Source organism: uncultured Microbacterium sp., assembly GCF_964244775.1.
Classification (GTDB): Bacteria; Actinomycetota; Actinomycetes; order Actinomycetales; family Microbacteriaceae; genus Microbacterium.
On sequence record NZ_CAXTJR010000003.1, the window covers coordinates 1 to 48754 of the forward strand.

At 69.7% G+C, this 48754-nt stretch carries 50 protein-coding genes; 21 read left to right on the plus strand and 29 right to left on the minus strand.

The genetic code is table 11. From position 1 onward, the window contains the following. Nucleotides 1–127: 127 nt before the first annotated feature. The 5 genes from ACFE6Z_RS07040 to ACFE6Z_RS07060 are packed head-to-tail and all read right to left on the minus strand — an operon-like array spanning nucleotide 128 to nucleotide 4385. Nucleotides 128–1867 (minus strand): cytochrome c biogenesis protein ResB, encoded by a 1740-nt coding sequence (locus tag ACFE6Z_RS07040; RefSeq protein ID WP_375385012.1) that lies wholly within the window; start codon nucleotides 1865–1867, stop codon nucleotides 128–130. After that, a complete protein-coding gene (locus tag ACFE6Z_RS07045) occupies nucleotides 1848–2690 on the minus strand; it encodes a cytochrome c biogenesis CcdA family protein (RefSeq protein ID WP_375385013.1) in 843 nt (280 codons plus the stop codon). Before ACFE6Z_RS07045 ends, ACFE6Z_RS07040 begins: the two co-directional genes overlap by 20 nt. A gap of 25 nt (nucleotides 2691–2715) precedes the next feature. Further along, a complete protein-coding gene (locus tag ACFE6Z_RS07050; protein WP_375385014.1) occupies nucleotides 2716–3333 on the minus strand; it encodes a TlpA family protein disulfide reductase in 618 nt (205 codons plus the stop codon). Beyond that, on the minus strand, nucleotides 3333–3962 hold the full coding sequence (locus ACFE6Z_RS07055; RefSeq protein WP_375385015.1) for a histidine phosphatase family protein: 630 nt from the start codon (nucleotides 3960–3962) through the stop codon (nucleotides 3333–3335). Before ACFE6Z_RS07055 ends, ACFE6Z_RS07050 begins: the two co-directional genes overlap by 1 nt. A gap of 42 nt (nucleotides 3963–4004) precedes the next feature. Then, entirely contained in the window at nucleotides 4005–4385 is a 381-nt protein-coding gene (locus ACFE6Z_RS07060; protein ID WP_375385016.1) for a hypothetical protein, read from the minus strand. A gap of 57 nt (nucleotides 4386–4442) precedes the next feature. Here ACFE6Z_RS07060 and aspS point away from each other — a divergent pair, with 57 nt between their 5' ends. From aspS to ACFE6Z_RS07075, 3 genes are all read left to right on the plus strand, one after another. Further along, on the plus strand, nucleotides 4443–5786 hold the full coding sequence (gene aspS, locus ACFE6Z_RS07065; protein WP_375385017.1) for an aspartate--tRNA(Asn) ligase: 1344 nt from the start codon (nucleotides 4443–4445) through the stop codon (nucleotides 5784–5786). 25 nt (nucleotides 5787–5811) lie between these two features. Then, nucleotides 5812–6627: a tyrosine-protein phosphatase gene (locus ACFE6Z_RS07070; protein ID WP_375385018.1), complete on the plus strand. Its 816-nt coding sequence runs from the start codon at nucleotides 5812–5814 to the stop codon at nucleotides 6625–6627. A 129-nt stretch (nucleotides 6628–6756) separates the two neighbouring features. Then, nucleotides 6757–6939 carry a YegP family protein gene (locus ACFE6Z_RS07075; protein ID WP_375385019.1) on the plus strand — a complete coding sequence of 61 codons (183 nt, stop codon included), beginning with the start codon at nucleotides 6757–6759 and terminating at the stop codon, nucleotides 6937–6939. A 3-nt stretch (nucleotides 6940–6942) separates the two neighbouring features. Here the strand turns inward: ACFE6Z_RS07075 and ACFE6Z_RS07080 are convergent, their stop codons facing one another. The 6 genes from ACFE6Z_RS07080 to ACFE6Z_RS07105 form a co-directional block, all read right to left on the minus strand. Further along, nucleotides 6943–7245 (minus strand): Dabb family protein, encoded by a 303-nt coding sequence (locus ACFE6Z_RS07080; protein ID WP_375385020.1) that lies wholly within the window; start codon nucleotides 7243–7245, stop codon nucleotides 6943–6945. After that, nucleotides 7242–7532, minus strand: coding sequence for a glutaredoxin family protein (locus ACFE6Z_RS07085; RefSeq protein ID WP_375385021.1), 291 nt, complete (start codon nucleotides 7530–7532; stop codon nucleotides 7242–7244). The genes ACFE6Z_RS07080 and ACFE6Z_RS07085 overlap by 4 nt, the downstream gene beginning before the upstream one ends. Before the next feature lie 30 nt (nucleotides 7533–7562). Further along, entirely contained in the window at nucleotides 7563–7856 is a 294-nt protein-coding gene (locus ACFE6Z_RS07090) for a rhodanese-like domain-containing protein (protein WP_375385022.1), read from the minus strand. 89 nt (nucleotides 7857–7945) lie between these two features. After that, nucleotides 7946–8044: a 30S ribosomal protein bS22 gene (locus tag ACFE6Z_RS07095; protein ID WP_003792170.1), complete on the minus strand. Its 99-nt coding sequence runs from the start codon at nucleotides 8042–8044 to the stop codon at nucleotides 7946–7948. Nucleotides 8045–8138: 94 nt separating this feature from the next. After that, nucleotides 8139–8330: a helix-turn-helix domain-containing protein gene (locus tag ACFE6Z_RS07100; RefSeq protein ID WP_375385023.1), complete on the minus strand. Its 192-nt coding sequence runs from the start codon at nucleotides 8328–8330 to the stop codon at nucleotides 8139–8141. 148 nt (nucleotides 8331–8478) lie between these two features. Continuing rightward, a complete protein-coding gene (locus ACFE6Z_RS07105) occupies nucleotides 8479–9405 on the minus strand; it encodes a TetR/AcrR family transcriptional regulator (protein WP_375385024.1) in 927 nt (308 codons plus the stop codon). Nucleotides 9406–9518: 113 nt separating this feature from the next. On the opposite strand from ACFE6Z_RS07105, the gene ACFE6Z_RS07110 reads away from it, so the two are divergent. Both ACFE6Z_RS07110 and ACFE6Z_RS07115 read left to right on the plus strand, forming a co-directional pair. Further along, on the plus strand, nucleotides 9519–10439 hold the full coding sequence (locus tag ACFE6Z_RS07110) for an ATP-binding cassette domain-containing protein (RefSeq protein ID WP_375385025.1): 921 nt from the start codon (nucleotides 9519–9521) through the stop codon (nucleotides 10437–10439). Nucleotide 10440: 1 nt separating this feature from the next. Beyond that, nucleotides 10441–11244 (plus strand): ABC transporter permease, encoded by an 804-nt coding sequence (locus tag ACFE6Z_RS07115; protein ID WP_375385026.1) that lies wholly within the window; start codon nucleotides 10441–10443, stop codon nucleotides 11242–11244. A 16-nt stretch (nucleotides 11245–11260) separates the two neighbouring features. Here ACFE6Z_RS07115 and ACFE6Z_RS07120 read toward each other — a convergent pair whose 3' ends face one another. Further along, nucleotides 11261–11671, minus strand: coding sequence for an ArsR/SmtB family transcription factor (locus tag ACFE6Z_RS07120; protein WP_375385027.1), 411 nt, complete (start codon nucleotides 11669–11671; stop codon nucleotides 11261–11263). 97 nt (nucleotides 11672–11768) lie between these two features. Here ACFE6Z_RS07120 and ACFE6Z_RS07125 point away from each other — a divergent pair, with 97 nt between their 5' ends. After that, on the plus strand, nucleotides 11769–13211 hold the full coding sequence (locus ACFE6Z_RS07125; RefSeq protein ID WP_375385028.1) for a TrkH family potassium uptake protein: 1443 nt from the start codon (nucleotides 11769–11771) through the stop codon (nucleotides 13209–13211). Then, nucleotides 13204–13875, plus strand: coding sequence for a potassium channel family protein (locus ACFE6Z_RS07130; RefSeq protein ID WP_375385029.1), 672 nt, complete (start codon nucleotides 13204–13206; stop codon nucleotides 13873–13875). The genes ACFE6Z_RS07125 and ACFE6Z_RS07130 overlap by 8 nt, the downstream gene beginning before the upstream one ends. A gap of 15 nt (nucleotides 13876–13890) precedes the next feature. On the opposite strand, the gene ACFE6Z_RS07135 is transcribed toward ACFE6Z_RS07130, so the two are convergent. Beyond that, nucleotides 13891–14724, minus strand: coding sequence for a bacteriorhodopsin-like (locus ACFE6Z_RS07135; RefSeq protein ID WP_375385030.1), 834 nt, complete (start codon nucleotides 14722–14724; stop codon nucleotides 13891–13893). Between the two features lie 140 nt (nucleotides 14725–14864). On the opposite strand from ACFE6Z_RS07135, the gene ACFE6Z_RS07140 reads away from it, so the two are divergent. Further along, on the plus strand, nucleotides 14865–15350 hold the full coding sequence (locus tag ACFE6Z_RS07140; protein ID WP_375385031.1) for a MarR family winged helix-turn-helix transcriptional regulator: 486 nt from the start codon (nucleotides 14865–14867) through the stop codon (nucleotides 15348–15350). Nucleotides 15351–15379: 29 nt separating this feature from the next. Here ACFE6Z_RS07140 and proC read toward each other — a convergent pair whose 3' ends face one another. Beyond that, a complete protein-coding gene (gene proC / locus ACFE6Z_RS07145) occupies nucleotides 15380–16225 on the minus strand; it encodes a pyrroline-5-carboxylate reductase (RefSeq protein WP_375385032.1) in 846 nt (281 codons plus the stop codon). A gap of 124 nt (nucleotides 16226–16349) precedes the next feature. On the opposite strand from proC, the gene ACFE6Z_RS07150 reads away from it, so the two are divergent. From ACFE6Z_RS07150 to ACFE6Z_RS07160, 3 genes are read left to right on the plus strand one after another with little or no spacing between them, the layout of a single operon-like run. Beyond that, nucleotides 16350–17462, plus strand: coding sequence for an alpha/beta fold hydrolase (locus tag ACFE6Z_RS07150; protein ID WP_375385033.1), 1113 nt, complete (start codon nucleotides 16350–16352; stop codon nucleotides 17460–17462). A 27-nt stretch (nucleotides 17463–17489) separates the two neighbouring features. Then, nucleotides 17490–18455 carry a cation diffusion facilitator family transporter gene (locus ACFE6Z_RS07155; protein ID WP_375385034.1) on the plus strand — a complete coding sequence of 322 codons (966 nt, stop codon included), beginning with the start codon at nucleotides 17490–17492 and terminating at the stop codon, nucleotides 18453–18455. A gap of 33 nt (nucleotides 18456–18488) precedes the next feature. Further along, the gene (locus ACFE6Z_RS07160; RefSeq protein WP_375385035.1) at nucleotides 18489–19436 is read left to right on the plus strand and encodes an LLM class F420-dependent oxidoreductase; all 948 of its coding nucleotides are present in this window, start codon (nucleotides 18489–18491) and stop codon (nucleotides 19434–19436) included. 181 nt (nucleotides 19437–19617) lie between these two features. Here the strand turns inward: ACFE6Z_RS07160 and ACFE6Z_RS07165 are convergent, their stop codons facing one another. Then, nucleotides 19618–20049, minus strand: a complete 432-nt coding sequence (locus ACFE6Z_RS07165) for a nucleoside deaminase (RefSeq protein ID WP_375385352.1) — start codon at nucleotides 20047–20049, stop codon at nucleotides 19618–19620. 77 nt (nucleotides 20050–20126) lie between these two features. Here ACFE6Z_RS07165 and upp point away from each other — a divergent pair, with 77 nt between their 5' ends. After that, nucleotides 20127–20759 (plus strand): uracil phosphoribosyltransferase, encoded by a 633-nt coding sequence (gene upp / locus ACFE6Z_RS07170; protein WP_375385036.1) that lies wholly within the window; start codon nucleotides 20127–20129, stop codon nucleotides 20757–20759. Nucleotides 20760–20978: 219 nt separating this feature from the next. Here upp and ACFE6Z_RS07175 read toward each other — a convergent pair whose 3' ends face one another. Next, nucleotides 20979–21302 carry a DUF3467 domain-containing protein gene (locus ACFE6Z_RS07175; protein WP_375385037.1) on the minus strand — a complete coding sequence of 108 codons (324 nt, stop codon included), beginning with the start codon at nucleotides 21300–21302 and terminating at the stop codon, nucleotides 20979–20981. A 26-nt stretch (nucleotides 21303–21328) separates the two neighbouring features. Beyond that, nucleotides 21329–24913, minus strand: a complete 3585-nt coding sequence (locus ACFE6Z_RS07180) for a TM0106 family RecB-like putative nuclease (RefSeq protein ID WP_375385038.1) — start codon at nucleotides 24911–24913, stop codon at nucleotides 21329–21331. A gap of 421 nt (nucleotides 24914–25334) precedes the next feature. On the opposite strand from ACFE6Z_RS07180, the gene ACFE6Z_RS07185 reads away from it, so the two are divergent. Continuing rightward, nucleotides 25335–27407 (plus strand): NAD(+) synthase, encoded by a 2073-nt coding sequence (locus ACFE6Z_RS07185; RefSeq protein ID WP_375385039.1) that lies wholly within the window; start codon nucleotides 25335–25337, stop codon nucleotides 27405–27407. Between the two features lie 220 nt (nucleotides 27408–27627). Here ACFE6Z_RS07185 and ACFE6Z_RS07190 read toward each other — a convergent pair whose 3' ends face one another. Beyond that, the gene (locus ACFE6Z_RS07190; RefSeq protein WP_375385040.1) at nucleotides 27628–28191 is read right to left on the minus strand and encodes a hypothetical protein; all 564 of its coding nucleotides are present in this window, start codon (nucleotides 28189–28191) and stop codon (nucleotides 27628–27630) included. Nucleotides 28192–28273: 82 nt separating this feature from the next. Beyond that, the gene (locus ACFE6Z_RS07195) at nucleotides 28274–29350 is read right to left on the minus strand and encodes a DUF4474 domain-containing protein (RefSeq protein ID WP_375385041.1); all 1077 of its coding nucleotides are present in this window, start codon (nucleotides 29348–29350) and stop codon (nucleotides 28274–28276) included. Nucleotides 29351–29475: 125 nt separating this feature from the next. Between ACFE6Z_RS07195 and ACFE6Z_RS07200 the strand changes: the two genes are divergently transcribed. Then, nucleotides 29476–30936, plus strand: a complete 1461-nt coding sequence (locus ACFE6Z_RS07200) for a phytoene desaturase family protein (RefSeq protein WP_375385042.1) — start codon at nucleotides 29476–29478, stop codon at nucleotides 30934–30936. Nucleotides 30937–30949: 13 nt separating this feature from the next. On the opposite strand, the gene ACFE6Z_RS07205 is transcribed toward ACFE6Z_RS07200, so the two are convergent. From ACFE6Z_RS07205 to ACFE6Z_RS07220, 4 genes are all read right to left on the minus strand, one after another. Continuing rightward, nucleotides 30950–32503 (minus strand): MFS transporter, encoded by a 1554-nt coding sequence (locus tag ACFE6Z_RS07205; protein ID WP_375385043.1) that lies wholly within the window; start codon nucleotides 32501–32503, stop codon nucleotides 30950–30952. Nucleotides 32504–32548: 45 nt separating this feature from the next. Next, nucleotides 32549–35551, minus strand: a complete 3003-nt coding sequence (locus tag ACFE6Z_RS07210) for an AAA family ATPase (protein WP_375385044.1) — start codon at nucleotides 35549–35551, stop codon at nucleotides 32549–32551. Between the two features lie 13 nt (nucleotides 35552–35564). Further along, entirely contained in the window at nucleotides 35565–36719 is a 1155-nt protein-coding gene (locus ACFE6Z_RS07215; RefSeq protein ID WP_375385045.1) for an exonuclease SbcCD subunit D, read from the minus strand. Between the two features lie 99 nt (nucleotides 36720–36818). Further along, the gene (locus tag ACFE6Z_RS07220; RefSeq protein WP_375385046.1) at nucleotides 36819–37223 is read right to left on the minus strand and encodes a nitroreductase family deazaflavin-dependent oxidoreductase; all 405 of its coding nucleotides are present in this window, start codon (nucleotides 37221–37223) and stop codon (nucleotides 36819–36821) included. Between the two features lie 50 nt (nucleotides 37224–37273). Between ACFE6Z_RS07220 and ACFE6Z_RS07225 the strand changes: the two genes are divergently transcribed. Continuing rightward, on the plus strand, nucleotides 37274–38044 hold the full coding sequence (locus ACFE6Z_RS07225) for an alpha/beta fold hydrolase (RefSeq protein ID WP_375385047.1): 771 nt from the start codon (nucleotides 37274–37276) through the stop codon (nucleotides 38042–38044). A gap of 4 nt (nucleotides 38045–38048) precedes the next feature. Here the strand turns inward: ACFE6Z_RS07225 and ACFE6Z_RS07230 are convergent, their stop codons facing one another. From ACFE6Z_RS07230 to ACFE6Z_RS07245, 4 genes are all read right to left on the minus strand, one after another. Further along, nucleotides 38049–38399 (minus strand): hypothetical protein, encoded by a 351-nt coding sequence (locus ACFE6Z_RS07230; RefSeq protein ID WP_375385048.1) that lies wholly within the window; start codon nucleotides 38397–38399, stop codon nucleotides 38049–38051. Continuing rightward, complete coding sequence (locus ACFE6Z_RS07235) at nucleotides 38396–38671, minus strand: hypothetical protein (protein ID WP_375385049.1); 276 nt, start codon at nucleotides 38669–38671, stop codon at nucleotides 38396–38398. Before ACFE6Z_RS07235 ends, ACFE6Z_RS07230 begins: the two co-directional genes overlap by 4 nt. A gap of 88 nt (nucleotides 38672–38759) precedes the next feature. After that, nucleotides 38760–39206, minus strand: a complete 447-nt coding sequence (locus tag ACFE6Z_RS07240) for a DUF1622 domain-containing protein (RefSeq protein ID WP_375385050.1) — start codon at nucleotides 39204–39206, stop codon at nucleotides 38760–38762. Between the two features lie 59 nt (nucleotides 39207–39265). Further along, nucleotides 39266–39562, minus strand: a complete 297-nt coding sequence (locus ACFE6Z_RS07245; RefSeq protein ID WP_375385051.1) for a GNAT family N-acetyltransferase — start codon at nucleotides 39560–39562, stop codon at nucleotides 39266–39268. Nucleotides 39563–40093: 531 nt separating this feature from the next. Here ACFE6Z_RS07245 and ACFE6Z_RS07250 point away from each other — a divergent pair. From ACFE6Z_RS07250 to ACFE6Z_RS07270, 5 genes are all read left to right on the plus strand, one after another. After that, nucleotides 40094–40840 carry a winged helix-turn-helix domain-containing protein gene (locus ACFE6Z_RS07250; protein ID WP_375385052.1) on the plus strand — a complete coding sequence of 249 codons (747 nt, stop codon included), beginning with the start codon at nucleotides 40094–40096 and terminating at the stop codon, nucleotides 40838–40840. Between the two features lie 361 nt (nucleotides 40841–41201). Then, nucleotides 41202–42182, plus strand: coding sequence for a DNA-3-methyladenine glycosylase family protein (locus ACFE6Z_RS07255; RefSeq protein WP_375385353.1), 981 nt, complete (start codon nucleotides 41202–41204; stop codon nucleotides 42180–42182). Nucleotides 42183–42238: 56 nt separating this feature from the next. Beyond that, nucleotides 42239–42427: a PspC domain-containing protein gene (locus ACFE6Z_RS07260; RefSeq protein ID WP_375385053.1), complete on the plus strand. Its 189-nt coding sequence runs from the start codon at nucleotides 42239–42241 to the stop codon at nucleotides 42425–42427. A 114-nt stretch (nucleotides 42428–42541) separates the two neighbouring features. Further along, nucleotides 42542–42961 carry a VOC family protein gene (locus tag ACFE6Z_RS07265; protein WP_375385054.1) on the plus strand — a complete coding sequence of 140 codons (420 nt, stop codon included), beginning with the start codon at nucleotides 42542–42544 and terminating at the stop codon, nucleotides 42959–42961. Between the two features lie 60 nt (nucleotides 42962–43021). Further along, nucleotides 43022–43246, plus strand: a complete 225-nt coding sequence (locus ACFE6Z_RS07270) for a hypothetical protein (RefSeq protein WP_375385055.1) — start codon at nucleotides 43022–43024, stop codon at nucleotides 43244–43246. Between the two features lie 76 nt (nucleotides 43247–43322). On the opposite strand, the gene ACFE6Z_RS07275 is transcribed toward ACFE6Z_RS07270, so the two are convergent. After that, nucleotides 43323–44153: an aldo/keto reductase gene (locus ACFE6Z_RS07275; protein WP_375385056.1), complete on the minus strand. Its 831-nt coding sequence runs from the start codon at nucleotides 44151–44153 to the stop codon at nucleotides 43323–43325. A 26-nt stretch (nucleotides 44154–44179) separates the two neighbouring features. Then, nucleotides 44180–47506 carry an SNF2-related protein gene (locus tag ACFE6Z_RS07280; RefSeq protein ID WP_375385057.1) on the minus strand — a complete coding sequence of 1109 codons (3327 nt, stop codon included), beginning with the start codon at nucleotides 47504–47506 and terminating at the stop codon, nucleotides 44180–44182. Nucleotides 47507–47834: 328 nt separating this feature from the next. On the opposite strand from ACFE6Z_RS07280, the gene ACFE6Z_RS07285 reads away from it, so the two are divergent. Further along, nucleotides 47835–48680 (plus strand): esterase/lipase family protein, encoded by an 846-nt coding sequence (locus ACFE6Z_RS07285; protein WP_375385058.1) that lies wholly within the window; start codon nucleotides 47835–47837, stop codon nucleotides 48678–48680. Nucleotides 48681–48754 lie beyond the last annotated feature (74 nt).

Genomic DNA, 48754 nt, shown 5'->3' on the forward strand with positions numbered 1-48754 from the left:
CCGAGGGTGCACTACGGGAACCGAGGGTGCACTACTGGAACCGAGGGTGCACTACGGGAACCGAGGGTGCACTACTGGAACCGAGGGTGCACTACTGGAACCGAGGGTGCATTGCGGGACGAGCGGGTCAGCGCCGGGCGCGCAGCGCCGCCTCGAGCGCGTCGCCGTGCCGCTGGGCCACCTGTTCGACGGCAGCGCCCAGGTTCGGATCCTCACCGCGGGCAAGGCCGGCGTATTCGATCCGGACCGTGCTGCCCTCGCGCGTCGCCTTGACCCACATGCGCCGCCGCGGCACGAAGAGGGCGGCCATCAGGCCGAGCAGCGCCAGTACGGCGAACGCGAGCACCCACGGAGCCGCAATATCCCGGTGCACCGACAGCGACACGAATCGCTTGACCGAGCCGTCGTATCCCTCCGCTCCGGCAGGCGACTCGTTCTCGAACGTGATCGTCCCGTAGCCGTTCGGCAGGTCGGCCGTCTCGCCCGGCGCGAGCTGGATCGAATCGACGCCGGTCGTGCCGCCGGTCAGCTGAGTCATGCCGGTCGGATCCAGCGTGTAGACCGACCGCGGTGTGCCGTCGTTGATGCCGAGGTCGCCCGAGTACACGTTGAGCGTCACCACAGGGTTGATCAGCGCGGGATACCGCGACGTGAAGGCGCCGGTGGCGAGCTCCGCCTCGGTCGGGTAGAAGAAGCCGACCAGGCCGAGCTGCTCGGGGAGCCCGTCGGTGACCTTGATCACGCCGACGGAGGTCATGTTGCGGTCCTGCGGGAGGAAGGGCACCGACTCGGCGTAGATCACGTCGCCCGCGGCGTTGCGGATCGTGATCGTCGGCGCGTAGCCGTTGCCCATCAGATATACGCGGTCGCCGGCGATGTCGAGCGGATGATTGACCCGCACCTCGCCGGTCTGCGCGGGCTGTCCCGACAGCTGCGTGGTGAGATGCGCGACGAAGTCGCCCGCCTGCCCTTCGCCGTTCGTGCCGGCCGGCTGATAGCTGATCGAGAACTGGTCGAGCGTCAGCCCATAGGGCGTGAGCTGCTCCGGATCGACGAACCGCCCAGGGTTGAACGACGTGTAGTCGAGCATCGTGTTGACGAAGGTGCGGCCCTCGATGATCACGCCCTGGCCCGTGTACGTGAAGCCGCCGCCGATCGCGACGGCCAGGAGCACGCCGATGAGGGCGGCGTGGAAGACGAGGTTGCCGGTCTCGCGGATATAGCCGCGCTCGGCCGAGACCGAGAGCACGCCGCGCGAGTCGTAGCGCTCGACGCGGTAGCCGGCTCGCTTCAGCTGTGCCTCGGCCAGGCCGATCGCCTCGTCGGCGGTGGCTGCAGCATCCTGACCCGGCACGATCTCGACGAGCGATTCGGCGTGGTCCTCGAGCCGGCCCAGGCGCGCGGGCGTCCGCGGCGGGCGCGCGCGCAGCGCCTTCCAGTGGTGCTGGGTGCGCGGGATCACGCAGCCGATCAGAGAGATGAACAGCAGGATGTAGATCGCCGAGAACCAGGCGGACGAATAGACATCGAACAGCTGGAGCTTGTCGAGGACCGGCGCGAGATCCGGGTTGCTGGCGAAGTACTGCGTGACGCCGTTGGGGTCTGCGGTGCGCTGCGGCACGATCGACCCGGGCACCGCGGCGATCGCGAGCAGGAGCAGCAGCACCAGGGCGGTGCGCATGCTGGTGAGCTGACGCCACCCCCACCGTACCCACCCGACGAAGCCGAGCTTGGGCGAGACGATGTCGTCGGATGCCGGGGCGTCGATCGCGACGCCGTCGACGTGGTCGGAGGGCCGGAGCGGTTCGCTGCCGTCGTCGGCCTCAGAGGCGCCCCGTGCATCGGCGTCAGAGCGGGAGTGGGACACTGCCGACCACCCCCTGCAGCTGCGCCATCATCGTGCTCCAGACGCCGGTCACCATCAGCACGCCGAGGCCCGCCAGCAGCGCTCCGCCGATGAGGTTCACCACGCGGATGTGGTGGCGCAGGAACGTCACCGACCGCGACGCCCAGCCGAAGCCCAGCGTCAGGAGGATGAACGGGATGCCGAGCCCGAGCGAGTACGCGAGTCCGAGGAGAGCCGCCCTGCCGGGATCGCCGAGGTTCCATGAGACGGAGATGATCGCGCCGAGGGTGGGGCCGATGCACGGCGTCCAGCCGATACCGAGCGCGAGGCCGAGCAGCGGCGCGCCGATGAGCCCGACGTTCGAGCGCACCTGCGGGTGGACGGTGCGCTGGGCGAGGCCGAACACCCCGATGAAGACCAGGCCGAGCAGGATCACGACGACGCCGAGCACACGGGTGATGACGTCGGCGTACTGGAGGAAGAAGCGCCCCAGCGTCCCCCCCAGGATCGTCACGGCCATGAACACGACGGTGAACCCCGCGATGAACAGCAGCACCCCGAGCAGGGGCCGGGCACGGCCGGGCTCCAGCGCCACGTCGACGTGCGGAGAATCGGTCGAGGTGAGGACGGATGCCGCCCGGGGGTCCGCATCCCGGCCCAATGCCCGCATCCCGCGATCGGCGATCGCCCGGGGCCGCGGCGCAACGGCTCCGCCGATGAAGCCGAGGTAACCCGGCACCAGCGGGAGGACGCACGGCGACAGGAACGACAGCAGCCCGGCGGCGAGCGCGAGCGGCACGGCCACCCAGAGGGCTCCGCCTGCGACGATCGCGTCGAGGTTCACGGCGTTGCTCCCGTCGCGCCCGCGCTCACGGCGCGTCCAGGGCGTCTTGCACGAGCGTCTGCAGGATCGAGGCATCGTCCAGCTGACCGATCACCCGCGCGGCGACCCTGCCCTGCTTGTCGATCACGAGCGTGGTGGGGGTCGCATTGAGCGAGGTCGCGTCGGCGAAGGCGAGCTTGATCGCCCCGTCGGTGGCGGCGATGAGGCTCGGGTAGGTGATTCCGTAGTCGCTCGCGAACGCGGCAGCCGTCTCGGGCGCGTCGCTCGTGTTGACGCCGAGGAACGACACGGGTTTACCCGCGAACGAGGCGTACGCCTTCTCGAGCTGCGGCGCCTCGGCGCGGCACGGCCCGCACGCGGCGTACCAGAAGTTCACCACCAGCACATCGCCGACGTAGTCCGAGCTCGCCGCCGTCGCGCCGGTCTCGGTGGCCCCCTGGAAGACGACCGGCTCACCGCGGTCGGCCGCGGCGATCTCTTTGACCTGGAACCCGTTCGCAGCGATGAATCCCTTGTTGTCGCCCGCCCGGTACTGCTCGGCGAGCGGGTCGTTCGAGCAGGCCGACAGGCCGACGGCGAGTCCGATCGCCAGGATCGCGGATGCTGCGCGCCAGGCGCCTTTCGCCGACCGGGGGCCGCGCATCAGACGGCTCCCACGTCGATCGAACCCGAGGTGGCCGCAGGCGCCGCGTATCCGACCTCGACCCATCGGCCATCGCGACGCTCGAAGCTCGTGACGCTGGAGAGTCCGCAGCGACGCTGGCGGGGATCATGACGCGCGGGGAGCCCCGCGACGGCGAGGTGCGTCACCCAGATCGGCAGCTGATGCGAGACGACCACGACATCTCCGGAGTCGACGTGATTCCAGGCATCCGTCATCGCCGCGTCCATCCGGTCGATGACCTGCGCGTACGGCTCACCCCAGCTGGGGACAGAGGGGCGGAGGAGGTGCCGCCAGTTCAGCGGGTTGATCAGGGCGCGCTTCATGCGCCTGCCCTCGAAGACGTTGGTGGGTTCGATGACGCGTTCGTCGATCACCGGCTCGATCCCGAATAGCGCGGTGAACGGCTCGGCCGACTCGCGGGTGCGCTGCAGCGGCGAGACGACCAGCGACGACACCGGGCGGGCGAGATCATGCACGTACTCTGCGGCAGCCTTCGCCATGCGGCGTCCGTCGGTGCTGAGCCGGAACTCCGGAAGTCGCCCGTACAGCACACGGGCGGGGTTGTGAACCTCGCCGTGGCGCACGAGGTGGAGGCGATCAGCGGGCACGGAACCAGTCTACGGCGGCGTGTTCTGAAGACGGGCTGAGCGTCAGCCGGGGCCGCCCCCCGAGGCGATCGCCGCGCCCAGGAGCCACGCCCCGACCACCAGCGGCGTGCCGACCAGCGGCACCCAGAACGCGATGCGGCGCTTGGCCATGAGGATGATCGCTGCTACCACCGTGGCCACGAGCATGATCCACGGGAGCCCCATCGCGACCAGGACACCGAACGCGATGAGGCCGTTGTTGCAGTTCGTCGACCCGCACGGGTCGGAGGCCATGACCAGGAAGGCCCCGAACACCGAGACGGCGAAGGACACGAACGCGAGCGCCGTCAGCAGGATCGCGGTGAGCACGACGTCCCACACGATGAGCGGCTTGCGCCCCGGACGCCGCAACGACGGGCGCGGGTGGTCGGGCGTCGTCGTCACCCGCTCATCGTAGGCCGCCGGTCGTCGCCCTCGGCAGCCCCCGTAGACTGATCCCTCGTGAGTGAACGCGTACTGGTCGACCAGCTGCAGTCCCTTCCCGACGGACCCGTCTCGGTGTCCGGGTGGGTCGAGACGGTGCGCGATCAGAAGAAGGTGCAATTCGTCATCCTGCGTGATGAGACCGGCGCCGTGCAGCTCGTGAACCCGGCGACACGCCCGAACCCCGAGGCGACAGAGCCGCAGGACGCCGACGCGCTCGCGCTGACCGACACCATCTCGGCCCTCGCGACCGGCACGTTCCTCACCGTCACCGGTGAGCTCAAGCACGACGAGCGCGTCAAGCTCGGCGGCGTCGAGGTCAAGATCGGCGCGCTCGAGATCGCCGGTGCGGCTCTCGCCGAGACCCCCATTGCATCCGACAGCGGCCTCGACAAGCGCATGGACTGGCGCTTCCTCGACCTGCGCCAGCGCCGCAACAACCTCATCTTCCGCGTATCGACGACGCTCGAGCACGCTATGCGCACGTGGTGGATCGAGCGCGACTTCATCGAGATCCACTCCCCCAAGCTGATGGCCTCAGCGTCCGAGTCCAGCGCCGAGCTGTTCGAGGTGCCCTACTTCGAAGACAAGACCGCCTACCTCGCGCAGAGTCCGCAGTTCTTCAAGCAGATGGCGCAGTCGGCCGGCTTCGGCAAGATCTTCGAGATCGGCGACGTCTACCGCGCCGACCCGTCGTTCACGAGCCGGCACGCGACCGAGTTCACGAGCGTCGACGCCGAGATCAGCTGGATCGACTCGCACGAAGACGTCGCCGAGATGCAGGAGCAGCTGCTCGCGTTCGCGATCGGCGCGGTCGCCGACAAGCACGGCGCAGAGATCGCGGAGCTTTTCGGCGTCACGGTCGCGGCTCCCGCCACCCCGTTCCCCCGCATCCCGCTCGCCGAGGCCCGCGAGATCGTCGCCGCCCGCGGTTACGTGATCCCTCGCACCGATGGCGACCTCGACCCCGAGGGCGAACGTCAGATCTCGGCGCACGTGAAAGAGACGTTCGGTCACGACTTCGTCTTCATCACCGACTACCCGCATGAGATCCGCGCTTTCTACCACATGCGGGATGCCGAGACCGGCCTCACCAAGAGCTACGACCTGCTCTTCAACGGCGTCGAGATCACGACCGGCGCACAGCGCGAGCATCGTGTCGACATCCTCATCGAGCAGGCGAAGCAGAAGGGTCTGGACCCCGAATCCCTCCAGTTCTACTTCGACTTCTTCCGCTACGGCGTTCCGCCGCACGGCGGGTTCGGCATGGGCCTGGCCCGCGTGCTCATGCTCCTGCTGGGCGAGACCTCGATCCGCGAGGTCACCTTCCTCTTCCGCGGCCCCACCCGGCTCGCCCCTTAACGCGCCCCGCGAATAGGCTCGACGGGTGACGACTTCCACTCTCGACGGCACGTACAACTTCCGGGATGTGGGCGGGATGCCGCTCATCGCGGGGGGAACGACGACTCCCGGCATCCTGTATCGATCGGACGCCCTCAGCGAGCTGACACCGACGGGGCTGGAAGAACTCGCGGCGAGCGACATCGGCGTCATCGTCGACTTCCGTACCGCGATGGAACGGCAGATGGCGCCCGATCGGCTGCCGTCCGCGCGACCCTTCGAGATCATCGAGCTGCCGCTCCTGGAGGGCGCGTTCGCGGGCGCAGCCCAGCAGGCCGCGCAGGCCGCGGCCGCCGCAGGCCCCGAGGCCGCCGAGGCGGCGAACGAGGCGATCGCCGACGCCGTCGCGCATATGCCGACGCTGGGCGAGATCTACATCGGGATGCTGGAGCACGCCGCCGACGCTTTCGCACAGGTCGCGCGACGGGTGAGCGTGGCGACTGCCGAGCCCCCCACCGCCGTGCTCGTGCACTGCTCGGCAGGCAAAGATCGCACCGGCGTCGCATGCGCGCTCATGCTGGATGCCGTCGGCGTGCAGCGCGACGCGATCATCGCCGACTACATCTCGAGCGAGGCGAACCTCGCGGGCGAGTGGGCCGCGAAGGTGTTCGCGAGGGTCACGCAGTCGGGCGTGCCTCTCACTCCTGCGATCACGACGATCATCGCCGGCACCCCGCGTGCCGCTCTCGAGCAGGCGTTCGCGTGGATCGACGAGCGCCGAGGCGACTCGGCGTCGTACCTGCGCTCCGGCGGGCTGACGGACGCCGAGCTCGCGGTGCTCCGCGCCCGGCTCACGACGTAGACGTTTCCCCGCCGGCGCGGCGGCGGAACTGTTTCATTGCCTCGCCACCGGCGCCGCCGCTAGCGTGATCCGGGGGCGCTTCAGCGCTGACCGGCGATCGGCCGGTCGACCGGTGCGAGAGGAACGAAAATGCCTGGCAAGTTTGAGCTGTGGGCCGACAAGGGCGGCGACTGGCGCTTCAACCTGAAGGCGACCAACGGACAGGTCATCGCGACGAGCCAGGGCTACGCGTCCAAGGCCAGCGCACTGGGCGGGATCGAGTCCGTCAAGAGCAACGCGCCCGGCGCCGAGGTCGTGGAGATCGGGAAGTAGCGGCTACCGCGGCAGGTCGATCGCCGCGCGCTCGGAGGTGACCTCGCGCACGAAGCCGACCACCTTCTGGTGCGCGGGGTGCTCGATGTACCGCTCGAGCGCGGCGGTGTCGGCGAAGTCTGCCACAAGCGCGACATCCCAGTTCGTGCCGGGGAACGCGATGTTCGGACGCACCTCGATGCTCTCGATCTCGTCGATGACGCCTGCGAGGCCCTCGAGCTGCTGCGTCATCGCCTCTGCGTGCATGGCACGTGTATCGGCGTCGTCGGCGGCCAGGCGCCAGAGCACGATGTGACGGATGCTCACGATCGCACCTCCGCCCGATCAATGGCCTCCAGAACAGCACCGCGCAATGCCTCCGACGAGACTCGCCAGTGGGCATGCACCTCGTCGTCGATGAGGACGACCGGGATCTTCTCCCACCACAGCTCGTAGAGCGCGGGGTCATCGAGGATCGACACCTCTGTGACGTCGACGCGGTCGGCGACGTGCTCGGGGAGGTCTGCCACGACGCGCTCCACGATGTCGTGCGCGACATCGCACAGGTGGCAGTCGGGCTTGCCGATGACGGTCAGGGAGATTCGCGAGGTCACGTGTCTCATCCTACGGATGGCCCGCGACGCTCAGCCCTCTATGGGGTAGCCCGCTTCGATCCAGTCACCCGTTCCACCCGCGACGTTCGTCGCGTCGTAACCTCGCGCCTCGAGGGCCTCGACGACGCGCGCCGATCGACCTCCGCCCTGGCAGATCACATCGAACGCGCCGTCGGGCAGCTCGTCGACATGCTCGCCGATGCTCGACATCGGAAGATTGACGGCACCGGGTACGTGCCCGGCCTCGTACTCGTGCGGTTCACGCACGTCGATGAGGGGAACGCCGTCGCGTTCGCGCAGCTGCTGGACCGTGATCGTCTTCATCGGAGCCCTCCTGGGCGTGTGCCGGATGTCCTGCGTCACCGGATGCACGAAGCGCCCGTCCGGTGGACAGGCGCTCGGTGTCGCAGCCGCTACTTCTTATTGCGGCGCTGGTGGCGAGTCTTGCGAAGCAGCTTACGGTGCTTCTTCTTCGCCATGCGCTTGCGGCGCTTCTTGATGACTGAACCCACGGAAAACCTCACTACGTCGGGGGTTGGGCCGGAGAATCGCTCAGCGATCCGGGGCCCAGGAAACAGGCAGATGCGGAATATGCCTCGGGACAGTCTAGCCGACGTCGGCGATCGGACGTTGCAGCGCCTCGGAGACCGCCGACTCGGGCACCCGGTAGCTGCGTCCGAAGCGAACGGCGGGCAGTTCTCCGGAGTGCACGAGGCGATACACGGTCATCTTCGAGACGCGCATCAGCTCGGCGACTTCGGCGACCGTGAGAAACCGCACATCGGACAGCTCGGTCATGGTCTTCCTCTTTTATCGGGCGCGCAGGGGTCCGGGCGCGGAACGCGGCGCACGATTCCCCAGGTCTCGGCAGACACACTCTAGGGGCGTGCGGAACGCGTGTAAACCCGTGGGGCTCGTGTGACGGTCGTTATCCGTCACGCGATGATCACGGCGTGCGGTGCGCAGCGCGCTCCCGCGCCTCGCGCAGGACCTGTCGCTCGGCACGGTGGGCGGCGCGCAGCGCGCGCTCCGCCGCGTGCACCACTTTCTGCGCCTCGCGGTACTTCTTGTCGCCCGCGACATCGGCCGTCTCGTCCGCCGCCCACGTCGTGTCAGCCGCCGCGCGGTCAGCGGGAGCGGTGTCGATGTACGCGGCCACTCCGTCGAGGATGCGCTCGAAGCCGAACCGGAACGGATCGGCTCTCGAGCGGAACACTCCGGCGCGGGAAGCCCGGTACAGCGCGGGGTAGTCGTCCGCCTGGATGAGGGCGTCGTACAGACCGGCCTCCCGTTCGGCGATCTCGCTCGGGCTGAGGCCGGTGTCGCGCGTGATCCGCGCGTACGAGGCGAGGATCGTCCCGTACCAGCGCGTGTGACCCGTCACCAGGAGCACGACCGCCATTCGCTCCTGCTCGTCCAGGGGCGTCTCATCCAGCGCCTCGAGCGCAGCATCCATCCATGCCGCACTGTTCGGAGTAGTCGGCGAGCCGCTGATGGGGATGTCGAGGATCCACGGATGCCGGAGATACAGGCTCACCTGCGCGTCGAAGTAGCCGACCAGGCGCGCGCGCCAGCCGTCGATCTCGCGGAGCGACTCGGGCGGCAGACCGGATGCCGCCTCGGACATCAGCAGGACGAGGTCTTCCTTCGCGCTGACGTAGCGGTACAACGACATCGGGGTGTAGCCGAGCCGGCCGGCGACGGCCGACATCGAGACGGCCGCGATCCCGTCGGCATCGGCGATCTCGACGGCCGCGTCCACGATCTTCTCGACGCTCATCTCACGCTTCGGGCCTCGCTGCGGGTCGGCAGCCACACCCCACGCGAGCGCGACGCCGCGGGGCAGGTCGATCTCGTCGACGGTGTCGTCCATGTCGCCCATCCGTTCGGGAAGTGCTTGCATTCTAGCTCGGTGTATGACATAAACAGTGTGTTAGACATATAAACAGTTTGCGCCGTACACAGATCTGCCCGGAGAGGAACCCCATGTCAGCCGTGATCGAGACACATGCCGTACACAAAAGCTTCGGCCGCTCAGGACATCGCATCCGAGTCCTGGAAGGCCTCGACCTCTCGGTCGAGCGCGGCGAGGTGTTCGCCCTGCTCGGGCCGAACGGATCGGGCAAGACGACGACGATCAGCATCCTCACCACTCTCGTGAAGCCCGACGGCGGCTCCGCCGTCGTGGCCGGCTGCGACGTGGTGGCAGACCCCCAGGGCGTGACGCGGCGCATCAGCCTCACCGGCCAATCCGCCGCGGTCGACGACATGCTGACCGGCATCGAGAACCTGGTCATGCTCGGGCGTCTGTCCGGGCTCGCCGCCCGCGATGCCCGACTTCGTGCCGACCAACTGGTCGAGACGTTCGATCTCGCGGATGCCTCGGCCCGCCGGGTATCGACATACTCGGGCGGCATGCGGCGCCGGCTCGACCTGGCGCTGAGCCTGGTGACGACCCCCGAGGTGCTCTTCCTCGACGAGCCGACCACGGGCCTGGACACCCGCAGCCGCCGCGAGCTGTGGGAGGTCATCCGCACCATCTCGGCCGCCGGAACGACCGTGTTCCTCACCACGCAGTACCTCGAAGAGGCCGACCGGCTCGCCGATCGCGTCGCGGTGCTCGACGGCGGCAAGATCGTCGCCCAGGGCACACCGGGGCAGCTGAAGGAGCGGGTCGGCGGCGCACGGGTCGAGGTGCGGTCGCCCGCCGGCGATCTGATCGCCGAGATCCCGACCGACGGGACGGTGCCCGGGCTGCGTGCGGCACTGGCCGCCTTCGATGACGCCGACGGATCGAGCACGCCCGGCGCAGCATCCGTCACCGTGCATCGTCCGACGCTCGACGATGTCTTCCTCGCACTCACCGGTCAGCCGACCGCCGAACCAGCACTCTCGAAAGGACGCTGACATGACCACTCTCGCGCTCGCGGATCGCCCGTCGATCCGACCCCGTCTCTCGGGCCTCGCCGCCGAACGCGTGTTCGTGCGCCGCAGCCTCACCCAGTCGCTTCGCGACGGCGAATCGCTGTCGATGGCGATTATGCTTCCCGTGCTGCTGATGCTGATGTTCACCTACGTCTTCGGCGGCGCGATCGACCCGTCCGGCGGCTACGTCGACTACGTCGTCCCGGGCATCATCCTGCTCTGCGCAGGATTCGGTGCCGCATCGACCGCGGTGTATGTCGCCAACGACATGACCAACGGCATCATCGAGCGATTCCGCACGATGCCGCTGCGACCGGGAGCGGTGCTGACTGGGCACGTCGTGGCCAGCGTGGTGCGCAACCTCGCGGCAACGGGCATCGTCATCGCGGTCGCCCTGCTCGTCGGTTTCCGCCCCAGCGCGAACGTGTTCGAATGGATCGGGGCGATCGCCCTCGTTGCGCTCTACATCCTGACCATCACGTACCTGTTCGCCGCCATCGGGCTCGCCGCAGGGAGCCCTCAGGCCGCGAGCGGGTACGGGTTCATCCTGCTGTTCCTCCCCTACCTCTCCAGCGCCTTCGTGCCGGTGGAGAGCATGCCGGTCTGGCTGCGCGGGATCGCCGAGTACCAGCCGATCACGCCGATCATCGAGAGGATCCGGGGGCTTCTGATGGGCACGTCAACGGGATCCGAGCCCTGGTGGGCGGTCGGGTGGTGCGCCGCGATCCTCGCGTTCGCGGTGGTGTGGGGCGCGTGGCTGTTCCGCCGGAGGGCCGGACGCCGCTAGGCGCATCTCGCCTGGCTCAGCGACCAGGGAGCTTCTTCAGTGCGCTCGCGACCACGTGCCTCGCGGATGCCGCGGCCCGGCCGACGACCTCGGCGGTGTGCGCCGCCGAATCCGAGAGGATCGAGCCGACACCCTCGTCCGCGTCTTCGGTCTCATCGCTCAGGAACGGCACGATCCAGTCGTCGACTTCGTCCAGCGGCGCTGCCGAGAGGCTGTAGTAGCGATGCTGGCCCTCTTCGCGCACCGACACCAGTTCGGCGTCGCGCAGCACCTTGAGGTGCTTCGACACGGTCGGCTGGCTCACTCCTAGCTCCTGCACGATGTGCGAGACGCTCGTACCCCGCTGTCCCGTGGTCGCGCGATCGAGAAGCAGCTGCAGGATCTCGCGACGGGTGCCGTCCGCGATCACGTCGAAGATGTCCGCCATGTGCTTAGGTTAGTCGCGCGCCCGCCGCAGTACCATGACAGGGCTCGACGAGCGGCGGCGCGCTCGTCGGGCGAAGCGAGCCGGAAGGGGTCGGCGGATGGCGGTGAGCCCCGGTGCGCCCCGGCGTTCCCGCTCGGTCCGCTCCTGGTTCTCCGACGCATTCGATGCGTTCCGAGACCTGACGACAGCATCCCCCGCCCGCTTCGCGGTCGGGGTGTTCCTCATCCTGATCCTGCTGTTCACGGCCCTGTTCTCACTGCCTGGCGCCACGGCCAGCGGCCAGCAGGCCCCGTTCGCGGATGCGCTGTTCACGGCCGTATCCACGATCTGCGTCACGGGCCTGTCCACCGTCGACATGGGCACGTTCTGGTCGCCCCTCGGGCAGGTGTTCGTGTTCGTCGGCGTGCAGGTCGGCGCGCTGGGGGTGCTTACCCTCGCCTCGATCCTCGGGCTCATCATCTCCAAGCGGCTGGGGCTGCGCGCGAAGCTGATCGCCGCGGGCGACACGAACCCGCTCCGCGCCCACGGCGGTCCGGTCAACGAAGGTCAGACCGTGCGGCTCGGCGAGGTCGGCCAGCTGCTGACCACCGTCGCCCTCTCGACCCTCGTGATCGAGGCGGTCCTCGCGGTGCTCCTGTACCCCTCGCTCATCATCGCCGGCGTAAGCCCGCTCGTGGCCCTGTGGGAGGCGCCCTTCTACGCCGCGATGGCGTTCACCAACACCGGCTTCAGCCCCAACGCGGGGGGACTCGCCCCGTTCGCGACCGACTACTTCATGCTCACCGTGCTCATGGCGGGTGTCTTCCTCGGGTCGATCGGCTTCCCCGTCATCTACACGCTGTCGCGCCACTACTGGCACGTGCGCCGGTGGTCGCTGCACGCCAAGCTCACCCTGATCACCACGATCGTGCTCTTCATCGCGGGGGCAGGGGCATTCCTGCTCCTGGAGTTCAACAATCCGAAGACCTTCGGGGGCATGAACGCGTGGGACACGGTCTTCCAATCGTTCTTCCTGTCGGCGATGACACGGTCGGGCGGATTCTCCGTCATCGACATCGGCGATCTGAACGGGTCGTCGCTGGTCGTCGGGTCGATGCTGATGTTCGTCGGCGGCGGTTCGGCCTCGACTGCGGGAGGCATCAAGGTCACGACCCTCGCCGTCCTCGCGCTCGCGGTCTTCTCCGAGGCCAAGGGGCGGCCGTCGGTCGAGGCCTTCGGGCGGCGGATCCCGAGCGACGTGCAGCGCGTGGCATTGTCGGTCGTGGCGTGGGGCGCGACGATCGTCGCCCTCTCGACCATCACGATCGCCCAGATCTCGCAGCGTCCGATCGAGATGGTGCTGTTCGACGTCATCTCCGGATTCGCGACCGTGGGACTTTCGACCGGACTCACCTCCGAGCTCACCGACCCGGCGATCTACGTCATGGCGCTGACGATGTTCATGGGTCGCGTTGGTACTGTGACTCTGGCCGCGGCCGTCGCCGCGTCCTCTCGTTCCCAGCTGTACTCATTGCCCGTGGAAAGGCCGATCGTTGGTTGAGCAGATCCGCGGCGATGCGCCGGTACTGGTCATCGGTCTCGGCCGGTTCGGCGCCGCGTGCGCGGGCGAGCTCGATCGGCTCGACCGCGACGTCCTGGCCATCGACGAGAACCTCGACCTCGTGCAGAAGTGGTCGGAGCGAGTCACCCACGCCGTCCAGGCCGACGCGAAGAACATCGACGCCCTCTCGCAGATCGGTGCGTCCGACTTCCAGGTCGCCGTTGTCGCCGTCGGCTCGTCGATCGAGGCGTCGGTGCTCATCACCGCGAACCTCGTCGACCTGAAAGTGCCGCAGATCTGGGCGAAGGCGGTCTCGCAGTCGCACGGCAAGATCCTCGCCCGCGTCGGCGCGAACCATGTCATCTACCCCGAGCGCGAAGCCGGTGAGCGTGTCGCGCACCTGGTCAGCGGCCGGATGCTGGACTTCATCCGCTTCGACGACGACTTCGTGCTCGCCAAGATGTACCCGCCCAAGTTCATCCGCGGACGCGGTCTCATGGAATCCGGTGTGCGCACCAAGTTCAACGTGACCGTGGTGGGAGTCAAGAGCCCTGGCAAGCCGTTCCGCTACGCCGAAGCCGACACGGTCGTGACCAACCACGACCTCATCATCGTGTCGGGCACGAACGTCGACATCGAGCGGTTCGCCGCACTCGACCGCTGATCCCGACCGGCCGCTTCACGCCGCCTTGTCCAGATCGGCAACGGTGCGCAGAGGGTGGGAGAGCGGTCGCTCATGTTCGGCGAACTCCGGATCTTCGATCCAGGACTTGGTCTTGGCCACCTGGTAGATGATGAGGCCGTACGCCGCCTTCGCGACGATGTCCGCGATCGAGTATCCGACCTGCTTCCACACCCATCCGTCGGCACCGAGGTCGAGGGCGGGCAGGAGGTACGCGATCGGGTAGACCCCCCAGCTCAGCACCAGCAGGAAGCGCAGGCGGCTGAGGGTGCCCCGTACTTCTACGGGCTGCAGCGCGAGTGATTTGCTCAACTGGATGAACAGGACGTAGAGGATGAAGAAGAACGGGATGGACGAGAGGACGCCGAAGACCGTCCGCACGCCGAGGTCACCGCTCACCTCACCCGGGTAGCCCAGCGCGATCATCAGAATGGCGGCCGGGACGAGCTGGAGCAGCAGCCGGTTCTGCATCTTGCGGGCCAGTGCCAGCACGGCGATCAGTTCCACCAGCAGAAGCGGAACGGTGAGCAGCCAGTCGACGTAGCGGTAGCCCTCGTTGAACCCGATTCCCGCGACTTGGGCGTATCCGTCGGAGCCGCCCACTGAGTCAGTGGCGAACGCGGCGTTGAACGAGTCGAAGATGCGGAAGTAGTGGTACACCGCGATTCCGCACACGATCAGGGCGATCGTGACGGCTGGTCGATAGCGCGGCAGTACGCGCGGAAGAGAGACGAGAAGGAAGATCGCCGTGAACAGCTGCGCGGCGATCACGAGCGAGAGAGCGTTGTAAACCGTCGAGAACTGGGCGGCAGTGAGGAGGTCGGGAATCACGTCGTACTCCTTGTCACAGGTGTCGTGCCGAATCGGATGATCCGCATTAGTGAAGTCACTATAACAGTTACTAACTAAGTTAGAAGCTGTCACAGTAAATTCCTCATGGCCCGCGTACACTGGCACCGGGCGAGGTGGAAATGACGGGTCACGAAGAGCGCTCGTATCGGCTCGATGCCTTCCCGGCAGCGGCGATACGCTTCTCGCGAGCGCTCGATCGCAACCGTGAACGAATCGCCGAAGAAGAGGGCCTCTCGGCGAGCGAGCTGCGCGCCCTGTTCTACATCGGCGAACACGTCAGCGTGACCCCTAAGCAGCTCGCCGAGCACATGCACGTGACGACCGCGGCCGTCACCTTCATCTCACGCCGCCTCGTAGAAAGAGATCTGCTCCATCGCGTCGATCATCCCGGCGATCGGCGGAGCATCTTCCTCGAGCTGACCCCGCGTGCTCACGCCGCGATGGAACGCATTCATTCCGACTTCGCAACGATGGTCTCTCGCGCGACGGCTCATCTCGACCACCGCCAGGTCGAAGAGTTCACCGACTATCTGGGCTCCGTCGCCACGGCGATCGCAGAGCACACCGCGCTCATCGCGGGAGCCAGAAGTGCGGCGACGCTCTGAGACGGAGCCCTGACGCCGCGATCCGCGGGTCAGCCGGCGCCGAGCTCGCGGGCCCGGGCGAGCGCCGCATCCGTCGCCGACTCGAACACGACGTCGAGCCGGGCGTTCTGCAGCACCGCGACCGCCCGCTCGGTCGTGCCCTTGGGGCTCGTCACCCTGCGTCGCAGTTCCGCGGGATCTTCTCCGGATGCCTCGAGCAGCGACGCTGCGCCGATGAAGGTCTGCTCGACCATGAGTCGCGCCTGAGCGCCGTCGAAGCCCTTGCCCTTCGCGGCCTTGGTGAGCTCCTCCATCAGGAGGAACACGTAGGCGGGGCCTGAACCCGAGATCGTCGACAATGCATCGATGTGCGACTCGGGCACCTCGATGACCACTCCGACCGTCTCGAACAGGCGTCGAACGACCGCGACCTCGGCAGGGACGACCCCGCCTGCGGCGGCGATACCGGTGACCGCCTTGCCGACGAGCGCCGGGGTGTTGGGCATGGAGCGCACGACCGCGATCCGCTCGCCCAGGATGGCCTGGAAGGTCGCGATCGTCACGCCTGCGGCGAGGCTCACCACGATCGTGCCGGGCCGCAGCGCGGGAGCGATCTCGCGGAGCAGATCGGGCACCATCGCCGGCTTCACGCCGATGAGCACGATGTCGGCCGAGGCCACAGCATCCCTGTTCCCGTCCGGATGCGTCTCGAGCGCGATGCTCGTGACGCCGTCGAGGCCGGCGAGGCCGACGGCCTTCTCTGCGGAACGGTTGGTGACGGTGAGACCGTCGCGCGCAAGCCCCGACGCGACGAGGCCGTGCACGATCGCCCCGCCCATCGAGCCGGCGCCGAGGATCGCGATCGGCGGGAGGAGGGCGGCGTCTGCGGTGTTCATGGGCGCCATCCTACGGCGGGCGTCGCCCACGCCGAGGGCGCACCCTCGGCGCCTCGGGCTCGCGGTCTATAGTCGGAATCGGGGAGCGCGGCGGCTCCCGGTCACCCGACGGAGGAACGCTTCCATGACTCTTTTCGACGGCATCACGGCACGCGTTCTCGACACCCCGCGTCTGACCGTCGGCATCCTCGAGCGGGCGGGCGATGACCCGGCCACTCCGAGTGAGCGCACACTCGTACTGATCCACGGCAACGTGTCGTCATCGCTGTTCTGGCAGGAGCTGATGGAGGACCTGCCCGCCGACCTCCGGGTGATCGCGATCGACCTGCGGGGTTTCGGGGCGACCGAGCACGCTCCGATCGACGCCACGCGGGGCCTGCGGGACTTCAGCGACGACATCCACGCGAGTCTCAAGGCGCTCGAGATCCCGTCGGCGCACCTCGTGGGATGGTCGATGGGCGGCGGTGTCGTGCTGCAGTACGCGCTCGAGCATCCCGCCCTCAGCCTCACGCTGCAGGCACCCGTCTCGCCCTACGGCTTCGGCGGCACGCGGCGCGACGGCACACGACTGACCGACGACGATGCGGGTGTCGGCGGCGGCGGCGCGAACCCCGACTTCGTGCAGCGTCTGACCGACGGTGACGCCTCCGACGAGGCGCAGACCTCGCCGCGCAGCGTCTTCCGCTCGGGGTACGTCTCATCGCAGTACACGACCGACCACGAGGACGTCTGGGTGGAGGCGATGCTGACGACCTCGACGGCCGAGGGCAACTACCCCGGTGACGGGGTCGCGAGCGAGAACTGGCCGGGGTTCGCAGCGGGCGCGTCCGGCGTGCTGAACACGATGGCGCCGAAGTACTTCAACGTGTCGGGCATCGTCGATCTCGCCGACAAGCCGCCGATCCTCTGGGTGCACGGCACGGCGGACGCGATCGTGTCGGACGCCTCGTTCTATGACCTGAACTACCTCGGGCAGCTGGGCATCATCCCTGGGTGGCCCGGCGAAGAGATCGCTCCTGCCCAGCTCATGGTCACCCAGACTCGAGATGTGCTGGACGCCTACGCCGCCGCGGGCGGGCAGGTCACCGAGCTGAACCTCGAGGGCGTCGGACATGCGCCGCATCTGGAGCGCCCCGCCGAAGTGCGCCAGGCGCTGCTGCAGGTGATCGGGTATGTCGGTATGGCCGCCGATCCGGCGCCGCCGACCGAGGCGATCATCATCCCCTCGTCCGACTGAATCGCGCAGGGTCGGTACTCTCTTCCCATGAGTGCATCCGGCGGCAACAGGGCGATCATCGCGGCTTTCCTGGCGAACATGGGCATCGCGCTGGCGAAGTTCATCGCGTGGTTCCTGTCGGGGTCGGCATCGATGCTCGCGGAGGCCATCCACTCCGTCGCCGATTCGGGCAATCAGCTGCTGCTCCTGTTCGGGGGACGCCAATCCAGGAAGGCCGCCGACAAAGAGCATCCGTTCGGCCACGGTCGCGAACGGTACGTGTACGCGTTCGTCGTGTCGATCATCCTGTTCTCGGTCGGCGGGGTGTTCTCGATCTACGAGGGCGTCGACAAGCTCATCCACCCGCACGCGCTCGAGAACATCTGGATCCCGATCGCCGTGCTCGTGATCGCGATCGGGCTCGAGAGCTTCTCGCTGCGGACTGCCATCACGGAGAGCAACCACATCCGCGGGAAGGGCCAGTCGTGGGTGTCGTTCGTGCGCCACGCAAAGGCGCCCGAACTCCCGGTCGTGCTGCTCGAAGACGTCGCGGCCCTGATCGGCCTCACGTTCGCCCTCTTCGGCGTCGGCCTCACCGCGATCACCGGCGACTCTGTCTGGGACGCCGTGGGGACGCTCGCGATCGGCACGCTGCTGATCCTGGTGGCGATCACGCTCGGCATCGAGACCAAGAGCCTGCTCGTGGGCGAGGGGGCGACGGATGCTGATCACGGCCTGATCGTCACCGCCATCGAGAACGGGCCCGAGGTGCAGAAGCTCATCCACCTCAAGACGCTATATTTGGGCCCGGACGAACTGCTCGTGGCCGCCAAAGTCGGCTTCGCCGCAGAGAAGAGCTTCGCCGACGTCGCGGCCGAGATCGACACTGTCGAAACGCGCATCCGCGCCGCTGTCCCGGCCGCCACCGTCATCTATCTGGAACCCGATATCTATCGCCGCCCGCCTGAGGCCGGCCCGCCGACGGAATCGGTCGTCATCTCGTCCTCCGACTGACGAGGCAACGGCCCGGCCTGGCAGGCTGGAGGCATGGAGTACTGCACCTTCACCGAGCCCCAGCAGGGTTTCAGCTACGACGAGATCCTCGCCTTCGCGCTCGCGACCGAGCGCGCCGGGTTCGACGGATACTTCCGCTCGGACCACTACATGCGGATGGGCGACGGCGATCCGCTTCCCGGTCCGACCGACGCCTGGACGACGCTGGCCGGTCTCGCGCGCGAGACGAGCCGGATCCGCCTGGGCACACTCGTATCCTCCGCGACGCACCGATTCCCCGCGGTGCTCGCGATCCAGGTCGCTCAGGTCGACGCGATGTCGGGCGGACGGATCGAACTGGGCCTCGGAACGGGGTGGTTCGAAGCGGAGCACCGGGCCTACGGCATCCCGTTCCCGTCTCGCCGGTTCGACATCTTCGAGGAGCAGCTCGCGATCATCACGGGCCTGTGGGCGACCCCCATCGGCGAGACGTTCGACTTCACCGGCGCGCACTACGAACTCGCGGGCGCTCCCGCGCTGCCCAAGCCGCTGCAGGAGCGGGTGCCGATCATCATCGGCGGCGCTGGCGCGAAGCGCACCCCCGAGCTGGCCGCCCGGTTCGCGACGGAGTACAACATCGGCTTCGTCCCCGAGCACGAGATCGCCGCGGCGTTCGCGCGCGTGCGCGCCGCGTGCGAACGGGTGGGCCGCGACCCTGGCACGCTCCACCTGTCGGTGGCTCTGCCGACGATCGCCGCGCCCGACGAGGCGACACTGAGCCGTCGTGCCGAGGCCACCGGTAAGAGCCTCGACGAGTTCCGCGACGGCACGAACATCTGCGGCGACGCCGACGAGGTCATCGCCAAGGTCGAGCGCCTGATCGCGCTGGGCGCGCAGCGCGTGTACTTCCAGACCGTCGATGCGCGCGATCTCGAGCAGACCGCGTACCTCGGTAGTGAGGTGCTGCCCAGGCTTCCGCGCCGCCCCGCGGTGATCGAGTAGGCGCGCCAGCGCCGTACCGCGATCGAAGCCGACGCGGTACGTCGGTTCGAGGGGTCTCGATACGCTCGCTGGCGCTCGCTACTCGACCACCGCGGCTCGCAAGCTCGCTACTCGACCACCGCCGCTCGCAAGCTCGCTACTCGACCACCGCGGGTCGCTGGCGCTACTCGACCACCGCGGGTCAGCGACGGGCAGCGAAGAACGTGCGGAGCAGGGCGGATGCCTCGTCCTCGCGCACCCCACCGACCACCTCCGCGCGGGTCGGGAGGCGACGGTCGCGGACCACGTCGTAGACCGAGCCGACGGCGCCGGCCTTCTCGTCCCACGCGCCGAAGACGATCCGCGAGACGTGCGCCTGCAGCGCCGCCCCCGCGCACATCAGGCACGGCTCGAGCGTGACCACGAGCGTGCACCCCTCGAGGTTCCATGAGCCGAGGGATGCTGCGGCCGCCCGCAGCGCGACGACCTCCGCGTGCGCCGTGGGGTCGTGGGTGAGTTCGCGGGCATTTCGTCCTTCGCCGAGCACCGTGCCCACAGCATCCGTCACCACTGCTCCGACGGGGATCTCATCGCTGCGCGCGGCCTCTGCCGCCAGCGACAGGGCGCGCGCCATCGCGCGATCATCCTCCGCGGTCACCGGCAATCCCACGCTGCCAGCGTAGGGCGCGGCGCGTGCCCTAACCTGAGCGTATGCGTGTGCACGTGGCCGATCACCCCCTCATCACCCACAAGTTGACCGTGCTGCGCGACGAGCGCACCTCATCGCCGGTTTTCCGTCAGCTCGCAGAGGAGCTCGTGACACTGCTGGCCTATGAGGCCACCCGGAACGTCGCGGTCGAGCCGATCGAGATCCGAACTCCGGTCACGACGACGATGGGGGTGCGCATCAGCGAGCCCCGCCCGTTGGTCGTCCCGATCCTGCGTGCCGGGCTCGGGATGCTCGAGGGCATGGTCAAGCTGCTTCCGAGCGCCGAGGTCGGATTCCTCGGCATGGCGCGCAACGAAGAGACCCTCGAGCCGACCACCTACGCGGAGCGGCTTCCCGAAGACCTCAGCGACCGACAGTGCTTCGTGCTCGACCCGATGCTCGCGACCGGCGGATCACTCGGCGCCGCGATGGAGTTCCTCTTCCGGCGCGGTGCGCGGGATGTCACGGCGATCTGCCTCCTCGCCGCGCCCGAAGGCGTCGCGGCGATCGAGAAGCAGGTTCAAGGACACGACGTCACGCTCGTGCTCGGCGCGCTCGATGAGCGCCTGAACGAGAAGGGCTACATCGTGCCCGGGCTCGGCGACGCCGGCGACCGGCTCTACGGCACGGTCTAGCCGAATCGAGGGCCGACGGGCGAAATCGAAGGCTGACGGGCGAAATCGCAGGCCGACGGGCGAAGGAGTGCCGCGGCATCCATCCCTCGCCGAACGGATGCCGCGGCGTGCGCCTGAGCGCGTGGTCAGCGTACGTGGGCAATCTGGATCGACCTAAGGGGTTGACATCCGCGGACGGATTGTCAACAAAATCCGGGCGATCGAGGGCGCTGCGTGCGGTCAGACTTCCGGGTCGATGAGCGGAGTCGTCGGCGAACGCCGCCCGGTCTCCTGCTCCCAGAACTCGAGCTGCTGAGTGAGGGCCTTGGCGAGCTCGAACACCTGCTCGGGAGGAATGCGGATGCGGCTGACCACCCGGGCGGGAACGACCGTGCGGTGCTCGCCGGTCTCGGGGTCGACCTCTTCGCGGGGCGGCTGGGCGAGGGTGACGAAGTCCATCACGAACACGGTGGGAGTGTGCCATACGTTCGCGAAGTCGGCGTAGGCGCCTCCGATCAGCTCCGGCGGAAGGTCGATTTCGAACTGCCTGGCATCGTCGGCCATGGAGGCCTCCCCTCGTCGGCGCAAGTCTATGCGGCGCCCGCCAACAGCGGGCTCTCGCGCGGCGTCTGGGCAGCCGGCGCCAAGACGAGCCGGGCGAACCCGCTCAATCGCGCAACGCCCTCCGGAGTGCGCGGCAGATCGTCGAGCAGCCCGGGCGAGTAGACCAGGTACGCCGCGTGCTTGGCCCGCGAGATCGCGACGTTGAGCCGGTTGCGCAGCAGCAGGAACTCCAGACCGCGGGGTGCGTCCCGACCGGCCGAGGCGGCCAGGGTGACGATCGCGACGACCGCCTCCTGGCCCTGGAAACGATCGACCGTGCCGACCGGGACCTGGTCGAACCCGGCGCGCGCGAGCGCCTCTTCGACCACGACCTGCTGCGCGTTGTACGGCGTGACGACGATCAAGTCGCTTTGCACGAGCGAGCGCGGAGGCAGGACGGTGACGCTCTCATCGGTGGTCACCGCATCCGACCACGCCCTTCCGAGCAGCTCACGCACGACCCCCACCACCGCCTCGGCCTCTTCCGGCGACTGGGTCGCGTTGCCGTGGTGACGGACCGGAAGGGTGCGGAGCCCGGGCGCAACCCCCTCGAGCGTGCGCAGCTCGGTCGACGGATGCGACGCCAGCTCGCCCGCGTACGACAGGCGCGAAACCGGTGCGGCGACGCGCGGATGCATGCGCCAGGTGCGGGCCAGGAAATACCCCATGTCGCGCGGGATGACGTCGGCGCCGTCCATGACCCACCCGAGGGCAGAGGTGTCGACCGGCTCGGGGTGCGTGCCCTGGCTGACCTGCGGCAGCTGCTGCGGGTCGCCGAGCAGCAGCAGGCGCGGCGAGGCCAGCGATACGGCGATCGTGGAGGCGAGCGAGAACTGCCCGGCCTCGTCGATCACGAGTAGGTCGAGCGAGTCGCGCGGCACGCGCCCCTCGTGGCTGAAGTCCCACGCCGTACCGCCCACGACGAAGCCGGTGCCGGCATGCTCCTGCGTGAACGCCGCCAGCCCGTTCTTCGGCAGCGGTGTGAACGGCATCCCGGTCGCCGTCGCATCTTTGGGCGCCTTGCCCACCTGCGCCGCAGGCACGCCCGCCTCGACCACGCGGGCGAGCATGTTCTCGACGACCGCGTGCGACTGGGCGACGACGCCGACCTTGAACCCGCGTTCCGCGACCAGCCTGGCGATCACGTGCGAGCCGACGTACGTCTTGCCCGTGCCGGGAGGGCCCTGCACCGCGAGATAGCTGCGGTCGAGATCGACGAGGCTGCGCACGATCGCGTCGACCTCGCCTCCGGGCGCCGCGGGCGCGAGGGTGCCGGAGAACGTGCGGGGAGGATGCCGGAGCAGGATGTCGGTCGCCGGATCGGCCGGAAGCTCAGGCGACGCGGCGGCCACAGCATCCGCCCACGCGTCGATCGCCTTCTGCTGGTTACCCGCCGCTGGCGGTGACGGCGGCGTGATCGCGATCGGGAGCTCGGGCCAGGTGACCTCCTGGATCGCCAACTCTTCGATGATGGCCCCGTCATCGAGCACGTCGACGACCTTGGCGCGATGATCGGCGTGGATCCATCGCGGCGAGGGTGTGAAAGGGAACGGGGCGGGAAGGTCGTAGATGAGCGAAGGCTCGGAGCCCACGGTCAGTCGTGTGCCCGGCGCGAGCTCACCGCGCAATTCGATGAGCCGCCGATCGGTGCGCTGACCCTCTTCGCGGTGCCAGTCTTCGAGCACCCGGCACAGCCCGGCGTTCAGGACGACGACATCGCGCGAGTCTTCCCACACCGACACCGGCTCGCGCAGCCGCAGGAAGTGCGTCGCCCAGAACGTCTTCGCCTCGCGCGGGTAATAGTCGATCGCCGCAGCGCCCAGGCGCAGCGCGCGATCTTCCGCCGAGTCGGCGGGGTGCTCGGCGGCCAGGCGATTCAACTGCACCGACCGCGGCGAGGGTTCGTACGAGTTCTCCCCCGGCTCGGAATCCGGCGAGGGGCGAAGCCCCGCCTCGCGCGCGCGGGCGACGAGCCAGTTGCGCAGCCGCCGCGTCGACACGCAGTCGTAGCGGTTGTAGTCGGCCAGATCGTCGAGGATCTCCTGCGCCTCGGCCGTGCGTCCATCGTCACCGAGCGCGCGCGCCTGGACGTACCGCACGATCGAGTCGTCGCCCTTCTGCACGTCGCTCGTGCGCACCTCGGTGCCCATATAGAGCGGTTCGAGCTTCTTGATCGAGTACGAGCGCGATCCGACCCGCAGCGCCCGCCGGACGATCGGGTACAGGTCGACGAAGACACCGTCGCGCAGCAGCCGGTCGACGTCGCCCTCGCGTACGCCGTGCCGCGCCGCCATGGCGAGCAGGTGCGCGGTCTCGTACGGGGCGTAGTGGTAGATGTGCATGCCGGGATGCTGCTGCCGCAGCAGATTCACGGTGTCGAGAAAGGTCTCGAGTGCGCCGCGCTCCTCGGCGAACGAGTGAGCCCACAGGGCGCTGTACTGCTCGCGGACGTCGACCCAGCCGAAGAGATAGTCGATGCCCCACGATGTGGTGTCGCCCGCTGCGGCGCCCTCCGTGTAGAGCGGGTCGCCCTCGAAGTCGAAGAAGATGTCGCCGGCGTCTGGCAGCGGAAGGGCACCCAGCGCTGTCGGGGCGACGACCTCATAGGTCGGGATCGCGGGGGGCCCCGCCGAGGCCGCGGGGGTCGCGGGCGCCACGAGCGGGGGGATTCCGGCCGGGCTCTCGCGCTGCAGCCTTGCCTGTGTGCGCAGCATCGCGAACACGTCGGGATTCATGCCGCGCGCGGGCTCGACAGCGTCGGCGAGCTGGTCGAGGGTCGTGATGCCCGCGGCGCGCAGGCGCTCGCGCTGCACGGGGCGCATGCCGGCGACCAGCAGCAGATCACGGGATGCCACGACCTCGGCGTCGCACGTCGCGCACCGGCCGCACGCGATGACGCCGAGCTCGCCGCGTTCGTCGCTCCACGCGATCGGCGCTTCTGCCGCGCCGAGTTCGAGCCGGCGGTCGGCGACCAGGGCGCGAAGCCGCTCGCGGCGCAGGCCGAAGACGGGGAGCAGGTCGTCGGCGGCGTGCGTGCTCACAGTTCCGTCGCCCAGCAGCAGCTCGACGCGATCCGAGCGCGGCACCTCCAAGCGATCCAGCTGATCGGCATATGCCGCGAGCTGCATGAGCGCGGTGACGCGAGCGTGACGGGCGAGTTTGCTGTCTTGGACGATCCAGCGACCGTCTTCGTCGCGGGTCAGGAAGTCGGCGAAGCCGACGAAGTCGGGTGTCGCGAACGTGGCTTGGTAGATCACGTCGGCGTCGGACGCCAGCGCGGCGATCGTCAGGGCGACGGAGTCGGCGAGAGCCGCAGCATCCGAGGACCTCGTCTCAGGGATCTCGATGACACCCGCGCCGAACCGCTCGCGGTACGCGGCGAGCACGCGAAGCTCGTGGGCGATACCGAGGGTGCCTGCGCGGGCCAGAGTGAGATCTTCCGCCTCCTCCACAGCAGCCACTCGCCCGAGCTTCGCGTCGATCGCGCGCAGCCAGGCGAATTCGCACTCGGCAGCGGCCTTGAGGTCGCTCGCACTCCAGACGATCCGCCCCTCGTCCTCGATGTATCGCATGGATCCCTTCCGTCTCGACGACGATAGCCGTCGTGCCCGACATCGGCGTCGGGCGGGGCGCCTCGACCCGCGCCTCCGCTGCAGGACTTCGGAGATCTGCAGTTCTTCGGGAGCCCGCCCGGCACAACGCCCCGAAGAACTGCAGATCGCCGAAATCGCGAGAGGCACCTTGCGTGATCGAGTAGGCGCGCCAGCGCTTTGCCCCCGCGGAGATCGAGTAGGCGCGCTAGCGCTTTGCCCCCGCGGAGATCGAGTAGGCGCGCCAGCGCCGTATCGAGATCACGGCTCGCGTACTACGTCGGTTCGGCGGATCTCGATACGCTCGCAAGCTCGCTCCTCGATCACCGCGGGGGCTCGCTGGCGCTCGCTGGCGCTCGCTACTCGATCACCGCGGCGCACCGTGGCCTGCCACACTGGGGACATGAGCACCAGCTTCGAGAGCGCGTACCGTCACGGGTTCGCGCGGGTCGCGGCATGCACGATCCCCGTCGCGATCGCCGATCCGGCGGCGAACGCCGAGGCGATCCTCGCCACGGCCCGCGAGTGCGACGCTGACGCCGTGGCCGTCGCGGTCTTCCCCGAGCTGTGCCTCACGGGGTACGCGATCGACGACCTCGTGCTGCAGGATGCTGTGCTGGGCGCCGTCGAGGCCTCCATCGCGCGGCTGGTCGAGGCATCCGAAGAGCTCTTCACGATGCTCGTGGTGGGCGCGCCGCTGCGACACCGCAACCGCCTCTACAACTGCGCGGTCGTGATCCACCGCGGAGAGCTGCTCGGGGTCGTGCCGAAGTCGTACCTCCCCACCTACCGCGAGTTCTACGAACGGCGCTGGTACGCGCCCGGCGACGATCAGCGCGGCGCAGACATCCGGATCGGCGACATCCGCATCGGCGCACTCGAGGCGCCGTTCGGTTCTGATCTGCTGTTCGAAGCGCTCGACGTGCCGGGCCTGGTCGTCCACGCGGAGGTCTGCGAAGACGTCTGGGTGCCGATCCCGCCGTCGTCTGCCGCTGCCCTCGCGGGCGCCACTGTGCTGCTGAATCTCTCCGGCAGCCCGATCACGATCGCGCGCGCCGAAGACCGCAAAGACCTCTGCCAGTCGCAGTCGCTGCGGTGCCTCGCCGCCTACGCCTACGCGGCGGCCGGGCTCGGCGAGTCGACGAATGACCTGTCGTGGGACGGTCAGACGATGATCTACGAGGGCGGACTGCTGCTGGATGAGACCGAGCGGTTCCCCGACGGCCCCCGCCGGAGCGTCGCCGACATCGACCTCGATCGCCTCCGACAGGATCGCCTTCGCCAGGGCACGTTCGACGACAACCGCCGCACGTACGACCCGCAGTTCCGCACCGTGCACTTCCAGCTCGACCCGCCCGGCGGCGACATCGGCCTGCGCCGGTCGCTCGACCGCTTCCCCTACGTGCCCGACGACCCTGCACGCCTCGCGCAGGACTGCTACGAGGCGTTCAGCATCCAGGTCGCAGGCCTCGTCCAGCGCCTGCGCGCGATCGGCGACCCCAAGCCCGTGATCGGCGTGAGCGGCGGGCTCGACTCCACCCATGCGCTGCTCGTGATCGCGCGGGCCATGGACCGCATGGGCCGGCCGCGCAGCGACATCCTCGCCTACACGATGCCCGGGTTTGCGACTTCGGAGCACACGAAGTCCAACGCGATTGCCCTCGCCGAGGCGATGGGTGCGTCGATACAGGCGATCGACATCCGGCCCGCGGCATCCGAGATGCTCGCGAAGATCGGGCACCCGTTCGCCGACGGAGAGCCGGTGCACGACGTCACGTTCGAGAACGTGCAGGCCGGCCTGCGCACCGACTACCTCTTCCGCCTCGCGAACCAGAACGGCGGCATCGTCGTCGGCACGTCCGACCTGTCGGAACTCGCTCTGGGCTGGGCGACCTACGGCGTCGGCGATCAGATGAGCCATTACGCCGTGAACGCGGGCGTGCCGAAGACCCTGATCCAGCATCTGATCCGCTGGGTGATCGCGGAGGGGCAGGGAGTGGATGCTGCGGCCGCCGCTGTCCTCCAGTCCGTGCTCGACACCGAGATCAGCCCCGAGCTCGTGCCGGCCGGGCAGGACGGGAAGATGCAGTCCACCGAAGATCGGATCGGGCCGTACGCCCTGCACGACTTCGCCCTGTTCCACCTCGTCCGCTACGGGCTGCGTCCGTCGAAGATCGCCTTCCTCGCGTCGCACGCATGGCGAGATGCGGATGCCGGAGCCTGGCCCCCCGGATTCCCCGACGAAGACCGCTACGCGTACGACCTGCCGACCGTCGCGAAATGGCTCGAGGTGTTCCTCCGTCGTTTCTTCGCGTTCGCGCAGTTCAAGCGCTCCGCGATCCCGAACGGGCCCAAGGTCTCGCCCGCCGGGTCGCTCTCGCCGCGCGGCGACTGGCGTGCGCCGTCGGACGGCAACGCCGAGGTGTGGATCGCCGAGCTCAAGGCCGCGCTGCCCGCTGAATTCTTCGCGCGGTAGCGCGATTCGTTGATCGAGTAGCGAGCGCCAGCGAGCGTATCGAGATCCGCCGCACCGACGTACTACGCAGGCCCAAGGGATCTCGATACGCTCGCAAGCTCGCTACTCGATCACCGCAGAGGGCCGGCGCTGGCGCGCCTACTCGATCACCGCCGTGGGCCGGCGCTGGCGCGCCTACTCGATCACCGCCGCCGGAGGCTCGCGGGCCGAGCGCGTCCGCTCAGGCGAACGGGCGATCCTGATGCAGACCGACCCGGTCGGGGATGTCGAAGGGCAGCCCGGGCAGCCACGACGACGGCTCGGGCCACGGCCGCGACGAGGGCAGAACTGTCAGCAGCGTCCGCAGCGCAGCATCCCGTGATGTCGTCGGAGCATGCGCGGGAAGCACCCGGCGCGGTGCGCGATGCCCGAGAGCGCCGCACCACCAGTGCCGCCAGGTGGACTGGACCTGGTCGGGGTCGAGCACGATGTAGTAGTCGGGCATGATCGCGTCGCCCGACTCGAATTGCGCGAGCGCGGTCTCGACCTCCAGTTCGAGCGTGCCGAGCGTCGCGCGCTCCTCGTACAGCTCGACCCACGCTGCGGCGACATGCTCGAGCGGGTCTGCGTCGTGGATGATCCACGTCGTGCCCGCCGCAGCGATCCGACGCGCGGCGACGGCGGGATCGGTGCCGCGCAGAGAGAGGGTCTCGATGCCCGGGATGCCGTCGAGCGTCGCCATCGCGTCGCCCGACGCCGCTCCGACCACGGCTACGACGGTGCCTGTGCTCGATGTGTGCGCCATGCTCCAGCGTAGAACGGCTGCTGTTGCATGCGGATGACACGCGCCGATCGATCGGGTTTCGCAAGAGCGCAGCGGGGCGAGGCTACTGCCAGTCGTAGTCGATCGCGCCCGTGCGGACGTCGACGCGCACATCGAGGCCCTCACGCCTCATCTCGTCGACCATGGCGTTGCGCAGGCCAGGGTCGTCGACGTACAGGGTGCCGCGCTGGCCGAGGTCGTCCTTGTCGATGCCGGGAGTCGTGCGGATAGCAGCGTTCCAGTACTGGTCGCCGCCGATCGTGTCGTGCCCGTCGCTGGTGAAGTAGGTCTCGCCCGTGTCGACGTTGTAGATCTGCTGGACCATGTGGATCCGGTCATCCTGATCGGCGGCCGGGTAGAAGCCGGCGATCGCCTGACCGGGTGACTCCCAGACCTCCTTGTCGGGGTCGCGCACGTACAGCCCGATCTCGCCGCCGAACGCCGATCCCGCCCCGTAGTTGCCCTTCCACAGTTCGAGCCGGTACTCCTGGCCGTCGTACTCGAATTGGGTGACGCTGTCATCGAGGTCCATGCCGCCCGCGAAGCCGAGCTTGTCGAACGCATCCATGAAGCCGAGGTGGCTCTGGATCGAGGTCTGATTGGTCGTGTAGAAGTCCTGCCCTTTGACGTACTCGAAGCCGAGTCCGGTCGAGATCGCCGCCTCCACGAGCGGCACGCGCATCACGAGATCGGCGAGGTTGCCGACGGCATTCTGCAGGCCGGGCACGAGGCCGGTGAGCGTGCGCGGCAACGGCGCAAGCTGGCTGAAGATGTCGCCACCACCGGCGGTCCCGGTCCCGTGCGCGGAGGTGCCCCCGAACCCGCCATTGGCGCCGACCTGTCCGACCGCGAACCCGGACGGGAGTCCGCCGCCGTCGCGCTGCGACGCGGTCTGCTGCTGATCGGCCTGGCGCACCAGGAGCGAGCCGATCGACCGCAGGCTCTCGGCCGTGCGGCGCAGCGCCGCGCGGTGCGATCCGTTCCAATCGGATCGGAACGACGCGGCGTCCGGCCCGTGCCACGGCGAGCGCGAGAGCTCGCCGTTCAGCTGGGTCTCGGCCGCAGCGAGCGCGTCGGCAGCCTTCCCGAACGTCGACGCGAGCGCCCGCGTCCCCTCGATGTCCATTCCTGCGAACGACATACCACCCCCGGTCGAATCCTCTCCACCCTAGAGGCGCCCCTCGACGCGGACCAATGGGGCGAAATCCCCATCGCAGCACCCGGCGCACTCTATCCGGAGAACCGGCGGGTGACAGACTGGACGACATGGGCAGGACGGCGACGGTCGTCGGCAGCGGACCCAACGGTCTGGCTGCCGCCGTCACGCTCGCCCGCGCGGGCTACGGCGTCCGGGTGCTGGAAGCCGCCGACGGGGTCGGAGGCGCGATCCGCACGGAGGAGCTCACCCTTCCGGGCTTCCGTCACGACATCGGATCGGCCGTGCATCCCGCCGCCCTCACGTCACGGTTCTTCAACGCGTTCGGTCTCCGCGACCGGCTCGAGTGGATCGTTCCCGACGCGTCGTTCGCGCATCCCCTCGACGATGGTCAAGCGGCGATCGCGTGGCGGGATCTCGACCGCACTGCCGACGCCCTCGGGCGCGACGCCGGCTCATGGCGTGCCGTGCTTCGCCCGCTCAGCAGGCGCATGGCGGGGGTGGTCGATTTCACCGGCTCGCAACTGCTGCGGATGCCGCGGCATCCGGTCACCGCGACCCGCTTCGGGCTGCGCGTGCTCCAACTGGGCAGCACCCTCGGCCGCGACACGTTCACCACCCCCGAAGCGGATGCCCTGCTCACGGGCGCCTTCGCGCACGCCAATACCCGGCTGCCGTCGCTCGCGGCAGCCGCGTCGGGGCTGTTCCTGGCCGCGCACGCGCATACCCCGACCGGATGGGCCTACCCCCGCGGAGGAGCCCAGGCGATCGCGGACGCGCTCACCGCCGACCTTCGCGCGCACGGCGGCGTGATCGAGACCAGCATGGACGTCGCCTCGCTCGCAGACCTCGACTACGGCGATCCTGAGGCGGGCGACCTCCTCCTGCTCGACACGTCGCCTCGCCTTCTGCTGACGCACCCCGGCATACCCGCGGGGTATGGGCGCAGCATCCGCTCGTACCGCTACGGCTCGGCGGCCGCCAAAGTCGATTTCGCGCTGGACGGTCCGATTCCGTGGGCGAACGCAGATGTCGCGCGCGCCCCGACCGTGCACCTCGGCGGCACGCGCGCCGAGATCGAGGCGGGCGAGAACGCCGTCGCCGATGGCCGAGTGCCGGATCGCCCGTACGTGCTCGCCGTCCAGCCGTCGGTGCTCGACGACACCCGGGCGCCCGCCGGCAAGGCCGTGCTGTGGGCGTACATCCACGTCCCCCCGGGGTCGACGCTCGACCCGACCGAACTCGTGACACGTCAGGTCGAGCGCTTCGCGCCCGGCTTCCGCGACATCATCCTCGCCAGTTCCGCGATGACGGCGGCCGAGCGGGCCCGGTTCAATCCGGCGTCGATCGGCGGCGACATCCTCGGCGGGGCGTTCTCGGTGGCGCAGTCGATCCGCAGACCCGTGGTCTCGCCGACCCCGTGGCGCACGCCGATGCGGGGCGTCTACCTCGCCTCGGCATCGACCCCTCCCGGCCCGGGAGTGACGGGGATGCCGGGATGGTACGCCGCCCGGCAGGCGCTCGTAGACAATGCCGGCGTGGGAATCGAACTGGCCGATCTGTTCGGGTGATCGGTGAGCCGAGTCACCCCGCGGATCTGCGGGCGTGACCGCCTAAATGCGCGCGCGCCTGTGTGCGCGGCGCGCTGCGGCTGCGATTGCGGGCCGACAGGTCGATGACCGCCACCACGAACGCGATCGCCACGAACAGCCCGACGGCGATCATGCCGAAGCCGTAGGCGTCGTGGAAGACGACCGACTCCGAGCTGGTCCCGCCGTCTTCGCGATAGATCGTCGAGTAGAACAGCGCGAGGGCGACCGCGGTGCCGACGGCGGTGCCGATCCGCTGACCGAGCTGGCCGACCGAGCCGGCGAGCCCGCCCTGCTTTACGGGGATGTCGGCGAGGGTCAGCGTCTGGTTCGGCGCGATCACGAGACCGCCGCCGATGCCACCGATCACCATCACCCCCGCCATGACGTAGGCGGTGAACGCGTCCGGCACATAGAGCGCCGCGAGCATGAGCCCCGCGACGCACACGAGTACGAGCGCGAGTCCCCACACGACGATCGGGCGCCCGAACCGGCTCACGAGGTTTCCGCCGTACCACGACGAGATGGCGCTCGAGAGGGCGAACCCGATCGTGACCATTCCGGCGAACACCGGGGGCAGGCCCAGCCCGCTCTGCAGGTAGAGGGTCGTAAGCAGGAACATCGACGGCAGCGCGGTGAAGTACGCCGACTGGATGATCGTGCCGTTGCGGTATGACGAGATCCCGAAGAGCGCGAACGGGATGAGCGGATTGCGACCGGATGCTGTGTACCGCCGCTCCCACGCGACGAAAGCGCCCGCGAACAGCACGAACACGACCAGCAGCCACCACCGCTGCGGGTTATCGTCGGGCGACCCCGTGGTGAACAGGAACGGCCACATCAGCGCGAGCACCGTGACGGCGAACAGACCTACCCCGACCGGGTCGAGCTCGAGGGGCTTTCGGGATCGGGCACGCGTGGTCGGCAGCACCCAGATCGCCAGGGCGATCGCGATGAGTCCGAGTGGGATGTTCATCCAGAAGATCAAGCGCCACCCGTCGTCGGGGCCGCCGAGGGCGATCAGGAGGCCGCCGAGCGTCGGGCCGAACGCCGTGGCGACGCCGATCGTGGCGCCGAACAAACCGAATGCCCGTCCGCGCTCCTTGCCCTGGAACAGCTGCTGGATGGTGCCCAGCACCTGGGGCATCTGGATGCCGGCGGCGACGCCCTGCACGAGACGGGCGACCAGCAGCACGGTCGTGCTCGGCGCGATCGCGCAGACGAGGCTCGCGAGCGTGAACAGCGAGAGCCCCACCACGAACAGGGTGCGGCGAGAGCGCTGATCGCCGAGGCGCCCCATCGGCACGAGGAACAGCCCGAAGGTCAGGACGTAGCCCGAGACGATCAGCTGGAGCTCGGTCGACTGGGCGCCGAGAGCGGCCTCGATCGAGGGCAATGCGACGTTCACCTTCGACAGGTCGAGGATCGTGATCGCGGCGACCGTGGCACAGACCCAGAACGCCCGCCACCTGCGTGCCGGGCTCAGCTCGAGCGTCAGAGTCGGGGGCTGTGGCGCCGAACCGGCGGTGGACTCGTTCGCATCGGACATTTCTCCAAGGCTACTCGCGGCATCCCGATCCGGCCGATGGTGCGCTCAGGCCTTGACACCGAGGTCGTACCCGATGACGCTGCGCTCCTGATCGATGATGCTGTCGCCGTGGGTGCTGGTGCGCACGGTCAGCTGCGCGGGCAGCTGGTCTTTCATCGCCTCGACGTGGCTGATGACTCCGACTACGCGGCCGCCCTGACGCAGTTCGTCGAGCGTTCGCATCGCGACGTCCAGCGTGTCGGCGTCGAGCGAGCCGAACCCCTCGTCGATGAACAGGGTGTCGAGGCGGATGCCGCCGGCTCGCGCGGTGACGACCTCGGCGAGTCCGAGCGCGAGGGCGAGCGAGGCGAGGAAGGTCTCGCCGCCCGACAGCGACTGCACGGGTCTGGCCTGGCCGGTGAACGCGTCGACGACGTCGATGCCGAGACCGGATGCTGCTCCCCGCGCCGCCTTCGCATCGGTGTGCCGCAGCCGGTAGCGGCCCTGCGTCATCTCGTCCAGGCGCACGTTGGCAGCCGCCACGATCTCCTCCAGCTCGGCGGCGAGCACGAACGTCTCGAGGTTCATCTTCCGCGTGTTGGGGGCGCGCCCGGCGACGGAGTTGGCGAGCCGCTCGATCACCGCCGCCTCGCCGGTGATCTCCGCGATCACGGCGTGGGCGATCTCGGTCGCCTCGACGGCTTCGTCGAGCTGCTGCGCGAGGGTCGCGGCGGCGGCAGCTGACGTGACGGACGCGCGCCAGGTCTCGGATGCTGCGCGCAGCGCCACCTCGGACGCGTCGACGTCGACGGGCTCTTCGGGCAGCATCCGCAGCTCCAGGGCGAGCAGGTTCTGCGTGACGCCCGCACGTTCGGCGTCGTACCCGCGCACCGTCGCGTCGAGCACCGCGCGGTCGCCCGCCGAGCGGAGTGCGCCGGCGATGTCTTCGCGCGCATCGAACCGGGACGCGTCGATCGCCTTCTCGAGTGCGGCCGCCGCCGCCTCCGCGGCTTCGCGACGCGTCTGCACGACACCGAGAGCTGCGACCAGCTCGCGCGCGAGGCGGATGATGCGCTGGGCTGCATCGATCCGTGCGGCGACGCTCTCGTGATCGCCACGGGCGTCGCGGACCGTCTCCTCCGCCTCGGCGATCGACCGATCGATACCGGCGAGCGCGGCGGCCGCCTGCGCCCGCGCGGTCGTGAGGTCTGCGTAGGAGCTCTCGAGCCCCGTCGATTCGGCCTCGAGTGCAGCGCGATCCTCGGCGAGCCGCGCGTGCTCATCGAGGGCTGAAACCGCGGCGGCCAGCTCCGCTTCGGCGGCGGCGACCGCTGCGGCAGCGGCTGCGGGCGCGAGACCACCGGCCTGCGCTGTCGCGGTGGCCACAGCATCCCGTGCGCGCTGCAGTTCATCTGCGGCTGCAGCGTCGGCGGCGACGGCGGCCCGCTTGTGCGCCTCGGCGGTGGCGATGTCGTCGTCGGTGACGGGCTCGCCCGTGCGCGAGGTGGGAGCGGGGTGCTCGCAGGCGCCGCAGACCGGGCACGGATCACCGTCCACGAGGGTCTCGGCCAGTTCGCCCGCGTGGTCGCGGAAGCGCAGGTCTCTGAGGTCGTCGAGCTCGCCCGAGGCGCGGGTGAGCGCGCGACCGGCCGCTGTCGCGGCTGCCTCGGCGAGAGTGAGTGCCGCGCGCCCCTCTTCGGCGATCTCCGCCGCCGCGTGCACGAGCCGTGCAGCGTCGAGGCGGTCCGAGGCGGTCGGCAGCGCGTCGGCGTGCACCCGCGCGGCGGCCAGCGCCGCAGCCGCGGCTTCGAGCAGCGTCGGGAGCTCCGCACGGCGCGACTGGATCGCAGCGAGTTCGTCGTCGGCGACCGCCATGAGCGCGGCCGTGGTCGCGCGATCGCGCGCGAGCCCGCGGAGGCGATCTTCGGCCTCGTGCCCGACCGTCCACGCGCCGACGGCGGCCATCAGTTCGTCGGCGCGGCTCGCGATCGCGGTCTGGTCTTGGACCGTCTCGCCGGCCGCGAGCCACCGGGCCACCGCGTCGGCGTGCGCGGCTTCCGCCTCGCGTACGGCCGCGTCGGTGCGATCAACCGCTGCGATCAACGGCCGGAACGTCTCGGCCTCGTCGGCGGCGGCGAGCGTTGCTCGCGTGGCCGCCAGCTCGGCGGCGCGCCCGTCGAGCCGGGCGAGGGCGCCCCGAGCGTCGTCGCGCGCGATCTGTTCTGTTCGCTGCGCGACGAGGACTGTGTGCGCGGCATCGGCGGCCAGATGCGTCGTGCGCGCGGTGCCCTCCTGCGCGCTGGTGAGCTCGCGTTGATGTGCGGCGCGCAAGCGAGCCTGACGGACGCGGGCGACGCGTTCTTCGAGGTCGAGATCGCCCAGAACCGGCTCATCGGAGTCGGAGCGTGCGAGCCGCTCAGCGTTCTCGAGCTGTGCCAGCAGCGTGCGGTTCTCCAGCGCCAGCCTCTCGAGCGTCGCCTTGCGGCGGCGTTCGAAGCTCTCCTCGTATCCCCCGAATCGCTTCGAGTCGAACAGGGTGCGCAGCAAGGTCTGCCGCTCATCGTTGCGGGCGAGCAGGAACTGCGCGAACCTGCCCTGCGCGAGCAGGATCACCTGGAGGAACTGGTGGTGGTTGAGCCCCAGAATCGGCTGGAGTTCGTTGCCCACGTCGACGGGGCGCGCGGCGCGCCCCACCCACTGCTCGTCGACCCATTCCTCGAGTCGCGCCTCTGCGGCGGTCAGGGTCGTGCCTCGCCCGTTGCGCTTGAGACGCTCATAGGTCGGAACCCGCTCGACTCGCCAGCGCCTGCCGCCACTGGAGAACTCGAGCCTCACCTTGGTGGGCTCGTCGAGCGCCGAGTGGTCGCTGCGGATGCGCTTTTCGCCCTCTCCGTAGCGCGGCACCCCGCCGTACAGCGCGAAGCAGACAGCATCCAGGATGCTGGACTTGCCCGCACCCGTCTTGCCGCCGATGAGGAAGATGCCGTCGCGCGCGAGCGCATCGAAGTCGACCGTCTGCGGGCGCCGGAAAGGCCCGAATCCCTCGATGTCGAGCCGGTGCAGCCTCACGGCTCTGTCTTCTTCACAGGTGAAGCTCCGAGACGCGTTCCTCGGCCACCGCGTCCTGGATCAGGGCGCGCTCCTGGTCGTCGGGCCCCTGCCCGGCGCGGACATGGGAGAGGAACCGGCCGATCAGGTCGGGGTCGCTCGCGACGTCGCGGACACGGTCGGCGTAGCTCGCGCGGTCGCCCTCGGGGGCGCCCTGCGGGTCGAGCTTGATGTTCGCGCACCACGCGAACCGCGACTGGAGCTTGCGCATCGGGTCGATCTGCGGGGTCGGGTCGGTGAGCACCGCGCACACCCAGTCGTCGCGGTGTGCCTCGTGAGCGGGGTCGGTGAGGAGTTCGTCGAGGGTGCCGCGCAGCGACACCAGCCGACGGGGCACGGGCAGCTCGAGCCAGCGCGCCGAGGCGAATCCCCCGGCATCCAGCTCGACCAGCCACGAGCCGCGCGGCTTGCCGGCCTCGCCGAAGCTGTAGTGCAGGGGCGCGCCTGCGTAGCGCACGGTCTCGGCCAGTTGCTGACGCCCGTGGATGTGGCCGAGTGCCATGTAGTCGACACCGTCGAAGACCGACAGCGGGATGACGTCGAGCCCGCCCTGCTGGATGTCGCGCTCGAGCTGCGGCGTCGGCGCGACTCCCGCCGCGAAGCAGTGCGCGATCGCCACGGAGCGCCCGCCGCGGGCCGCGAGGTCGGCGCGGATCAGCCCCATCGCGTGGGTCAGGGTCTGCGCGTGCGCACGCAACTCGACGCCCGGCCACACCGAACGGACCATCGTCGGCTCGAGGTACGGGATCCCGTAGAAGTGCACGGGGCCGTCGGCGTCGCCGATCGTGATCGGCGTGCCGACCGTGGCGGGGTCGGTGACGACGTGGATGCCCTCGCGCAGCAGCGCGGACTGGAAGCCCAGGCGGGCGCTCGAGTCGTGGTTGCCCGAGGTGACGACGACCTGCGCGCCGGCGTCGCGGAGCGCGAGGAGCGCCTCGGTCAGCACCGGGAAGCAGGCCGCCGCGGGGGTGGCGGAATCGAATACATCACCGGCGACCACGACCACGTCGACGTCGTGCGCGCGCACCTGCACGGCGAGCGCCGCGAGCACCCCGCGCAGCGCATCGAGCGTGGCGTGGCCGTGGAACGACCGCCCGATGTGCCAGTCCGAGGTGTGCAGGATGCGCATGCTCACACCGTACGATCCACGCCCGACATCGCCCCTGAGGCGCCCGGGCGGTTCGCCGAGAGCGGATGCTCGGCTGCACGCGACGAGCGCGCAACCCGATCACACCGCGACCGGAGACCCCACCTCGGTGCGCAGCATCCGGAACTCATGTCGACGCAGCAGCCGCAGGACGACGGCGCGGAATCCGCCGAACGCGACGAGCCCCTGCGCGCGGTCCAGCGGCTCGACCGCCGTGATCGGGTACTCGTGCCGGCGGTGCACGATCACCCCGCCGCCCTTGACGATGTTGCGGTACCAGTTCACCTGGTCGCCGTAAGTGAGCTCGGCGACGAACCCGCCGGGCACCTGGGCGAGGATCAGCGGCGTCTCGAACGTTCGGCCGCTCTTGCGGCCGACGTGGCGCACGAGCGAGAACGGCCCACGGCCGGCCCGCGCCGCCCTCAGCGTGAGCGGGTTGAGCGTGTGGTTCAGCGTGTCGAGGAACGCCTTCTTGACGCGGCCCATGTGTCCGAGGGTACGCTCGGCGGGCCCCGGCCGACAGATACGCTCGCACGATGGAAGAGCCGACCCCCGTCACCGCGCCCGAGGGGGTGTCAGCCTCCGTCGCTCCGTTCACGTACGCGGGCGCGACCCTGGTCGCGGAAGAGTTCGGCCACGCGGCGCCGACGTTCCTCCTCATCCACGGCATCGGGATGGGGCGGAGCGTATTCGGCGACCTGGCGGCTCATCTGCGCGGTCACGGGCGCATCATCGCGATCGACCTGCCGGGGTACGGCGCCGCGCCCGAGCCGGCGCGAACGCTCACGGTCGAGCGCACCGCCGACCTGGTGGCCGCGTTCCTGCGGGGGCGCGCGATCGGCCCCGTCGTCGCGGTCGGTCACTCGATGGGGACGCAGGTGGCCGCAGAGCTCGCCGCCCGTCACCCTGAGCTCGTAACCCGGGTCGTGCTGATCGCGCCGACGGTGAACGTCCGCGAACGCCGGGCGTCGCGCCAGCTCCTCCGGCTCGCGCAGGATCTGACGGTCGAGAGCCCTCGCGTGATCGCCATCGGCGCGAAGGAGTACCTGCGCGCCGGTCCGCACCTGGGGCGCAAGCTCCGCGCGATGCTCGTCCACCGGCCGGAGGACGCCTACCCCCGCATCCACGCTCCCGCCCTCGTCCTGCGCGGCGAGCACGACTACGTGTCACCCCGCGACTGGTGCCGTTTCGTCGTCGACCGGATCCCGGACGCCCGACTGGCCGAGATCGAAGGCCACGGTCACGAGACGATGATCCGGGATGCCGGGCCCGCCGCCGCCCGCATCCTCTCGTTCGCGGGGGCGTGAGCGGTCAGCGCTTCCGACCGGCGACCAGGCCCTCGGCGAACGACGCCAGCTGATCAGCGGAGGCCGGGATGCCGGCATCCTCGAACCGCTGCCGCAAGACCTCCGCGATACGCTCGGCGTCTTCACCGCCTACGTCCACCCGCGTCTGAGCGAGGATGCCGTCGATGCGCTCCTGGTCGGTCACGGTATCGAGGTCCATCGCCGGCTCGGTCTGCGCATCGACCGCACCGGCACCCGGCTCGTCGGCGTCCGTGCCCTGCACGACTGCCCCGCCGACACCCGCATCGGGATGCACGGGCTCGGTCGCATCATCCGGGGTCGTCTCATCCGGGGCCGTCTCATCCGGCGGCGTCACGACGCCTCGTCGACGTCGGCGTCGGTGCGGAGGTCGGGATCGGTGCCGCTGGAGAGCGCCGCGCCCTCGACGGACCCGTCTGCCGGCGCATCGGCCGTCGCGTCCGTGCCGTCGGGAGTCAGCGGCGGCAGCCCCGACTCGGTCAGTGACGGCGAATCGATCGCATCCGCGTTCGCGGCGGCCGTCTCACGATCGGCGACCTCTTCGCTCTCCCAGCCCCCGGGCGGATCCGCGTCGATGACTCCCTCGGGAAGATCACGCTCATTGCTCATGGTGCACCTCTCTCATTGCCCCCAGACTGTCTCGCACGCGCCGCCGGCCCAAGGGGTTGACAGAGCCGATGACGGAGGGATGCCTCGGCTATGCGCCGGTCGACGTACCCGGCTGCGTCGTCGAGGGGGCACGGGTCGCCGCATCCCGATCGCGCGCGACCGCACCTCCGAGCAGCTGCCCACCGCTCGTGAGCAGCGCCTTGCGCCACGGCAGCACACCCTCGATCTCGATCTGGATCGCGATGGAGAGGATCGTCCGGATCAGCACGATGAGGCCGAGGATCGCAGCGTCTTCGAGCGAGGGCTTCGAGGTGATCGTGCGGATCAGGTCGGCCGCGACCAGCACCTCGAGGCCGAGCAGGATGCCGGCACCCAGCGTGTTGCGCAGGACCGTGTATGCGGCGCGACCACCCTCACCGCGCCGGAGCGACCGGAAGCCGAGGACGAGCGCGATCACGAAGCCGACGATCATGGCGATCGCGCCGACCATCTCGAAGCCGACCGCGACGCCGACGAAGATCACCTCGATGTCCACGCCGTCAGTGTATGCGGGTGGGCGGGTTCAGTCCGGTGGCGAGTGGGGGCCCGACGGGATCAGTGCGTCTGGCGCTGGTGGAGGATGCCGGCCCGCTCGGGATGCGCGGCGAACCAGTCGGCGACGTACCAGCACACCGGGATGACCTCGCGGTCTCCGCGGGCCTCCAGCTGCGCGACGGCGCGCTCCACGACTTCTCCGGCATAGCCGTGGCCCCGGAAGGTGGGCACCGTGTAGGCACGGGTCATGGCGACCGTGCGGCCGTCGTCGCGATAGTCGAGCACGCTCACGAGATCGTCACCGCGGCGCAGCGCGTAGCGCGAGGCGTCCGGCTCGTTGGTGAAGGTCAGTTCCACACCCTCCAGCGTACGTCCGCTCGCCCGCCCCGGCTCCGTGCGTGGCCCGGTGTCGGAAAAGCGTGGCATTGCCGCCATCCGCCGCCCGACGGCGCCCCCGGGGCGCCCGACTGAGCAAAGTGCAACATTTCGTCATACGGATGCCCCGGCATCCGTGCGATTTGACGCGTGGGGACGCATTCGGTCATAATCAGCTTCATGACTGACAACGCACGCTCTCTGTCCGCCGTGGAGGCGAACGGGACCACCGGCATGATGGCCGGCCGCGTTGTCATGTGTTGTCGAATGTGTCGCTGACACGAGCTCTCACCTACTCGGTGAAACCCTGCCGGATCCGCACGCCGCTTCTGAAGGCGCCAGCCCCTGAAGAGCGACAGCGATCCCCCCAGCTCCGGTCTCCGCGTCGATCACGCGCATCCGGATGACTCGCACCCCGGCCCGACCGCTGACCACCAGCACCGCCGAAACAGCTGCACAGCCGAACCTCTGAGGCCGCACCGCCCGGGTTCCCATCCGCAAGGACCGCACATCATGTCGAACACACTCCTCCTCGATCGTCCCGCCAGTACCACACCGACCCGTCACCTGCAGGCGGTGCCGCCGCTCTCCGAGTCGCGCCGCCCGGCTCCTGAGGTCGCTCCCACGGCGCCCGCCGCGCCGGCGCACAACCTCCCCGCCGGCACGTCGCCTCGCGGATTCGCGCTCTATGTGGGTATCGACGAGCTCAAGGCCGCAGCATCCGGAGTCTCGCTCGGCGTGCTCGTCGATGCCCTGCGCCGCACGATCGCCGAACTCGCTCCGGCTGCCGAGACGTACGCCACCGTCGCCCTCGCCCCGGTCGGCGCGGGTGGACGCGACGTCGACGTGGTGCGCCTGGCGCTGCACGAGCCCTCCGCGGTGGCCCGCACCAAAGAAGAGCCCGAAGACGAGGACCGCGCCGCCGACGGCGTCGTCGTCGACATCTCGCGCAAGCGGGTGCTGATCGACGGCGAATCCGCCGCCTTCACGTTCAAGGAGTTCGAGCTGCTGCAGTACCTCGTGCTGCGCGAGGGCCGCACGATCGAGCGGACCGAGCTCGTGTCGTCGCTGTGGCAGGCGACCGACGACGACGCCCCGGGCGAGCGCACGATCGACGTGCACGTCCGGCGCCTCCGCGCCAAGCTCGGCCGCTACGAAGACATCGTGCGCACCGTGCGCGGCGTCGGCTACCGGTTCGACCGCCACGCGGATGTCGCCATCCGTTACGGCCACGGTGCTCCGTCGCCCGACCGCTTCTGAGTCGTTCCGCACGTTTCTGCGCAACCTCGGAGAACTGCCAAGGTACGGATGCTCTCCCGCGCGGCGCGGCCGCAGAACAGCAGATCTCCGAAGAAGCGCCGTGCCGCGGTGATCGAGTAGCGAGCGCCAGCGAGCTCCCCGTGCGGTGATCGAGTAGCGAGCGCCAGCGAGCGTATCGAGATCCGCCGGACCTGCGTAGTACGTCGGCTCCGATCTCGATACGGCGCTGGCGCGCCTGCTCGATCCCCGCCGGAGCGCGCATCCGCGGGCGCGCTCCTACTCGATCTCCGCCGCGGAGCGCGGCATCGCGGGACGGATGTCGGACGGTTCGGCGTAAGGTGAGCGCGTGGTGGAGCAGGTGATGAGGGTCGCGTACGCGCGCACCCGTCCCGCGCCCGCGACCCGTGACCTGCGGCCCGACCACGGCCGGCCGCTCGAGACGGTGTATCGCCCCCGGCATCTGCTCGATCTCCGCGGAACCGTGCTGTCGCAGCGCCGCGGAGCGGCCGACCCCACGATGACGGTCGACGGGGCCGTGATCTGGCGCGCGAGCCGCACTCCGGAAGGCGTCGCGACGCTCGCGCTCCGCGAGACCGCGCCGGGCGAGATCCGGGGCGCGGCATGGGGCCCGGGGGCGCGGTGGGCGATCACGCAGATGCCCGCGCTGTGCGGGGCGGAGGATGATCCGTCCGAGTTCGACGGGTCGCAGCATCCGCTCATCGCCGACGCGCACCGCCGCAACCCGGGGCTCAGGCTCGGCCGCACCGACCTCGTCTTCGACGCGCTCGTCGGCGCGATCATCGAGCAGAAGGTCACCGGCATGCAGGCCTTCGCGGCCTGGCGACGGATCGTGACGTGGCACGGCGAGCGCGCTCCGGGGCCCACGCCCCGACCGATGTTCGCTCCGCCGAGCATCGACGGCTGGCGGCACGTGCCGTCGTGGGCGTGGCATCGCGCCGGGCTCGAGCCGCCGCAGGCGCGCACGATCGTCGAGTCGGCCCGCCGCGGCGACACGGTCGCGCGCGCCGTCGCCGACGCATCGGACGGAGAGGCACGCGACCGCGTGCTGATCACTCTGCGCGGGGTCGGCCCGTGGACTTCGGCCGAAACGCGCATCCGCGCCCTCGGCGATCCCGATGCGGTGAGCGTCGGCGACTTCCACCTCGCGCACGAGGTCGGGTACGCCCTCACCGGAACCCGCGTCGACGATGACGGGATGCTGCGGCTCCTGGCTCCATGGGCGGGCCAGCGTCAACGAGTGATCCGCCTCATCTATGCGAGCGGCGTGCACGAGCCGCGGCGCGCACCCCGGCTGCACCCCGAAGACCACCGCGACCGCTGAGCGGTCCGGGGGGTACCCCTGCTGCGCAGCGGCGAGCCGCCTGCGAGGATGAGCACATGAACGCACTCATCCGCCCTCGTCAGGATCGCGTCCTCGCCGGCGTCTGCGCTGCCATCGCGAACAGATTCGGCTGGAACACTGCCGTCGTCCGCGTGGCCACGGCGATCGGGGTCGTGTTCTTCGGCGTCTCGGTCCTCGTCTACGTGCTCCTCTGGATTCTCATTCCGCAGGAGCCGCTGGGCTGAGCCGGGCAGGCGTATCGCGGGGGCATGGGGATGCCTTGCGGATGTCGGAGGCCGCGACGACACTGAGTCGTGCCGCGGATGGACGCGGTCCTCACCGACATCCGGGAGCCTCGCATGCCCAGCCTGAACCCCTACATCTCGTTCCAGAACACCGCCCGCGCGGCGATGGAGTTCTATCAGACCGTCTTCGGCGGCGAGCTCGACATCTCCACCTTCGATTCCTTCCCCGAGATGGGTGTCGAGCCCTCTGAGCAGCAGCTCGTGATGCACGCGCAACTCGAGACGCCCGACGGCTTCACTCTCATGGCCGCCGACACGCCCAGCCACATGCCGTATGTCAAACCGGCGGGCATCTCGGTGTCGATCAGCGGCGACGACGAAGCCGCCCTCGAGGGCTGGTGGGACGCCCTGGCCGAGGGCGGCACGGTCGCGATGCCGTTCGAGACCCCGCCGTGGGGCGGCCGCTTCGGCATGCTGACAGACAGATTCGGAATCGATTGGATGCTGGCACTCAACGCCGCACCGCAGTCCTGAGTCCGCTCGGGCGAGGCGGCCGGGCCGACCGCCTCGCCGGCTGCGCCGTAGGATGAGCGCATGAGCGACGATCGCACCGGATTTCCTCGCGGCCGGATCGGGTGGATTCTCGGCACGGTGCTGCTGCTGGCTCTGGGCGCGCTGTTCGGCCTGATCTGGGGCAGCCTCTGGCTGGGGCTCGTGCTCGGCGGGGTGATCGGCATCGGCTGGCTCATCGCCTACGAATCGTGGCGCGGCCGCACTGTCGGCCTCGATGACCCCGACGACAACGGGGCACAGCTGTAGCCCGAGCCGACGTCGACCCGCGGGGCCGCCGAAGAAGCAGGGGATGAACGGATGCCTCGGCCGAGGCATCCGTCACTCACATCTCTTCGTGGGTGTCGGGGTCGCCATCCCAAAGCCGGCCGCGCTCGAGCACCGAGATGTCGCCGAGATCGGAGTGGTCGAGCGCGAAGCCGAACACGTCGGCGTTCTCGCGCTGTCGCTCGGGGTCGGCTGACTTGGGGATCGGCGTCGAATCGAGTTGCACGTGCCAGCGGAGGACGACCTGCGTGGGAGTGACGCCGTGCTTCTCCGCGAGGCTGTCGATGACCGGCTCACCCAGCAGCTCGCTGCGGCGAGCGAGGGGACTCCAGCTCTCGGTGCGGATGCCGTGCGTCCGGTGGAACGCGCGCAGCGCCGTCTGGGGGAAATACGGGTGCAGCTCGACCTGGTTCACGGCGGGCACCACCCCGGTCTCGTCGATCAGACGGGTGAGCATCTCGGGCGTGAAGTTCGAGACGCCGACCGACCTCACGGCGCCGCGATCGCGCAGCTCGATCATCGCCCGGTAGGTGTCGACGTACTTGTCGATACTCGGGTTGGGCCAGTGGATCAGGTACAGGTCGATGCGGTCCAGGCCCAGACGCTGAAGGGATGCCTCGGCACTGGCGAGCGCCTGGTCGTACCCGTGATCGCGACCGGGGACCTTGGTCGTCACGATCAGCTCATCGCGGTCGAGGCCCGAGCGGCGGACGGCCTCGCCGACCTCCGCCTCGTTCTCGTAGTTGACGGCGGAATCGAGCAGCCGGTAGCCCGACTCGATCGCCGAGACGATCGCGCCGATGCCCTCCTCTCCGCGGAGCTTGTACGTGCCGAGGCCGAGCTCGGGAAACGCGGTGCCGTCGTTGAGTGTCACGGTGGGGATGGCCATGCCGCCATCCTTCCACTGCAACGTTGCTACGTCTCGAGGAGGCCGCGGATGTCGTCGGCCGACAGCGCCTCGCTGAAGAACGCGCCGTCGTCGAGCACGGCAGACACGAGCGCCGCCTTCTTGTCCTTGAGCGCCATCACCTTCTGCTCGATCGTGCCCTCGGCCACGAGCCGGTAGACCATCACCTGCTTGTCCTGACCGATGCGGTGCGTGCGGTCGACGGCCTGGGCTTCGCTGGCCGGGTTCCACCAGGGGTCGAGCAGGAACACGTAATCGGCCTCGGTGAGGTTCAGCCCGAATCCGCCGGCCTTCAGGCTGATGAGGAACACCGGCGCATCGCCGCGCCGGAAGCCGTCGATCACCTCACCGCGTCGGCGGGTCGCGCCGTCGAGATACGAATACGGGATGCCGGCAGCATCCAGTCGCGCCGCTGCGCGTTCCAGGAACGACGTGAACTGGCTGAACACGAGCGCCTGGTGGTCCTCGCCGACCACGTCTTCGAGCTGCTCGAGCAGGGCGTCGAGCTTGGCCGACGGCACGTTCGCGTAGCCGACCGGATCGATGAGCGCGGCATCCAGACTCAGCATCCGCAGCAGCGTGAGCGAGCGGAACACGATGAACCTGTTGCGGTCGAGGTCATCGACCAGCCCCAGGATCTTCTGCCGCTCGCGCTGGAGGTGGGTGTCGTAGATGCGGCGGTGCCGAGGGTCGAGCGGGATCTCGAGCACCTGCTCCTGCTTGGGCGGCAGCTCGGGCGCGACCGCCTCCTTCGTGCGGCGCAGCAGGAACGGCCGCACCCGGCGACGCAACCGCGCGAGCCGCTCGGGATCGTGACCTACCTCGATCGGGCGGCGGTACTTCTCCGCGAACTCGCGCGCCGACGGGAAGAGGCCCGGCGCGACGATCTGGAACAGCGCCCACAGCTCCGTGAGGTTGTTCTCGATCGGGGTGCCGGTGACCGCGAGGCGGAACGGTGCACGGATGCCGCGCGCGGCCTCGTGCACTTTGGATGCCGGATTCTTGGCGAACTGCGCTTCGTCGAGCACGAGCCCGGCCCAGTCGTTGCCGGCGAACTCGTCGGCGTCCAGACGCAGGATCGCATAGGTCGTGAGAACGATGTCGGCGGTGGCCGCAGCATCCGACAGCGCTTTTCCGCTCTTGGCGCGCGTCTCGGTGATCTCGGCGACCCGGAGCCCCGGAGTGAATCGGGATGCTTCGCGCGTCCAGTTCGAGACGACCGAGGTGGGAGCGACCACCAGGAAAGGTGCGCGCGCCTTCGTCTCCCGCGTCTTCGTCGCGTGCGCGATGAGGGCCAGGGTCTGCGCGGTCTTACCCAGGCCCATGTCGTCGGCGAGGATGCCGCCGAGCCCGTGGGCGTGGAGGAATGCGAGCCAGTGGAAGCCGTCGAGCTGATACGGCCGCAGTTCGCCGGTGAAACCCGCCGGCACGGGCACCGGCGGGGTCGCGGCGAGGTCGCGGAGTCCATCGACGGTCGCCCGCCAGGCAACGGCGGCCTCGCTCTGATCGGCGAGATCCTCGAATTCGGCGTAGAGGGCGGTCTGGTAGCGGCTGATGCGCAGCCCGGTCTCCCACTCTTCGAGGGTTCCGGCCTCGTCGATGAGCTCGCGCAGCGGGGCGAAGACGGGCTGATTCAGCGACAGGTAGGTCTGATCGACGAGCAGGAGCTTGGTGGCTCCGCGCGAGAGCGCGCGGAACAACGGGCCGAAGGGCACGGTCTTGCCCTCGACCTTGACGATCACGCCGAGGTCGAACCAGTCGGTGGACTCGGTCTCGACCGCCGAGACGGTGAGCTCGGGCGCCTCGACGATCTCGCGGTAGTCGGGCTTCGCGCCGACCACGTCGACCCGCACCCGCTCGACTCCCTCGATCCCGGGCAGCACGCGCGCGGTGAACTCGGCCGACTCGAGGCCGCGCAGCACCGTCGCGGCCCGGAGTTCTCCTGCTCCGAGCGCGGGGGCTCCGGCGGGGTCGCCCCGCAGGATCTCCGTGACGGCGGCCACGGGTGCACGCTCGGCGACCGGATCGAGGAAGGCGCTGTCGGGAACGGTCAGCGGCATCCGCCGCCGGTCCGACAGCTCCCACTCCCAGCCCAGTCGCAGCACGTTTCCCGGCTCGAAGCGCGCGGTGAGCACGAGGGTCGCGGGCGGGAGCGGCGGGGGCGTGAAGCTGTCGTCGGCGCTGGTCACGCGCACCGATCGGGCGAGCGTCGCGAAGTGCTCGTCGAGGAACTCCGGCAGTTCGTCGGCTGCGACGCGCACCGGGTCGGGGCGCGCGATGATGCCCCGCTGGGCGCGTGTCGCGGGTCGCTCCAGCCGCGCAAGGCGGATAGACGGGCTCCCTTCGGAGACACCGAACTCGTACCCGTAGACGCCGTGCGAGCCGATCAGCCCCGCCTGCGCGGCGTCGTACGACACGTCGCCGATCACGACGCGCGGCGCGAGTTCGAGGCCGCCCTCCGACGCCCGGGCGTCGAACCCGATCGTCGCGGTCGCCGCGACCTCGACGGATGACGAGGCCCCGGACGACCCCGACGCAACTAATGGGATGCCGAGGGCCTGCGCCTCGTCGAGGAGGGCCCACAGCAGCGTCGACTCGAAGCCGTCGAGGGTCATCCACTCCGAGCCGTAGTCGACGATGCCGCCGAGCGAGGTGCTGCGCAGCGTGCCGAACTGTGCGAACCATCGCGCGTGCGCCGGGTCGAACCCGCCGCCGGCGCCCTGATAGCCGACGTTCTGCCACGTCAGCTCGCCCTTGATCCATCCGCCTCGGGCGCCCCGCGTCACCGGGCGCACGCCGAGGCCGTGGACGGATGCTGCATCCTTCGCCAGTTCGTCACGCACCGCTCGACCTGTACGGGCGCCCGCCGGCCGGCCGCCGCGTGGCCGGCCCCCGGAGCGGAGCGCGAACTGCAGCGCCAGTGTGCGGCGCGGGGTCGCAGCATCCGACACGATCGGCTCGAACGTCGAGACCAGGCCACGCCACCCGGTCGGCGTCGCGGCGAGCGACGACGACGCCTCGTAGGCGCGGTGGCGCGAGTTCGACTCGAGCAGCATCGCGACGACGTGCTTGCAATTGATCGCGAGGGGGCATGTGCAGGTCGCGCTGCGCACCATGACCCGCGCGGTGGCGGCCCCCGAGAGCAGCGCGACCACGCGATACGGACGCGGATCGGTGCCTTGGACCTCGGCCGACAGCCGCTGCGCGGCCGGCTGCCACTCCAGCTTGGCGACGCGCCCGTTCGCCGCGTACGTGCGACCGCGGCTGTACGACAGCGGCCCGACCAGTCGCGCGATCATCAGCTCCTCGACGAACGGGAGCGGGGCGACGGACATCCTTCCATCGTCCCACGCCCCGCGGGGGCAATTCGCGGCGCGGCCGCGGCCGCGCCGTCCCTCTGCGGAGGTCGAGTAGGCGCGCCAGCGCCATCCCGCTGCGGAGGTCGAGTAGGCGCGCCAGCGCCTCGCCCTGCGGAGGTCGAGTAGGCGCGCCAGCGCCGTATCGAGACCCGCGACGCACTACGCGGGTCCGAGGGATCTCGATACGCTCGCTGGCGCTCGCTACTCGATCACCGGGGGGGGGCGCTCACTACTCGATCACCGCGGCGGGGCGGCTCGACACCGCGCGGCGGCGGCAGTTCTCACCCGTCGTAGACTGCGCCGTATGACGCCCGGCGCCCCCGCCCTCACTCGCGGGTCGCGCGTGCAGCAGGCGACCTGGTGGGCGGCCGACTACGCCTACGCCGCGTGGCGTCAGCTCGCCATCCTCGCCCCGCCGTGGGGAACGGGCGGTCGCCGCCGCACGCCGAGCTCGTGGGCGGAGGGCTCGGCGGAGTTGCCCGAGGTGGTGCTCCTGCCGGGCGTATACGAGCACTGGACGTTCCTGCGCCCCCTGGCGGACGACCTCAACGCGGCCGGCCATCGCATCTGCGTGGTGCACGGCATGGGGGCGAACACCCGCGGCATCGTCGAGACCGCCGACCGGCTCGCTCGCGCCCTCGCCCGCACTCCCCCGCCTGCGGCGGGGCGGGTGCTCGTCGCCCACAGCAAGGGCGGCCTGATCGGCAAGCACCTGCTCATCGCCTCGGGCGCCGCGCAGGCGGCCGTGCGCGAGGCCGCCGCCGGAGGCGATCCCGCCGAGGCTGCCGCGAGTGCGCCGGCTCCAGCATCCCCCGATCAGCCGGAGGGACCGCCGCTCGGAGTGATCGGGATGGTCGCGGTCTGCACGCCGTTCGGAGGCTCGCCGCTGGCGGGACTCATGTGGGTTCCCAGCATCCGTGCGTTTCTCCCGTCCGACGAGACGATCGTCAGCCTCGGCCGCGACACGTCGGTGAACGGGCGGATCGTGTCTGTGTTCGGCCGGTTCGACCCGCATATCCCCGGCGGCAGCGTGCTGGACGGCGCCACGAACATCCTGGTGTCGGGCGCGGGGCACTTCCGCGTGCTCGGGCTGCCCGAGACCTACCGCGCCGTGCGCGACGGGATCGCGCTGCTCGCCGCCCCCAGCTGATCGACAGTCCGGCCGATCCCCACCATCGCCGGGTGCCGGCGACCCGTGTCCGCCAGATCGTCGTCGCGGCGGCG

Coding starts and splice junctions, on each gene's coding strand:
- ACFE6Z_RS07050 (WP_375385014.1), bottom strand. CDS start 3,333: ATGCGCGGCCCCCGGTCGGCGAAAGGCGCCTGGCGCGCAGCATCCGCG.
- ACFE6Z_RS07075 (WP_375385019.1), top strand. CDS start 6,757: ATGCCTGGCAAGTTTGAGCTGTGGGCCGACAAGGGCGGCGACTGGCGC.
- ACFE6Z_RS07090 (WP_375385022.1), bottom strand. CDS start 7,856: ATGAAGACGATCACGGTCCAGCAGCTGCGCGAACGCGACGGCGTTCCC.
- ACFE6Z_RS07100 (WP_375385023.1), bottom strand. CDS start 8,330: ATGACCGAGCTGTCCGATGTGCGGTTTCTCACGGTCGCCGAAGTCGCC.
- ACFE6Z_RS07105 (WP_375385024.1), bottom strand. CDS start 9,405: ATGGACGACACCGTCGACGAGATCGACCTGCCCCGCGGCGTCGCGCTC.
- ACFE6Z_RS07110 (WP_375385025.1), top strand. CDS start 9,519: ATGTCAGCCGTGATCGAGACACATGCCGTACACAAAAGCTTCGGCCGC.
- ACFE6Z_RS07115 (WP_375385026.1), top strand. CDS start 10,441: ATGACCACTCTCGCGCTCGCGGATCGCCCGTCGATCCGACCCCGTCTC.
- ACFE6Z_RS07120 (WP_375385027.1), bottom strand. CDS start 11,671: ATGGCGGACATCTTCGACGTGATCGCGGACGGCACCCGTCGCGAGATC.
- ACFE6Z_RS07125 (WP_375385028.1), top strand. CDS start 11,769: ATGGCGGTGAGCCCCGGTGCGCCCCGGCGTTCCCGCTCGGTCCGCTCC.
- ACFE6Z_RS07140 (WP_375385031.1), top strand. CDS start 14,865: ATGACGGGTCACGAAGAGCGCTCGTATCGGCTCGATGCCTTCCCGGCA.
- proC (WP_375385032.1), bottom strand. CDS start 16,225: ATGAACACCGCAGACGCCGCCCTCCTCCCGCCGATCGCGATCCTCGGC.
- ACFE6Z_RS07150 (WP_375385033.1), top strand. CDS start 16,350: ATGACTCTTTTCGACGGCATCACGGCACGCGTTCTCGACACCCCGCGT.
- ACFE6Z_RS07155 (WP_375385034.1), top strand. CDS start 17,490: ATGAGTGCATCCGGCGGCAACAGGGCGATCATCGCGGCTTTCCTGGCG.
- ACFE6Z_RS07160 (WP_375385035.1), top strand. CDS start 18,489: ATGGAGTACTGCACCTTCACCGAGCCCCAGCAGGGTTTCAGCTACGAC.
- ACFE6Z_RS07165 (WP_375385352.1), bottom strand. CDS start 20,049: ATGGCGCGCGCCCTGTCGCTGGCGGCAGAGGCCGCGCGCAGCGATGAG.
- upp (WP_375385036.1), top strand. CDS start 20,127: ATGCGTGTGCACGTGGCCGATCACCCCCTCATCACCCACAAGTTGACC.
- ACFE6Z_RS07175 (WP_375385037.1), bottom strand. CDS start 21,302: ATGGCCGACGATGCCAGGCAGTTCGAAATCGACCTTCCGCCGGAGCTG.
- ACFE6Z_RS07180 (WP_375385038.1), bottom strand. CDS start 24,913: ATGCGATACATCGAGGACGAGGGGCGGATCGTCTGGAGTGCGAGCGAC.
- ACFE6Z_RS07185 (WP_375385039.1), top strand. CDS start 25,335: ATGAGCACCAGCTTCGAGAGCGCGTACCGTCACGGGTTCGCGCGGGTC.
- ACFE6Z_RS07190 (WP_375385040.1), bottom strand. CDS start 28,191: ATGGCGCACACATCGAGCACAGGCACCGTCGTAGCCGTGGTCGGAGCG.
- ACFE6Z_RS07195 (WP_375385041.1), bottom strand. CDS start 29,350: ATGTCGTTCGCAGGAATGGACATCGAGGGGACGCGGGCGCTCGCGTCG.
- ACFE6Z_RS07200 (WP_375385042.1), top strand. CDS start 29,476: ATGGGCAGGACGGCGACGGTCGTCGGCAGCGGACCCAACGGTCTGGCT.
- ACFE6Z_RS07205 (WP_375385043.1), bottom strand. CDS start 32,503: ATGTCCGATGCGAACGAGTCCACCGCCGGTTCGGCGCCACAGCCCCCG.
- ACFE6Z_RS07215 (WP_375385045.1), bottom strand. CDS start 36,719: ATGCGCATCCTGCACACCTCGGACTGGCACATCGGGCGGTCGTTCCAC.
- ACFE6Z_RS07220 (WP_375385046.1), bottom strand. CDS start 37,223: ATGGGCCGCGTCAAGAAGGCGTTCCTCGACACGCTGAACCACACGCTC.
- ACFE6Z_RS07225 (WP_375385047.1), top strand. CDS start 37,274: ATGGAAGAGCCGACCCCCGTCACCGCGCCCGAGGGGGTGTCAGCCTCC.
- ACFE6Z_RS07235 (WP_375385049.1), bottom strand. CDS start 38,671: ATGAGCAATGAGCGTGATCTTCCCGAGGGAGTCATCGACGCGGATCCG.
- ACFE6Z_RS07250 (WP_375385052.1), top strand. CDS start 40,094: ATGTCGAACACACTCCTCCTCGATCGTCCCGCCAGTACCACACCGACC.
- ACFE6Z_RS07255 (WP_375385353.1), top strand. CDS start 41,202: ATGAGGGTCGCGTACGCGCGCACCCGTCCCGCGCCCGCGACCCGTGAC.
- ACFE6Z_RS07260 (WP_375385053.1), top strand. CDS start 42,239: ATGAACGCACTCATCCGCCCTCGTCAGGATCGCGTCCTCGCCGGCGTC.
- ACFE6Z_RS07265 (WP_375385054.1), top strand. CDS start 42,542: ATGCCCAGCCTGAACCCCTACATCTCGTTCCAGAACACCGCCCGCGCG.
- ACFE6Z_RS07270 (WP_375385055.1), top strand. CDS start 43,022: ATGAGCGACGATCGCACCGGATTTCCTCGCGGCCGGATCGGGTGGATT.
- ACFE6Z_RS07275 (WP_375385056.1), bottom strand. CDS start 44,153: ATGGCCATCCCCACCGTGACACTCAACGACGGCACCGCGTTTCCCGAG.
- ACFE6Z_RS07280 (WP_375385057.1), bottom strand. CDS start 47,506: ATGTCCGTCGCCCCGCTCCCGTTCGTCGAGGAGCTGATGATCGCGCGA.
- ACFE6Z_RS07285 (WP_375385058.1), top strand. CDS start 47,835: ATGACGCCCGGCGCCCCCGCCCTCACTCGCGGGTCGCGCGTGCAGCAG.